Below are 57,671 nucleotides of genomic sequence, written 5' to 3'. Positions count from 1 at the left end.
TCTGGGTCGCCGTGAACTGCTTGATCATATCAAAGTCTTCCGCACCATTCTTGGCACGATGGCGGGCCCACACACCGGCTGGCTGCTGTTGCGGAGCCTCGAAACGCTCAAGTTGCGCATGACCGCCCAGATGAAGAGTGCGGGCCATGTGGCCAAGTTTCTCGCCGAGCATCCCAAGGTTGCTCATGTTCATTACTTGGGCCATTTGGCTACCGACGATCCAGAGTATGCGATCTATCAGCGCCAGTGCAGTGCAGCGGGCGGCATGATCTCCTTTGAGTTGCACGGTGGCGAGGCGGAAGCCTTCCGCATGCTCAACGCCCTGCGGCTCTTTCACCTCGCAGTGAGCCTCGGCGGCACTGAGTCGCTCGCTGAACATCCCGCCTCGATGACCCACGCCGACGTAGACCCGGAGGAGCGGATTGAGTTGGGGATTAGCCCGGCTATGGTACGCATCTCGATTGGCGTCGAACACCCAGAAGACCTGATCGCCGACTTGGCCCAGGCGCTGGAGCGGGTGTAGCGATTGTAGATTGTAGATTGTAGATTGTAGATTGTAGATTGCCGAACATGGCGTCTCACAGGGCTTTCGCGTTCTTGATGATCCGGTCTCGTTTTGGCTACTCCACTGTAGATTGTAGATTGTAGATTGTAGATTGCCGAACATGGCGTCTCACAGGGCTTTCGCGTTCTTGATGATCCGGTCTCGTTTTGGCTACTCCACCTCAGTTCAGAGACAACAACCAAACGTGCAGATCTGTACCCTTGTGGAAAAGCAAAGGCATTGCTACGATAGGGTATGAGGAATATTGCGGTATAACTCCTCATTCAACGAAGAAGAGGTGAGTTATGGCCATCGTGAAGCGCTGCATCTTCAGCCTCGTGCTGGCCTTCATGTTGGGTACGCTTGGTTTGGTCTTGGTGCCTGCCCTTGGGCGGGTGGCGCAACCGTTTTTGTGCGCGGGAGTGCTAGAGCCAGAGACGCGCTTGCGTGGCTTGCAGTTCCGCTGTGTGGCTGCTGCTGATGGTCGGATTACGCCAGTTCCGAGTGAGTTGGTGATTATCTATGCGGTGCCGATCTTAACCTTGATCTTGTTCGTTCCAGTCTATCGTGTCTTGGTTAGCCGTGATCGCCATGCCCAACTGGCCCGTGGTACGATGGCGGAGGATTTGGCCGCAGCCGTGACGGCCCATGCCGAGATCTTGCGTATTCTGCACCAGAGCGCCTTTGGTCGTCCGGGCTTGCTGCGTTCCGCAGAGTTGACGATGATCCTCTGGGTGCATCCGCCCAATGGCCGTCCTTATGAGGCTCAGGTTGCCTGGTTGGTTGATGATGAGAGCCTGAGCCGCATGACGGTTGGTTCGGTGGTGCCGGTGCGGATCAATCCGCGCCGCCCAGAGCATGTCTATCCCGCACAGTCGTGGGCGCATTATGCTTGGTGGCATTAGGAAGAGGTTATGACAGTTACCTACCCGTTTGGCCTCTGGCCAAGTGCGTTGACCCCTCGCCAGATGGCTGCCGGGTTGCGTTTGACCGATGTACAGTGGGATAGTGCGGGCCAGACGTTGGTCTGGCGCGAGGCGCGTGATGGGCGTGGCACGCTCTGGGCGATGGATTTGGCGACGCCTGATGCGCCCTATGAGTTGACGCCTGGTGATTTGACGGTGCGTGGTCGGATTGGCTATGGCGGTGGCGATTTTACCGTCGGCAGTGGGCTGGTGGTCTTTGCTGAGGGCAACAGCGGGCGGCTCTTTGTGCAGCAGGTGGCCGGTGGTATGCCTCGGGCGCTGACGCCCGCCTTTGGGGCTGCGGCTGATCCCGCCCTTGCGCCCGATGGCCGCCATCTGCTCTTTGTCCATGCCTATGAGGATCAGGATTGCATTGCGGTGGTGGATAGCGCCGGGAAGCATTGGCCCCAACGCTTGGCACAGGGCCACACGTTCTATATGTGGCCCTGCTGGCACCCTAGTGGGACAAAAGTGGCCTTTGTGGCTTGGGATCATCCCAATATGCCTTGGGATGGCAGCCTGCTCTATCTCGCTGATCTTGATTTTGTTGGTAGGCTGCCGGTGCTCCGCAATGCGCGGGTGGTGGCTGGTGGGCCTACAACGAGCATCTTTCAGCCCTGTTTTGCCCCTGATGGCCACCATTTGGCCTTTGTCTCTGACCAAGATGGCTGGTGGCAGATCTATTTGCTTGATCTGAATACGGGTAAGCAGCATCAGTTGACTACCGGGGCCGCCGAGCATGGTGAGCCTGCGTGGGTCTATGGTATGCGTACCCTGGCGTGGAGCTATGATGGCAAGGCGTTGGCCTTTTTACGCAATTGGGGCGGTCTGCGCCAGTTGTGCCTGCAACCGTTGTCCGATGGCCCGTTGCAGGTCTTGAGTGCCGACACAGGCTATCGCTGGTTCAACCAGTTGGCGGCAGCCCCCACCACCACCGCCTTTGCCTCCCTTGCCTCCTCGTCGGTGGTGCCGCCCCAGGTGATTGTGACCGATACCAGTGGGACGCGCAGTATCCGACGGAGCGCCAGTGAACTCTTGCCCGCTACAGCATTGGCTGTGGCCCATCCGGTCGAATGGTCGGTGGGCGAGGCGACGGTCTACGGGCTACTCTCGCTGCCACCGGGCTATACGCCCAACGGCGTGGGCCCCCGTCCCCCTGCGGTCATCTTGATCCATGGCGGCCCGACTGGGCAAGCGACGGCGGCCTACAGCAATGAGGTGCAATTCTTTGCAACGCGGGGCTACGTGGTGCTTGAGGTAAACCACCGTGGCAGCAGTGGCTACGGACGGGCCTATGCTCAGGCGCTGCGTGAGGCGTGGGGCGTGCTGGATGTGGAAGATGCGGCCAGTGGGGCACGCTATTTGGGCGATGCAGGCATCGCCGATCCCGACCGCATGGTGCTGATGGGCGGGAGCTCCGGGGGCTATACGGTACTTGAAACCCTCGCGCAGCACCCGGAACTCTTCTGTGCCGGTATTTGCCGCTACGGCGTGGTCAACCTCTTCAGCCTGGTGGCCGATACCCACAAGTTTGAAGCCCACTACCTCGATGCGCTACTGGGCCCCTTGCCTGAGGCGGCAGCCCGTTACCGCGAGCGTTCACCCATCTTTCACAGCGAACGCATCAGAACTCCGCTGGCCATCTTCCAGGGTGCCGAAGACAAGGTCGTGCCACCTGATCAAGCCGAAGCGCTTGTGGGTGCCTTGCGGCGTCACGGCGTACCGCACCACTACCACCTCTTCCCCGGCGAAGGCCACGGCTGGCGGCGCAGCGAAACCATTGTGGCCTACTACCAAGCAATTGAACGCTTCCTGCGTGAGCATGTGGTGTTTGCATGAGTGAAGCTCCTCGCCTATCCGCTGGTGTCTGCCTGCAACCAGGCCAGTGTGCGCTGAAAGGCTTCGCGTTCGCTGATTGGTGGTGTGTAGGCGAGATCGCGGGCGGCGTTGCTGCCGTTGAAGTAGAAGTCGCGGCATGTGGAGGTGACGATGTAGCGCGTGAGGGCGATGGCGCGACTGCGTCTGAGTTGGGCCCAACCCTCCATCAGGATGGCAAGGATGTAGGCAATAGGAAAAGGGATCGCCCGTTGCGCTGTGGGCAGGCCCATTGCCCGTGGGAAGGATTCCACAAAGTCGAAGAAGTTGTGTGCCGGGTGATCGATGATGAAGTAGGGTTTTCCCGCTAGGGGCGAACCAGTGCCAAGGCGTTCGGCAGCGCACAGGTGGGCGTGCGCGGCGTTCTCGACATAGACATGGTTGAAGCGTGCCCGCCCGTCGCCTATCCGTAGCATGCGTCCTTGACGGGCCATAGCGACAATCGTAGGTAGCCGGTAGACATCGCCCGGCCCGTAGACGCCTGCAAGACGCAGGGCGCAGGTTGTGAGCCCGTTCTGGCCATGTGCCGCTAAGACGGCCTGCTCGGCAAGCATCTTGGTCTGGCCGTAGTCGTCGAGGTGGCGTCGGGCATAGGGCAGGCGCTCATCGCCTGCGCGGATCGGGCTCCCATCAAAGACTACATCAATCGAACTGGTATAGATCAGGCGTGTGCCGGGTTGGGCGCAGCATGCGTCAATCACATGGCGCGTGCCCTGCACATTGATCGCGTAGAGCACCTCACGGTTGCCAGCGCGCCAGTCTACCATTGAGGCGCTGTGGAAGACTGTGCCTACCCCGGCGCAGGCGCGCTGCACTGCGCTCCGATCGCGCAGATCGCCTAGTATGAACTCAACGGGCAGAGCATAGAGCGGCTGACGATCAAAGACGCGCACGGTGTAGCCCGCTGCCAAAAGTTGCTGAACGAGGTGCTGGCCAACGAAGCCGCTACCACCAATAACCAGACAGAGATCATGCTGCATGCAAGGCTGCCTCTAGGTCGGCATAACTACGGATGTTTGACAGATCGATGTTGAGCGCAACCATTGCTTCAGCCACCTCAGGGCGCACACCGACTAAGCTGGCATGGGCGCCAAGCAGGGATACTTGTTGCACCAAGGCAAGCAGCCCCTGGGCTACCTGTTGATCCAGCAGTGGTATGCCACTCACATCAAGTAGAACGCGCCGCGCTTGGGAATGTTCGATGCCTTGGAGGACGCGCTGCTGCAAGATTTGGATGCGTTCAGCATCAAGGAGACCCACCAGCGGCACCACAAGGGTCTTGCGATCAACCGGCAGTAGTGGCACACTAAGTTGTTGAATGATCGTACGCTGGGCCAGATTCTCCTCAAGCAAACGCGCTTGGGTCGCCGCTTGGGCTTGCATGTCAGCCAGAGCGTGTTGCAATGCGCTTGTGCGCTCAACGACACGCTGCTCCAATTCTGCTTGGTTCTGCTCCAACTCCACAGCGCGCTGCTGGCTCTCAGCAAGTGAGGTACGCAACACCTGGCCAAAGCGCAAGACAAAGAAGCCCAGAATCAGGGCAATCACCAGAAAGCCGCCCAAGATGCCGCCCATGTTTTCGCCCTGGGGTGCGGCAATGCCAACCAACGGGACGTGCAAACGCTCCAGCAGAAAAGCCAGCACAATCCCGGCGCTACTGAGCAGGATGCTCAACACCATGGTAAAACGGTCGGCCAGCAGACCAGCGAGCAGAATAGGGAGGGCAAAGCCAAAGAGGAGCGCCCCTCCGTCGCGCACACCAGTCGTAATCAACAGCAGGCTGAGGGTAAAAATCAGGCCAACACAGGTGAGCAGCGCGGCCCGCGCAAAGCGTCCCTGATGCAGCAGCCAGATGCCAACAAGGGCAACCGGGATGGTCAGCCAGACCAGTGCGATCACGATGAGGGCATCGGCGAGGGCAATTGGGGCCAACAGAGCTACAAAAGCGCCAAAGAAGGCAATGAGTAGCAACGCTAAGAGGAGCGATTGCACCAACAAGGCTTGTTGCCGCTCGGAGGGGTTGCTATAGGGTAGTTGAGCTAACCATGCTTTGAGCTTGTTAGGATGCATAATATGCATGATAGCATACAAGGTGTACCTATTGGCGGCAAAGCCGCCAATAGGATTTAGGATGTGCGAGGGAACCAGGTTCCCTCGCATGCTCCGCTGTGAGGGTGCGCGAGGGAACCAGGTTCCCTCGCATGCTCTGCTGTGAGGGTGCGCGAGGGAACCAGGTTCCCTCGCATGCTCTGCTGTGAGGGTGCGCGAGGGAACCAGGTTCCCTCGTATGTTCCGCTGTGAGGGTGCGCGAGGGAACCAGGTTCCCTCGCATGCTCTGCTGTGAGGGTGCGCGAGGGAACCAGGTTCCCTCGTATGTTCCCGCCACACGGCGGATTAACAAGCAGGCGGTAGCCCTAAACAAAAAAGAAGCCACTATGCAAACCAAAAAACGCGATCTGGCTGAGATCATTCTGCGGAATACGATCTTCATGACCGTGGCCGGTTGGATTCTTAAGCTCGCCAATTTCTTTTACCTCATTGTGGTCATTCGTCTGCTGGGTGAGCATGGCTATGGACAATACGCGACCGTGCTGGCTTTTGTGGGCATGTTTGGGGTTTTCTTTGAACTAGGCATGACCCAGTATGTGGAGCGGAGCTTGGCGCGGGGCGAGGGCACAATCAGGGATCTGTTGGGCAACCTGATTGCCTTACGTCTGCTGCTGGCCCTCGCGGCGCTCTTGGTCTTGCCGCCGGTTGCGCTCCTCTTCGGCTACGAGCCGATCCTGATCACAGGGGTCTTGATCTATACCGGAATCTTTGTGCTGGCGGCCTTCTTAATGCCGCTTATCTCGATCTTGAACGCCTCCGAACGCTTTGATGCGGTAGCTTCATTGCAGGTACGCTCGCAGTTGCTCGGCATCGGTGCTGGGCTCACCGTCTTGCTGCTGGGCAGCGGCTTTTTGGGGTTGCTCTGGGTAGGTTACTTGGTGCTACCGCTGCAAATCCTGATGACCCTCCAATCAATTCGGCGCTTGGGGATCGGGCCGTTGCAGGTGAAGTTGCAGGTACGTGAATGGCCGCTCTTGCTGAAAGCGGGGGTGCCCTTCGGCCTCACATCGCTGGCCCTGACCTTCAATTTCCACGCCGATACGGTGATCCTGAGTGCGCTACGCAGCAGCAGTGAGGTGGGGTGGTACAGTGCGGCCTACGGACTAATCTTTAAGCTGGTGGCAATTGCCGATGGTCTGCTGCTCACCATGACCCCCTCGTTGGCCCGTGAACACATCACCGACCCGGAGCGGGTGCGGGTTTGGACGAGCGAAACGGTTACGTGGTTGCTCTTCTTTGGCCTACCTGCAGCGGTGGGCTTGAGCATCTTAGGCACACCAATTGCAATCCTGCTCTTCGGCGAGTCCTTTGGGCCAAGTGGCCCGGTGCTGATGCTGATTGCATGGGATATTCCGTTGCTGCTCTTTACGGCTTTTTGTGGCAGTACGGCAGTCGCCGTGGGTTTGGAGTGGCCGGCAGCCGCAATTTACCTTGTAAGCACGACACTCAACATTATTCTTAACCTAATTTTTATTCCCATGTATGGTATCATGGCGGCAGCAGCCATAACCGTCTTTACCGATGGCGTAAGTGCCATCCTGTTTCTTTGGCTTTTAGGCGGGCGCATGCAGTTTACCCGCATCGCCTCGCGCATGTTCCGCATCGTCGTTGCCTCGGCCATCATGGGGCTCGCCGTACTTCTGATGAGCGGCTTTAATCTTTTTGTGGCCATGTTCACAGGCGTGTTCGTCTATGGCGTGTTGGCACTTGCCTTGCGCCTGATTGATCAGCAGCAACTGCGTCAGGGCATAGCGAAATTTAGGAAATAATGAGTGGCATCTTCGGTTACCTAAGCAACCAGACAGTGCCTACGCTCCAGACCATCATTGCAACCATAGGCCAACGCATGCGCCATGGCGCACAACAACAGGTGGAGCATGCCGTAGTGCAACCAACGGTAGCGTTGGGGCGCGTACATCTCGGCAAGCTCAACCAGCAGGCCCAGCCAGCCCGTAGCGCCGATGGGCGCATGTGGCTCTGGCTGGTGGGTGAGTTCTATTTCCAGCATGAGCAGCGGCGCATGTTGGAAGCCGAGGGCTTGCTGGAATTTGGCGCTGATGATGCGGCCCTGGCGCTCGCTATGTTTCGCTATGCCGGTGTTGAGGGCATTGCCCAGCTCAATGGTGCTTTTACATGTAGTGTATGGGATGAAAACAACGCTACACTCTGGCTGATCAATGATCGCTATGGCCTCTACCCCCACTACTACGCCCATGTGGCTGGGCGTCTGGTCTTTGCACCCGAAATAAAGGGCGTGTTGGCTGTGCCAGAGGTGCCGCGCCGGGTGAACGAGACGGCCCTAGCGGAATTTTTGCGCTTCCAACAACTGCTTGGCGAGAAGACATGGATCGAGGATGTCCATCTACTGCCACCAGCAACCATCGCAAGCTACCAACCGGCCAGCGATCAGTTCGCGTTGCGGCGCTACTGGGATTGGGATCGCATTGGTAGTCTGCCCACAATCAGTTTTGATGAAGCGGTGGAGGAGGCCAGTTGGCGCTTTCAGCAGGCCATTGATCAGATGTTGCGCCCCCCCTTGCGCCCGGGCATTTTTCTAAGCGGAGGGTTAGATGGACGCATCATTCTCGCCTTTTGCCAGGGGCGCGGCACGTTGCCCACCTGCACCTTTGGGGCCCCCAACAGCCGCGATGTACGCTATGCCAGCAAATTGGCGCAGATTGCCGCAGTGCCCCACCGCTGGTTCCCGCTGCACGATGGCCATTGGGTACTCCAATACCACCAACTGCACCTCGCGCTCACCGAGGGTATGCATAGCTGGATGCACGCCCATGGTATCAGCATGCTGCCCCACGTGGCTCAGGAGTTTGATGTCAACCTGAGTGGTTGGGATGGTGGTACAACCATGGGGGGCTTTGCGGTACTGGAGGATTATGCGGGCGACCGCTTCTACCGCTATCCGCCCGATGAGGCCAGTTTAGCCACCCGCATGTTTGAGGCTTTTTGTCAGCAGGTGACCTGGCCGGGCATGCAGGAGGGCGAAGCGTTGGCGTTGCTCACGGGGGCTGGGCGCGAGCGGCTACGTGGGCGGGCTTTTGAATCATTGTGCAGCGAACTGGCCCGTACTAGCCACTACCGCCCCGAACATCGCAGCGACTACTTTATACTGCTGAACCTGATTCGTCGCAGCCTACAGAACCAGATTATTACCCAACGTTCGGCGCTTGAAGTTCGCTGCCCCTATTTTGATTATAACTTCGTTGAATTCATGTACAGCCTACCCGACGCCATCCGCAACCAGAAGAACCTGCGGCGGGCCATCCTCACCCGTCGCAGCCCCCAGTTGGCGTTGGTGCCCTACGAAAAGGACGACCGCTTGCCCCATAGCAACCCATGGTTGCGCGAGGGCGACGGCCTGCTACGCCGTGGGGCTGCATGGATCAATCGGCGTTACCAGCGTCTCTTTCCCCCATCCCCGCGTCTCTACGCCGACTATGAGGAGTATCTGCGCAGCTCGCTACGTCCTTGGGCTGAGAGCATCCTCTTCGATCAGCGCACCCTTGCACGCGGTCTCTTTGAACCCAGCATGGTGCGCTCGCTCTGGACGCAACACCTCGCAGGCGACCAACTCTGGACGATTGGCAAGATCGCTCCGCTTATGAACATCGAGTTGGTGTTGCGCCATTTGGTAGATGAAGCTGAATGAAAAAGGAGAGAGACGATGAGCCATGATGTCTATGGTGTCCACCTGATGCTACGTGTGGCCGAGATTGCGAACCGTGATGCCTTGAACAATGAACAGCATGTCGAACAGTTCCTCGTTGATGTGGTTCACACCTTGGGCATGCGCGTCTTGGCCGGGCCGCTGATGGCACGCGAAGAGGGGCCGCCCGAATTGCAGGGCTGCTCAGGGGTCATCATTCTCTACGAATCGCATGTAGCAATCCATACCTACCCCTGTTTAGGTGAGGCGTTCATTGATGTCTTTTCATGCAAAGCATTTGATACAACCCTGGCCGAAGCGGTAATTGAACGCTACTTTGGGAGCTATGCGGTGGTTGAGCGTGCGATTGCCGACCGTGGCATCCATTGGGGGCGTGATGTTGAGCGTGAGTTGGCTGCATGGCAACAGCGTCGAGTGGGGGAGCAATAGGGAAGCATACAAAAACGAGGAGATCGGGAATAGGTTTGAGGCATCAGGATGCGCTGGAAGCGCCTAACGTGTCATGTAGCCTAAAACTATTCTTAATCTAAACATATCATGAACATCCTTATCACAGTACATGGCTACCCACCAGGGCATCAAGGCGGGGCGGAACGCAGAGCCGAGCGCACGGCGCGGGCAATGCGCGAGCGGGGCCACGAGGTTGCAGTCTTGGCGATTGCTACCGATAATGCGCCGCATGACGATCTGCGCTTCCATGATCGCATTCACGAGGGCGTACCAGTACGCGAAATCGCCTTTAATGGTGGGGCGAATCATGATCCGTTTCGCTGGAGTTATGATCATCCTGAATTGGCGCTCTTGGCTGGTGATTTTATTGATACCATGAAACCAGAGTTGATGCACCTCTTTAGTGGCTATCTCTGGGGTGCAAGTGCGCTCGAAGCGGCCACCGAGCGCGGTATACGGACGATTGTTGATCTGACCGACTACTGGTGGTTGTGCCATCAGATCAATCTGTTGACTCCAACGGGCGAGCGCTGCGCTGGCCCCGATCCGGCGCAGTGTGCCCGTTGTTATGCGGAGCAGCAGCGGCGTTTTCGCATTCCGGCGCGCATTGTGCCTAAAGTAACCAACTACGCATGGTCTATGCTCCAGCCTGAGAGTTCGCTGGGGCGGATGTTTGGTCTGCCCGCCCAAGCGCAGCGGGCAGAGCGTTTGCTTGCGGCGTTGGCCAAGGTGGATCGCATGCTGGCCCCCTCACACTTCTTGGCCGACTTCTATGTGCGCCATGGCATCAATAAGGCCAAGATCAGCGTCTGCCGCCAGGGGGTCGAGTTGCAGCAGTGTGTGATCCGCAAGGCAGCCTCAGCGTTGCGCGTCGGCTATATTGGCCAAGTAAAACCGCATAAGGGCGTTGATCTGCTCTTGGAGGCGTGGAAAATGCTCACCGGCCCGCGCCCACGTCAACTGTCACTCTATGGCTCTGCGGCGGGCCATCAGCACTATGGCATCAATCTGGAGCAGACTCTGGGTGATCTCGCTGATGCCACATGGCACGGCACCTATGCGGGCAATGAGGTGTGGAATGTGTTGGCTCAACTTGATGTGGTAGTCATTCCTTCCCGTTGGGTCGAAAATAGCCCCAATAGTATCCTTGAAGCGCAAGCAGTTGGCGTGCCCGTGGTTGGCTCAAATCTGGGTGGTATTGCCGAATTGATTGAACATGAGCGCAACGGGTTGCTTTTTGAGGTTGATAATGCGGCTGATTTGGCCCGCAACCTGCAACGTCTGCTTGATGAACCCGAACTCCTTCCCCGCTTGCAAGCTCAAGCCTTGCCTTTCCGTAGCCACGAGTCGGTTATGGACACATTGGAGCAGATCTATCATAACACGCTGAAGTTGCATACAACGAGCCAATACCGCATGGTTGGGGCTGTGGTACCATAGAGTAACTATGCAACAACTCTCCCGGACGATCTTACGCAATTCAGCCTTTGGCCTGGCTGCACAGATTGCGATTAAGATTCTTTCATTTGCCTTTACGGTCTTGATTATCCGTAATTTAGGAGCAAATGATTTTGGTCAGTACGCTGCGGTGATTGGCTTCGGGACGGTTTTTCTCTTTATTGCTGATCTCGGCTTGGCACCGTATACGGTGCGTGAAGTCGCGCGGCTACGCGATAAGCCAGAGGGTCCGGAGCAGATCCGGGCCCTCTTTGCTGATCTGTTGGCCCTACGCCTGATCCTGGGGCTGCTTTCGGGCATTATGGTGATCAGCGCCGCCGTGCTGACCGGACGGCCCACCTTGATGATCGGCGCGATTGCGCTCAATTCGCTCACTGTGTTGATCTATGCCATCCACGGGAGCAGCGAGGCGTTGCTCTCAGGCTATGAGCGGCTCGATCTGACCTCTGGCTTGCGCGTGGTAAACCAGTTGGTCTTTGTGATCGTGGGGGCAATTGCGCTCTGGCTCGGCTTTGGCTACTATGGGCTGATCATTGCCACCATGATCGGCGTGGCCGTCATGACCCTGCTGGTGGTGCGGGCGGTGTTAGCCCTGGGGGTGCGGCCTAGCTATATCACGCCAAGCCGCTGGTTCCCCTTGTTGCGTGCGGCCTTTCCCTTTGGGGTGATTGGGCTGACCCTGGGGCTTTCCTATCGCTTCGATACGGTGCTACTCAATATCTATAGTGGCGATGTGCCCACAGGCCATTATAATGCTGCCTATAACCTGATCTTCGCCCTCGTCACCCTCTCCAACGTCCTCAATACCGCCCTCTACCCCTCGCTCTCGCGCCAAGCGGTGCGCGATCCCTCCAGCCTCCCGCTGGTCTATGAACGGCTCTTGCGCTACCTGCTGATTGTGGCGCTCCCGATTGCCGTAGGCGGCTTCCTGCTGGCCGAGCCATTGGTGGCACTACTCTTTGGTGCCGAGTATGGCCCCACCGCCCCACTGCTGGCGATCTTGATCTGGGTGCTGCCACTCATGTTCCTAACCGAATTCTTGGGCTATGTGGTGGTCATCTCTGGGCGCGAGGCGCGGGTCGCCCGGGCGGTAATCATGAGTAGTAGTGTGAATATTGTAGCTAACTTGCTCTTTATTCCAATCTATGGAGTTTGGGCCGCAGCAATTATTACGGTCGTCACCGAGTTCGTTCTGTTGGTACAATACCTCTGGATGCTCCGCGATATGTTGGGCCAATTGCGCTGGGGGGCGATGCTACGCACCTTGGTTGCATTGAGCGCTATGACTCTGCTGGTCTGGCTGGTGCGCGATTGGCCAGTTTTGTTGAGCATCGCCTTGGGCGGCGGACTCTATGGAGCGATCTTGTTGCTGCTGCGCGTCGTTGGGCCGGATGAAGTCGCCTTTGTGCGTGCGCTGCGTGGGCAGTGAGGTTGAGAGGTCCAGAGGATTTCACCACAGAGACACAGAGAACACAGAGAGGCGTGTAGCACCACAATCACCTACTTTCTACTTTCTATCTTTCCTAACTTCCTAAGACATGAATATTCTCCTAGCTATTCATCATTTCCCGCCGAGCTATAGTGCTGGCGCGGAGTTATACACCTATCGCTTGGCGCTGTGGCTGGTGGCTCATGGCCATACAGTGCAGGTGGTTTGCATAGAGACGCTTGCTGATGATCAGGCGGCGGGGGTACGGGCCGAGTATGAAGTCTACCAAGGCATTCCGGTCTGGCGCTTGCACTTGGGCTTGCGCGGCGCACATCCCGAATGGCCCTATAAGAATCCGATGGTAGCCGCATGGTTGGCAGAGCATCTGTGCAGCGAGCGCCCCGATCTGTTGCACCTGCACAGTGGCTACCTGATTGGCGCAGGGGTGCTGGAGGTGGCCCACGCGCATGCGCTGCCCAGCATGGTGACTCTGCACGACTACTGGTTTCTTTGCCCGCGCATTACGCTACTGCGCGGCGATGACGAGGTGTGCCACGCCATTCCCGAAAATCCGGCGGGCTGTGCCTGGTGCTTGCGCCTCGAGCAACGCCGCCACCGCCTGCCCGACCGTTGGAGCCACGGGGCGGCGGGTTGGGCCTGGATGGCGCTGGCGAGTCGCCCTGAGGCGGGGCAGCAGGCGGCGCGGCGCGCCTATGTACAGCAGACGTTGCGCTTGGCCCAGATGGCTATCGCCCCTTCGCGCTTCTTGGCCGGGCGCTTTGCGGGCCTCATTGACCCAGAACGGCTGCGGGTGGTGCGCCTGGGTATGGATGCACAAGGGCTGAGTAACGCCGCGCCACCCTTCACTAGTCCAACCCTGCGCTTGGCCTATATCGGCCAGATTGCGCCCCATAAAGGTGTCCATGTCCTGATTGAGGCTCTGCAGCGCCTGCCCCAAAGCGGACGGCCCCTCAGCCTCGCCCTCCATGGCGGGCTCACCAGCTTCCCTGCCTATGTGCGGCAACTCAAAGCCCAGATACGTAACGATCCGCGCATCACCCTAGCCGGCCCCTTTAGTAGCGATCAGGCCGCAACAGTCTTGGGGGCAGCCGATGTGGTTGTGGTACCCTCGATCTGGTACGAAAATAGCCCCCTCGTCATCCTCGAAGCCCATGCCAGTGGCCGCCCAGTGATCACATCAGCCCTGGGCGGCATGGCCGAACTGGTACACAACGAGGTAGACGGGCTCCACTTCCGCCCCGGCGATGCGGGTGACCTCGCACGGCAGATCGAGCGCTTACGCAACGATCCCGCCCTGCTGAACCACCTGCAAGCCGGTATTCGCCCAGCAGTCAGTGTGGATCAGGAAATGCGGCAACTCATGGGCCTGTATGAACAGGTCGTGCAACGTGGCTTCGACAGGCTCAGCCAGCGTCGCGGCGGCTGAGCTTGTCGAAGCCAGCGTCGCGGTGGCTGAGCTTGTCGAAGCCAGCGTCGCGGTGGCTGAGCTTGTCGAAGCCAGCGCGACGCCGCCCATCCCGCCTCCCGGCGGCTTGACAACTCACCCGAAGACGTGTATAGTAGAACATATGAGTACATACGACACCCAACTGCAACCAATAGCAGCCACGAGCGAGCATGATCCTTGGCGCTACGGTTGGCGCTACGTGCGACGGCCTGGTGCGCCCGATGACGCGGAGTTGGAACGTGTGCCCTTAACCCTTGAGGATGTCTTGCACCCCGAAGTGGGAGACTTCATCGTGCATAGTGACCGCCACGAAACCGACCGCATGTACCTGACCCAAGTCCTCCGCGCCCACCTGGAGCCACATGGGTCAGCCATTGTGCTCAGCGATGTACGGGTCGCTTGGGATCATGCCGAACTCCGCGCCCACGGCCCTGATGTGATGGTCATTCCTGGGCCAACGACGCGCCAAGACTGGAGTACCTTTGATGTCACTGCGGAGGGGCATCGTCCAGCCTTGATCATTGAGATCACCTCACCAGATACACGCAACAATGATCTTGCGATCAAAGTGGAACACTACGCGCTCGTCGGGGTTGCCCAGTATGTAATTGTGGATGCCATACCACGCAAAAAACCGCGCCAACTCCGTCTCATCGGCTATACCCTCGTTGGTGATCGCTACCACATGCAGGCGTGTGATGCCAATGGGCGGCTCTGGCTTGACGTTGCCCAACTCTGGCTGGGCGTGCGCGACGATCATGTCGTCTGTTTTGACCAACAGGGCAACGAGTTGGGCGACTACCTTGCGGTTGTCCAAGCAGCCGAAGCGGCCATCATGCGCGCCGATGCTGCCGAAGTGCGCGCCGCCACCGCTGAAACACGCGCCGCTACCGCTGAAACACGCGCCGCTACCGCTGAAACACGCGCTACCTACGAAGCACAAGCGCGAGCCGAGGCCGAGGCTGAACTCGAAGCGTTGCGGGCCGAATTGCGCCGCCTACGTGGGGCGTAGTCCGTTGGGGAGCAGAATCCTTGGGTTCGTAGGCTGCCTCGCGGTGGCTTCGACAGGCTCAGCCACCGATCCCGCACTCTCGCCGAGAGGCTTAAGAAAAAACACCACCACCATGAATCGACCTCGCGTAGCCATTCTGGTTCTCTGCTATAACGGCAGCAGCGATACGCTGGCATGCCTTGCTTCATTGCGCCAACTCGACTACCCCCAGGCCGATGTGATTGTTCTCGATAATGCCTCACAAGACGACACACCGGCCAAGGTGCGGGCTGCCTTTCCAGAGGTGCAGGTAATCGAACATGGCGCGAATCTGGGCTTTGCAGCGGGTAACAATGTGGGCCTGCGTTATGCCTTGGCCCAGGACTATGCCTATGCGCTGCTGCTCAACAACGATACCGAAGTGGCCCCCGATTTCCTGAGCCTGCTCGTGGACGCCGCTGAGTCCGATCCACAGGTGGGGGCGTTGGGGCCAATGATCTACTACTACGATGCCCCGACGCGCATCTGGTCGGCAGGCGGGCAGATTGATTGGCTGCGTGGCATCTGCAGCATGGCGGGCGAGGAGGAGGACACGGGGCAGTATGCGCGGTCCCGCACGGTGGATTTTGTGACCGGCTGTGCTCTGCTGATGCGCCGTAACGCCCTCGAACGGGTGGGGCTGCTGGATGAGCGCTTCTTTATGTATTTTGAAGAGAGTGAATGGTGTGTGCGCGTCGCCCGCGCTGGGTTGCACATCCGCTTCGTGCCCCAAGCGCGCGTCTGGCATAAAATCCCGCTCAATGCACGCTTCGATAAAGAGTATCTGGCCTACTACATGACGCGCAACCGCCTGCTCTTTTTGCGCGCCACCGGCGCACCCTGGCGCACCTGGTTGCATGCGCTCATTCTGCAAGACCTGCGTACCTATGCCAGCCTTACGCTTCGCCCCAAGTGGCGGACCCGCAGCGGGCGGTTAGGCATGCGCTTGGCATGGCGCGATTTCTGGCGCGGCAGCTTTGGGCCGATTGATCTGCAAGAGTTTTCAGGTTTATAATAGGGTTTCTTAGCTTGCTCCAAACCTACGTTGTTCGTTCGTGTTGGCGGCGCAGCCGCCAACACGAACGAACAACGTTCTTCGGGCGCGGCTTCGCTGCACCCGATCCCCCACCGATCTGTATCATTAGGATTACCATGCTCGACTTTACCAGCTACCTGCGCCCCCACGAGGTTGAGGCGGCGCTGCACGCCTTTGCCGCTGCCTATCCGCAACTCTGTACGCTCCAGTCCCTTGGCCAGAGCCACGAGGGTCGTCCTATCTGGTGCGCTACCCTGACCAATCAGGCCACTGGTGCCGATACGACCAAGCCCGCCTTTTGGCTCGATGCTAATCTCCATGCGACAGAAGTGACTGGCTGTATGGGGGCGTTGCATGCCATTCAGACCATTCTGCAACGCTATGGCCATGATCCCCGTGCCACCCAGTTGCTCGATCAGCGGGCCTTGTATATTGTGCCCTGCCTCAATCCTGATGGCATGGAACAGGCACTCACGTCGCCGGTCTATGTGCGCTCTGGAACGCGGCGCTACCCCTATACCGACGAGCGCGATGGCCTCTATCCCGCTGATATTGATGGTGATGGCCTGATCGTGGAGATGCGCGTGCCTGATCCCGATGGCGGCTGGAAGGTGAGCGAGCATGATCCGCGCCTGATGCGCCGCCGTGGCCCTGATGAGGTGGGCGGCACCTATTACCGCGTCTACAAAGAGGGGCTGATCCGCAACTATGATGGCCAGCAGGTCAAAATTGCCCCCCCCGCACAGGGTCTCGATTTTAACCGCAACTACCCCTACGTCTGGCAGCCCGAAGGCGAACAGCGTGGGGCCGGCCCCTACCCCGGCTCCGAGCCAGAGGTGCGCGCCGTCATTGCGTTTCTCACTAGCCACCTCAATGTGAGCTGTGCTATCGCCTACCACACCTTCTCTGGCGTGCTGTTGCGCCCGTATGCCGATAAAGCCGATGACCAGATGGCGATTGAAGACCTCTGGACCTACAAGGAGATTGGCGAGCGCGGCAAGCAACTCACCGGCTACCCCCACCTCTCCGTCTACCACGGCTTTCGCTACCACCCCCGCGAGATCATGAGTGGTGCCTTCGACGATTGGGCCTACCATCAACTTGGGATCTTTGCCTGGACCGTTGAACTCTGGGATATGATTGGCGAGGCGGGCATCAAGGAGCGCGATTTTATCGCTTGGTTGCGCGAGCATCCCGAAGAGGACGACCTGAAGCTGTTGCGCTGGAACGATGAACATTTGGAGGGCAAAGGTTTTGTGAACTGGCGGCCCTTTGAACACCCGCAACTCGGCCCAGTCGAGATCGGAGGCTGGATCGAACGGCGCACCTTTGGCAATCCACCCGAAAAGTTCTTGTTGAAAACACTGGAACCCAACACCGAGTTTGTCATCGCCCACGCGCTCATGACCCCGCGTCTCGAAGTGCGCGAACCGGAAGTGACCGCACTCGGCGGCGATCTCTACCGTGTCCGGGTACTGATTGCCAACAGTGGCTACCTCCCCACCTACGGCAGCAAACGGGCCCAAGCGGCCAAGGTGGTGCGCCCGATTGAAGTGCAACTCACCCTGCCCAACGAGGCCAGCCTCGTCACCGGCGAGCTACGCCAAGAGCTTGGCCAACTCGAAGGTCGCGCCAACAAACGCGCCCTCTGGGGAGCCAACTACCCCACCGACAACCTACGTCGCCTCGAATGGACACTACACGCCCCCCAGGGCGGATCGCTCACCATCTGCGCCCGAAGCCAGCGCGCCGGGCACGCTGAGGTGAGCATGGTGCTTGGGCGGTGAGAGGTAGAGATGCAGAGAATTGAACCACAGAGGCACAGAGAACACAGAGAGGAAGGAATGTAGCATGGTTGGCACTCCCTTCGTTCCAACCTCTGTGTCCTCGGTGCCTCTGTGGTTCAATCCTCGGTACCTCTTCACGTTGGTCTTAAAGCCATGCTTCCTGCCCAACGAGCCCAATCGAGACTTCACGCGTGAGGTGCTGGCGAAAGCGTTGAAGGTTGATATGGCCTAGGGCTAGGCCACGGGCAAAGATGGTCGTAGACTGCGTGCCAACGTTGCCTCCCATATCCATCACGAGCGGAATAAAGACCGCCGCCGCCAGCACTGCCGCCAACACCTCCTCAAAGCTATCGATCAGACCACCCACGGCCAAGCCGCCCATCAGCGTCACGAACAAGAAGACGATCCGTACCCGCACGGGGTACCAAATCGGCCCCTGCGTGAGCCGTTTGCTGTAGATCTCATCGCGGTTGCGCGTAACATCGCCCACACCAGCCTTCTGGTACATCGTCTCGGAGGTGTCGCGCTCGATCAGATCAAGCGCATCATCAAAGGTCACCGCCCCAACCAGACGCTCTTCGCTATCTACGACTGGAATGGCAGGTAAGCCGCTAAACTTGAGCATGCGGGCCGCATCCATCTCCGGTGCGGTAGCGCGGACAAAAAGGCCCGTCTCGGTCAAGCGCCTTCGACTTCTCAAGCAAGCGGAAGATTGCTACGCGCGCCCGCGGATCGAGCGCACTCAAGGCGTTCGCAAGCTCAATCATGGCCATATTGTTGGCAATGCTCTTGATCTCTTCGGGCGAGCGACGGGCGAACGGGGGGTTGGTTACTGTCCACATTGCACTACTCCGTTTCCAGGCGGCGAGGCCGCATAAAGCAAGTAACAACCGACATAAGCTTGGCAAGCATGCCCACGTGGGCCAACGGGCGATCAGTGATGGTTCGGGGCTTCAATGCCTGCTGCGGCGCATCATCGCGCAGGAAGTGGGGGCGTGTCCGCTGCTGCACCTGGCTATAGGTAGCGGTCAGGTTGCCGTTGGGGTCTCGTGTCCAGCACCTATGGGCTGGCGCGGGTGCTGCCGGTAAGGGCTCGCGACACGCAGATTGTCAGCGCAGCAGTGCGCCTATGACCCGATTGATCGTCGTCCATTACCGTCCCTTCTTCCCAATCCAAAACGCCCCTCGGCACAAGCCAGAGGGGCGCAATTGAGCATGAAACTCGCACGCCTCCCCCCTGGTTGAGCTTAAGCCCGCCCACAACGTAGCGAAGTTTCGCAGTCATGTTAGCAAACCCCTTAAGCCGAGGATTGCCGTCTACCCCTTAGCGTCTCTCGACGGTTCGGAGCAATGACCTGTGTTCGTGAGCGCGCCGCGCCTAACGAAGGAGCGTCGCAACAAATTGTTGAACCTTCGACATAATTAGCGTGTGAAGGAGTGTTTGTCAAGCCTCAATTTGGCGCAAGGTGGCCCACAGGTGGGCCACATCCTCTTGGCTGGTCGTTTCGGCACCGAGGCTCACCCGACACATCCAGCGCCCATCAAGCACCGCTGGGGTGAGCAGCGCAACACCTGAGTTGTTGATCTGTCCGATCCATGCGAGCGTGTGCCGATCCAGTTCCTCGCCCTCCAAACCAGGGGGTTCATGGCGGATACAGACGGTCTGCAGATGCACCGGGTTGAGCCGTACCCAGTTGGGGGTGGCATCCACCTGTGCAGCCAGCCACTGGGCAAGGGCGAGGTCGCGCCGTAAGCGTGTGCGGAGCGCTTCTGCCCCCTCTAGCCGCAACATAAACCAGAGCTTCAGCGCACGCATGCGCCGCCCCAGAGGAATACCCCAATCACGATAGTTGGTCACCGTGCCATCGGCGCTGGTCTGGAGATAGCTCGGATTGGTAGACATAACCCGCACAAGGTGTTGCGGATCGCGCACATAGTAGAGTGAGCAGTCAAAAACCACGCCGAGCCACTTGTGCGGATTGAGCACCAGGCTATCAGCCTGCTCGATGCCTTCCCACATCCAACGACATTCGGGCAGAATCATGGCCGAGCCGGCCATAGCCGCATCAACATGGAGCCAGAGGCCATGCTGGCGGCACAGAGCCGCAATCTCTGCCAATGGGTCTAGCGCCGTACTCACCGTGGTGCCGATGGTCGCAACCACGGCACAGGGGCGGTAGCCCTTGGCGAGATCGTTGGCTAGAGCCTCAGCAAGCAGGTCGGGGCGTAGGGCATAGGTTTCATCGGTCTCAATTGGGCGCAGATTGGCCCGTCCAAAGCCCGCCAAGAGTGCAGCCTTCTCCACAGAACTGTGGCTCTGGCCGGAGCAGTAGACCGTAAGGGGTAACTCTTCAGCCTGAAGGCCGCCACGGCTGGCAGCATAGCTGGTCAGCCGTTCACGGGCACAGATCAGCGCCACCAGCGTGGCGCTACTCGCCGTATCCTGGATGACGCCGTGCCAATTGGCGGAGAGGCCAAGCAAGTGGCGCATCCAGAGGCACATCTGCTCTTCCAGTTCGGTCAAAGCCGGACTAGCCTGCCAATTGAGGCCCAACTGCCCCAGGCCAGCACTCGCCAACTCACCCAACACCGATGCCAAGTTCGCATTGGCCGGAAAATAGCCAAAGAAGCGCGGATGCTGCCAATGGGAGAGGGCGGGCATCATGATGCGCTCAAGATCAGCCACAATGGCGGCAAAGGGCTCTGGCTGCTCCGGCGGTTCAGCGGGCAATTGTGCCCGCACACTACCCGGCTCCACCCGTGACCAGACCGGCAGCGAAGGGGTACGCTCACGGTAGGCAGCAATCCAATCTACCAATTCATGGGCCGCACGCCGAAAATCCTCTGGATGCATAGAAACTCCTCAAAAAAACATTGAAATAATATGAATCAACAACCCCACCAAGCCCGCAACAACCGTACCATTGATCCGAATAAACTGAAGATCACGTCCAAACTGAAGTTCAATCTTGCGTGTCACCTCAGCCGTCTCCCAATCGCGTATCGTCTGGGTCACAAAATCGCCAGCAACGCGGCCATAGCGCCCCACGATATAGCGGGTGAGGTCTTCGGTCCAGCCATCAACCCGTTCGCGCCAATCGGGATCACTTTCGAGTACATCACCGAGGTGGGCCAAACCGCGTGCAATCGAGATGCGCAGGGGCGAATTGGGTGTACTACTCTGCTGGAGCAGCCCCGTCTTCATGTCTTGCCACAGATTACCCGCCATATCGCGCAGAATCGGATGGTTCAACAACTCCTCTTTCAGCGCTTCGCCACGGTTACGCACCTCGGGATCATATTGCAGATTGACGATCCAGCGTTCAAGCGTTTGGGTAAACTGGGCATAGAGGGGATGATCAGGATTTTCACTCAACTCCGCAAGCAGTTTACGCACACCATCAAGCAGACGCTCATAGATCTTCTGGTCAACAATGCGCGGCATCCACGCGGGCAACTCGCCAGCAATGCGTTTACGAATGATCTCCTGATTATCCTCAATCCAATCGGTACCAACCCGCGCCAACTGGAGCAGCACATCACGCTGGCGTTGTTCAACCACCACCATGCCGAGCAGGCGTGCAATCATAGGGGTGGCAGGAATAGCATGAACGCGATCGTTGAGCGTACGCTGAAGCAAGGCTCCCACCTCATCATCATTGGCAACCCGCAGCAAGCCCACAAGGCTCTCAGCGGCGAGATCAGCCACCTGGGCGCTCCGTTCCGGGTGGCGCATCCAGCGTGCCACGCGGCCCGCAACATCCTGGTTACGCAAACGCTGCACAATCCGATCGGGATCAAGGAAATTGCGCTCAATAAAACGCCCAAAGCTCTCAGCAATCGGGTCTTTACGGCGCGGCACAATCGCAGTATGGGGAATCGGGATACCAAAAGGATGCCGGAAGAGGGCGGTCACAGCGAACCAATCGGCAATCGCACCAATCATTGCGGCCTCAGCAAAGGCCCGCACAAACCCAATCCAGGGGGCAACATCGCGGAAATAGGAAGTAACCACAAAGGTTATGGCCATAGCCACCAGCAAGCCGGTAGCAAAGTTTTGCATTTGGCGCAACTGACGCGCACGCTGAAGTTCATCCATAGGCTTCGTTTGGTTATCGTTTGGCACAACGCTACGGCTTGAGTATAGCACGCTGCGTCGTACCTAGTGCGGGGGGGGCTGTTGCTCTGATTATTCAACCGATATGCGACCTAATAAGGTGGTTTTGTGGTAAGATAGCGTCCGGTAACACCCTAGTTGGCATTGTTCAGGATGAGAGTAACCATAGCTGATCGGTTTGCTGGTGTATGGATCGTCGTTGTAAGCGTAGTTCTCTTTGTTCTATTCCGTGATTATGGCTTTGATGATCCCTATATTACGTATCGTTATGCTTTTAATCTAGCCGAGGGTCAAGGTTTTGTCTATAATCCTGGTGAGCAGGTATTGAGTACGACTGCGCCTTTGTACGCCATGATCCTTGCCTGTATGCATCTGATTGGCATCGAGATACCGCTCGCCAGCAACCTGCTCAGTGCATGCAGTATGGGATTTGGGGCATTAGCCCTCTATGCGCTCGCAAGGCTTGCTCAGAAGCATGTAGCAGCCATTGTTGCCATAATCCTCTATCCCTTAACACCATACTTGACTGCTACCTTTGGTGGTGAAATGCTTATGGTGATCGCTCTGGGCCTCTGGGCTATGGTTGCGCTCGCCATGAATCGCCCATACAGCGCTGGAGTTCTGGTAGCATGTGCAACCTTGATGCGTGCTGATGCGGCCCTTGCTGCCGCCTTGATCGGGCTTGTGTTCCTCTATCAACGCCAGTATGCGAGCTTCCTGCGCTTTAGCCTTGTCTATCTGTTGACGATTACCCCCTTTGTTGTGGCTGCTTGGCTCTATTTTGGTAGCCCAATTCCCGTTACACTTGGTACGAAACAGAGTCAGGCTGATATTTTCGGGAGTAGAAGTTTTTTTAGTGGTTTAGATGTTATCTTAAGTATTTTTATATATAATATTTTCTTTTTGCCGTTTTTAGTGTTTTTTCTATTTAGGCTACCGCATCTATTGCACCGATCTAACCTACTGCTTGTTGCTCTTGCTTGGGGCGTCCTGCATACCATTGCCTATTCGCTGTTGGGGGTTACCAACTATTTCTGGTATTATGTTCCTACGATTCTTGCGATCATTGTGGCAACTGCTCTTGGTGCGCAAGCACTCTATCAGGTTGTTGGTCAGCAATTTGGCAAGCGGATCACCCGCCCATTTCTGGCCAGTTTGGTACTCGCCCTATGCATAAGTCAAATAATGGGCCTTGCACAACGCACGGTAACACCAGATCTGCGCCTTGAAGCGTACCGCAATGTTGGTCTCTGGCTACAACAGCATACTGCCCCCGATGCGCGGGTTGCGATGCTTGAGGTAGGAATCATTGGTTTTTATAGTCAACGTTACATAATTGATTTTGCTGGTCTTATTCAACCTGATGTTGCAACCATTTTTGGGCCTGATTCTGGCTATCTTGAGGCCGCCCATTGGGCACTTGCTCACTATCGTCCAAACTATCTCGTTACGCAAGAGAGTGGTCTACCTGTGTTGCAGCATAACCCTGAGCTTATGTCGATCTGCAGCCAAGTTGCAGCCTTTCCTGAACCGCGCTTCCCTACACCTATGACTATTCATCGCTGTACTTGGTAGAAAGGTCAAGTATCTCCTGAACTCTCGCCGCAAGGTTTAGTGTAATGCCCACTGTCAGGCAATCTGCTGGATAAACTACTGATGGTATCCATATCAGGAGGAGTCTCTATGCGCTATCTTCGTTCCATGAGTGTCGTTACCTTGCTCCTAGCCTTTGTCGTGCTTACGTCGAGCGTACTCCAAGCTCGTGTGCCAGCGCAAGAGACTGCAGCGCAGCATACGATCTTTCTGCCGCTTGTCCAAGCACCAGCCGCCGTACCACTCTTTGGTATCGAGACGAACCTTGGCCGTCTGAGTCAATCTGCTGTGCGTGCCCGTGCAGCTGAACTTGGTGCCACGTGGGTGCGCATCAATGGCGTCCTCTGGCACCATGTCCAACCTGAAGCTCATGGCCCCTATGAATGGGATGTCTTGGCACGCCTGGATCGTGATCTTGCTGCAGCCCATGCAATGGGCATGATCCCTACTGTGATTATTCGTGGTGCGCCATCATGGGCAGCCGTTAATCCGGAATCATTCTGTTCAGCCGTGCGTGAAGATCGCTTTGCTGAGTATGCGGCCTTCCTCGAAGCCCTTGCCGCACGCTACCGTGATCGCGTGGTCTATTGGGAATTGGGGAATGAGCCAGATGTGGATCCGCGCTTGATTGCAGGCGATAGCCCCTATGGTTGCTGGGGGAATATTGATGACCCCTACTACGGCGGTGAACACTATGGCCGTATGCTCCAGATCGCTGCTCCAGCGCTACGCCGTGGTAACCCCAATGCGAAGATCATCTTTGGTGGCCTGCTCCTAAATTCACCACACACAACCAACCCCGAACGTGGTAGACCCGAACTCTTCCTCGAAGGGGCGCTGCAAGCTGGGGCCGCTCGTTCGTTTGATGTCCTTGGCTTCCATGGCTATTCGCTCTGGTCACCCGATGGACATATTGATCATGATCTCTCAACCGGTACACCTTGGGATGCACTTGGTGGGCGCACTCTTGGTAAGATTTCGTTCCTCCAAGAGATTATGCGGCGCCACAATCTGCGTCAACCTCTCTGGCTGAATGAGGGTGGTTTGGTTATGAACTGTAGTGTTGATACCAATCCGAATTGCTCATTGGACAATTTCTTGCCGACTCAGGCTGAACACCTTGTGCGAGTGATCGCTAGGACTGCCGGAAGTAATGTTGGAATGTATGCTTGGTATACCCTCCACGGACCCGGTTGGCGTGATGGCGCACTCCTCGATGGTACACAAACCCCCCGCCCCTCCTTCATTGCCTATAAGCATATGATCGCTACCACGAGCCCTTATCACCGCGTAGTACCCATGAACTATGGCTCTGAGATCGAGTCCTATCGCTTTGATCAAGGCCCAACCGTCGTTGATGTACTCTGGCGCCGTGAACACGGCACGAGCCAAGTACGGGGCCCCGAGGCGAGCTTTATTCGTGCTACTTCCGTTGATGGAAGCACTATTCCTGCTCAGTTTGTCGCCAATGAGTGGGTTGTGGACGTGGGCTTGAGTCCGATCTTTATTGAACGACGACCTTAATGAAAAGGGTGTGCGAGGGAATCTGGTTCCCTCGCGCTCCCTCTCTGTAATGAAGAATGGTTATGCGCTTCTGGCGCGATATTGTCGCGCTAGAAGCGCATGATGCTGAGAAGTTGTCTGAAAAGCTAGTTGGCATGCGTTGGAGTGCCGGCTTTAGCCGGCTGAAGCCGGCACTCCAACGTCAGTTCATGGACTTTTCAGACAGCCTCTGAGGACTACTGCTTGCTATGCCTCCTGCTTTCCACGTTATCGCTCGCGATCCTGTGTCACGCGCCCGCGCTGGGGTTGTGACGACTGCCCACGGCAGTGTGGCAACCCCGGTTTTTATGCCGGTAGGTACCCGTGGTACCGTGAAGAGCCTGACGCCCTCTGAACTCTCTGATCACGGTGCCCAAATTATTCTTGGCAACACCTACCACCTCTACCTCCAGCCTGGCCATGAGTTGCTTGCGCGCCGGGGTGGCCTGCACCGCTTTATGGGCTGGGATGGCCCGATCCTTACGGATAGCGGTGGCTTTCAGGTTTTTTCGCTGATCTATGGCGGAATCGCTGATGAACTGAAGGGCCGCCGCCCGCAACACGCCGAGCGTATGCCGGATATGGTGCGCGTTACTGAAGATGCGGTGATCTTTAAGAGCTACCTCGATGGCTCGCGCCACGTCTTTACGCCTGAACGCTCAATTCAGGTGCAACATGGCATCGGGGCCGATATTATGGTCTGCTTCGATGAGTTGCCCCCCTTTCGCGCTGGCTATGACTATACCGCCCAGAGTATGGAACGTACCCACCGCTGGGCTGCGCGCTGCCTCGCTGCTCACCACGAACGTGACCCCGCTACCTTGCCCAATCCCCACCAATTGCTCTTTGGGATTGTCCACGGGGGTGTTTTTCCTGAGTTGCGCCAGACCAGCGCCGAGGTAATCAGTACCATGGGCTTCGATGGCCTCTGCATCGGCGGCTCACTCGGTGCCGATAAGCCTCAGATGTATGCGGTGGTTGAGATGACTGTGCCCCATCTGCCTGATGGTCTTGCCCGTCACTTACTCGGCGTTGGCGATGTGGACGATCTGCTGGAAGGGGTTGCTCGCGGCATTGATATGTTCGATTGCGTGAGTCCGACCCGCCTTGGACGCCACGGTACCGCCCTCGTGCGCGATCCCGCCCGCCGCTGGAAGCTCAATGTGAGCAATGCGGCGCTGCGTGAAGATGATCGCCCACTTCAACCCGATTGCCCCTGCTATGCCTGCCGCCACTTTTCCCGTGCCTATATTCACTACCTCTACCGCGCCAAGGAGTTGCTCGGCATTCGCTTGGTGAGCCTGCACAATGTGGCTTTTTTGCTCAACCTCATGGCTGAGGTGCGTAACGCTATTGTTGAAGGGCGCTTTGCGGCATGCTACGCTGAGTGGCTTGGTAAGCCGTTGGAAGTCTATAGTCCTTCAGATAAAGAGTCGTAAAGGGGAGGGGTTCGGGGAGGGCGAAGCCCTCCCCGAAAACCCCTCTCACGATCCTAGAGGTTCCAGAAACATTATCTGAAAGACTATACCACCAACTCCGCCAGGCTCTCTGCGACATACGTGGGCTGATGTGGGGCTGTGGCGAGATCGGCGCGGCTGCTGTCGCCCGTTAGCACCAAGAGCGTGTCCATGCCAGCCGTAGCTCCCATAGCAATGTCGGTCATGAGCCGATCACCGACCATAAGGCAGGCTGTGGGTGGCAGTTGTAGCATGGTGCTGATGCTCTGGGCCATCATTGGTGAAGGTTTGCCTACATTGACTTCGCAGCGGACGTTGGTGCAAGCCTCAATTGCGGCGATGATCGCCGCTGCGTCGGGTTCGCCGCCGCCGGGTACCGGGCAGAAGCGATCCGGGTTGGTTGCAACCAGCCGCGCTCCGGCCCGAATGGCGTCAAAGGCGATCTGGAGCTTGCGGTAGCTGAAGGTGCGATCAAATGAGGCAACCACAAAGGCAATCTCGCCAGGACGCTCGCTCATCTGAAAGCCCGCTGCCTGTAGCTCGCCGATGAGCGGCGCTTCGCCACACACAAAGAGGGGCGCGCCCGGGGCATGGTTGCGTAACCATTCAACCATGACATATGATGAGTTGATCACTTCTTCTAGCTCGGCATGCAACCCTAGTCCCCGCAACTTGGCCACATACTGCGCGCGTGTGCGCGTTGGGTTGTTTGAGAGAAAGGCAATCCGCCGCCCCTCTGTCCGCAGTTGGGTCAATACCATAGCCGCCGCAGGGAGTAATTGGTCGCCTAGATAGATCGTTCCGTCAAGATCAAAGCTGTAGCCAGCATAGCGTGGAATGGGCATGGGTAAACGTCCTTAGAGGCTATCTGAACAGTCTATGGTTTGGCGTTGGAGTGCCGGCTTTAGCCGGCTAAAGCCGGCACTCCAGCGTGTGCCCTCCGGCTTTTCAGACAGCTTCTTACAAATAGCGTCCCAATACCGCGCCCAACACATGGAGCCCAATCGGCTTTGAGAGGTACTCACTTGCGCCTTCATGCAACGCCTCGCCTTCAGCATAGCGATCGGAAGAAATCATTACAAAGGGTACCGCCGAATGGGTACGCACCTCGCGCAAGAGATCAATGCCACTCATGCGCGGCATGCGTTGGTCACTTAAGACTAGATCAAACGGCATGTGCAAGAAATAGTCAAGCGCCTCACGCCCATCAGCCGCCTCGACCACCTCAAGCTCGGGCCGCAGGCGCTGCAATGCGCGCACAAAGTAGCTGCGTACCTCCGCCTCATCGTCTACTAATAGCACTCGCATAGCATGTATATACTCCATTGAAGCCTACCTTAGCGTACCATTGTAGATTGTAGATTGTAGATTGTAGATTGTGGATTGTGGATTGTAGCTGGCCGAACATGGCGTCCCAATGAGCTTTGAGCAGTAGCGTTATGGATTGGGATCAATCTAAACGTAGCTCTGTGTGTTAATTTGCAAGGAGAAAGGAATCTCTATGACCCCACTGCGTCCACGTCTCGGCGTGATCACCAGTGGCTCGCTGATTGAAGGTCTCACCGCACGTCTGGAAGCGCGTGAGAGCGTTGAGGATATGCGTGTTGGTAAGTTTGTGGTGATCCGTGGTGAGAAGCATGAGTTCTTCTCCATGGTGACCGATGTTGTGCTTGAGGCTACGAGCCAGAAGGTGCTGCTTGATCCGCCTTCTAGCGATGCCTTTCTCCACGAGGTCTTGGCTGGCACCGCGACCTACGGCACCCTTGAGCTCATGCCGCGCCTCATGCTGCCCACCGACCTGAGCCAAGAGATGCTGCCGGTCAAGACTATCCCGCGCCACTTTTCGCCGGTCTTTGAGGCCCATGAGGAGGATTTCATTCGTGTGTTTGGCAGTGAAGAAGAAGGAGCATTCGAGATTGGCCAGCCCCTCGATATGTCCGTTCCGGTCTGCCTCAAGCTGAACCGCCTGATTGAACGCTCGAACGGTATCTTTGGCAAGAGTGGTACCGGCAAGAGTTTTCTTACCCGCCTGCTGCTCTGCGGCGCTATTCAAGCAAACGTGGCGAGTAACCTCATTTTTGATATGCATAGTGAGTATGGTTGGGGCGCACCCTCTGAAGGTGGTGGTTTCGTCAAGGGTCTGCGCCAGATCTTCGGGAGCGAGGTGCTGGTCTATACGATTGACCCCCGCTCCTCGCGCCATCGCCAGCACGATGGCCAGTTGGTGATTGGTCTTGACCAGATTGAGGTGGAAGATGTGATTGCGATTGAACAGGAGTTGAATCTGAGTAGTACCGCCACCGAATCTTCCTACCTGCTCTATGATCGCTTTAAGGAGCGTTGGCTGCGTGAGTTGCTCGATATGGATAGCGAAGGCATTGCGGCCTTTGCCGAGACGTCGGGCGCCCATGCGGGCGCGATTAGCGCCCTCAAGCGCAAGTTGGCCCGCATTGCCCGCCTCAATTTTGTGGTTGACAAGGCCGATTTCTCCGCCGTGGATCGCCTGATTGAGGCTCTGGCCGCCGGACGGCATGTGATCCTTGAATTTGGCGAACATGATAGCGCCCTGATCTATATCCTCGTTGCCAATATCATCACCCGCCGCATCCATCGCCGTTGGGTTGATCAGACCAACGCCGCGATTCAGTCGCAAAACAATGCCGACCGTCCACATCCTCTCATGATTACGATTGAAGAGGCCCATAAGTTTCTGAATACCCAAACTGCCCGCCAAACCATCTTTGGTACGATTGCCCGCGAGCTGCGGAAGTATAGTGTGACCCTGTTGGTGGTTGATCAGCGCCCCTCTTCGATTGACCACGAGGTGATGAGTCAGTTGGGCACACGCATCACGGCGCTGCTCAACGACGACCGCGATATTGATGCGGTCTTTACTGGGGTGAGTGGGAGCAGTGGGCTCAAGGCCGTGCTTGCTTCACTTGATAGCAAGCAGCAGGCCCTCGTGTTGGGCCACGCTGTACCAATGCCCGTAGTGGTACGCACGCGCCCCTACGATGAGGCTTTTTATGCTGCGATGGAGCAGACGCAACGCAAGCGTGGGGCGGCGTTTCCAACGCCTCAAGCGGGTGTGGATGAGCTCTTTCCTGATTGAGAATGGAGATCGAATATGTCCAAGATTCCCTGGACACGCGAGCTTGATAGTGGGCTACGCATGCGCGCTGTTGGTGGGCTTGAAGATATTGAGCGCGTCGCTGCCTTCGATGCGCTCATTCACGGTGCGGGCAGTGAATCCACATGGCGCACATGGATGCGTGACCACCCTCAGATCCAACCGACCGATTGGCTCTTGGTTGAAGAACAGGACACAGGCCGCATTGTGGCTTCGCTCTGCCTGCTGCCCTGGCGCATCCATTATGCCGGGATTGAACTGCGCTCCGCCGAGCAGGGCGTGGTTGGTACGCTCCCCGAATACCGTGGGCGCAAGCTGCAACATATGCTCAACCTTCGCTTCGCCGAGTTGGTACAGGCTGGTGACTTCGATCTGAGCCACATCCAGGGTATTCCCTACTTCTACCGCCAGTTTGGCTATGAGTATGCGTTACCCCTAGAAGCATGGTGGCGCTTGGAGTTGCACATGGCCCCTTCACCCCCGCCAGCCTTGGGTTTTCACTGCCGCCTTGCCAACCTCAGCGACCTACCGGCCCTCGTGCAGTTCTACGATCAGGCCGCTGCCGCCCTTGATGTGGCCGCGCTGCGCGATGAGGCGCTCTGGCGCTATCTGCTTGGCCCGGCGCTGCATACCGAGACCGCAGCCGAAACGTGGGTAGTCGGTGATGCCGATGGCCATAGTGTGGGCTATTTCCGCATTGCTTACCAGGGCTTCGGTCAGGGCTTAATTGTCGCCGAGGTCTCCCTGCTCAAGCCCGAAGCGGCGCTCGTGGCCCTTGCCCACATTCGCCAAGTTGCTATCGAGCGACAGAAGCCTTTTGTACGGCTCAATCTTCCCAGCGACACCTCAATGGTCACGGTGGCCCGCAGTTTGGGTGCCCACGACGGAGCGAGCTACGGTTGGCAAATCCGCCTGCCCAACCCACTGGCTCTGCTCCGCAAACTAGCGCCTGTCTTCAACCAACGGCTGGCTGGCAGCATCTATGCCCAACTCACCCGCGAGGTGGTGTTTGATTTCTATCGCCACGCTTGCCGCCTCAGCTTTACCTCTGGGCAACTCAACGAGGTCACGCCGATCCCGCCGGGTAGCGCCCCCGCCGATCTCACCCTGCCACCGCAACTCTTTGCGCCGCTACTCTTCGGTCACCGCAGTCTGAACGACATGAGCCCAATGTATCCCGACGCATCCACCTCGGACAGCGCCCGACCACTGCTGGAAGTCCTCTTTCCCAAGCTGCGCGGGTGGCTCTATATGCCTTACTAGAGTTGGTTCGTAACCAAGTTACGCTTGTTGCCGCTGCCGCGGCGGGGGTGCGGGGGCATGACCCAGGGGCTGCGCCCCAAACTAGATTTTTTGTTCGTTTTTGGCGGCTTTGCCGCCAAAAACGAACAAATATAGAGTTACCTACTTATCGCGCTTGGAGTCCCCCAGTGCAGCCTGGGCCGCTGCAAGGCGCGCAATCGGCACCCGGAAGGGCGAGCAACTCACGTAGTTGAGCCCCACCTCATGGCAGAAGATCACCGAAGCCGGGTCGCCGCCATGCTCGCCGCAGATACCGACCTTCAGGTTGGCGCGGGTGTTGCGTCCGCGCTCGGTGCCGATGCGAACCAACTGGCCCACCCCGCGCTGGTCGAGCGTCTGGAAGGGGTCGTCGGCCATGATCTTGCGCTCAACATAGAGCGGCAAGAAGCGCCCCGAATCGTCACGCGAGAGCCCCAAGGCCGTCTGGGTCAAGTCGTTCGTACCGAAGCTGAAGAACTCGGCCACCTCAGCGATCTCGTCTGCGGTGAGGGCCGCCCGTGGCAACTCAATCATGGTGCCAAGCATATAAGGCACCTCGACCCCCGCCTCCGCAAAGACCTCTTTCGCTACCTGGCGAACAATCTCCTCCTGCGGCTTCAGTTCGGTGACATGGCCCACCAGCGGGATCATGACCTCCGGCTGCACATCAATGCCCTCCTGCTTCACCTTGACCGCGGCCTTGAAGATGGCCCGCGCCTGCATCTCGGTGATCTCGGGGTAGATGATGCCCAAGCGGCAACCACGGAAGCCGAGCATCGGGTTCGACTCGTGCATGCTGTCAATCTTCGACTTGACCTTCTTGAAGTCAGCGTCAAGCTTCTTGGCCAGCAACTCAATCTCGTGATCGTCGTGGGGCAGGAATTCGTGCAGCGGCGGATCGAGGGTACGAATAGTCACCGGCAGCCCATGCATCACGCGGAAGAGCCCCTCGAAGTCGCCCTGCTGGAGCGGCTCGATCTTGGCCAGGGCGGCGCGGCGCTCTTCGGGCGTATCGGCGATGATCATCTCGCGCACGGCGTCAATCCGATTACCCTCAAAGAACATATGCTCCGTTCGGCAGAGCCCGATCCCCTCGGCACCAAAGCTGCGTGCCATCTCAGCATCGTGGGGCACATCGGCATTGGCGCGTACCCCCATCGTGCGGAACTCATCGGACCAACTCATCAACTCATTGAAATCAGTAGAAAGCTCCGGCTGCACGGTTGCCATCTGGCCCGCAAAGACCTCGCCGGTACTGCCGTCAAGCGTCACCCAGTCACCCTTGCGAATCGTGGTGCCATTCACCACCACCAACTGCTCGGCATAATTGATCCGCAGATCGCCCGCACCAGCCACACAGGGCTTACCCATGCCACGGGCCACCACCGCCGCGTGGCTCGTCATGCCACCACGAGCGGTCAGGATGGCCTGAGCCGCCACCATCCCGTGGAAATCCTCAGGGGCCGTCTCGACCCGAACGAGGATCACCTGCTCGCCAGTAGCGGCAAGCTGTTCGGCCTCATCAGGATCAAAGACCGCCTTACCACTCGCGGCGCCAGGCGAAGCCGGCAGGCCCGTCGTCAACGCCTGAGCATCCTTGCGCGCCTCGGGGTCAATCATCGGGTGCAAAAGCTGATCGAGGGCGTGCGGGTCTACGCGCTGCACCGCAGTGGCCTTATCAATCACCCCTTCGCTTACCAGATCGACCGCAATCTTCACCGCTGCGGCTGCCGTCCGCTTGCCAGCACGGGTCTGAAGCATCCAGAGCCTACCACGCTCAATCGTAAACTCCACGTCCTGCACATCCTGGTAGTGGCTCTCAAGCTGTTTGGCGATGTCATGGAACTGCTTATAGACTTCGGGCATCGTCGCTTCAAGGCGGCTAATCGGCTGGGGCGTGCGGACACCCGCAACCACATCTTCGCCTTGGGCATTGACGAGATACTCGCCAAAGATCTCCGAGCTACCCGTAGCCGGATTGCGCGTAAAGGCGACGCCGGTAGCCGAATCATCGCCCATATTCCCAAAGACCATCGCCTGGACATTGACACCCGTGCCTAAGCTATCAGAAATCTTATTGATCCGCCGATAGTCACGCGCACGACGGCCATTCCAAGAGCGGAAGACAGCGGCAATCGCCTCACGCAACTGCTCTTGCGGGTCTTCGGGGAAATCAACCCCCGCCTCGCTCTTAATAATCTGCTTGAAGGTCTCGGCGATCTGCAAAAGCTCCTCCGCCGAGAGGTCTGTATCCTGGCGTTGGCCATGACCTTTGGCTTCATCAAGGACATGCTCAAAGCGTTCACCCTCAACCCCGAGGACGATCTTACCAAAGAGCTGAATGAAGCGGCGATAGGCATCAGCGGCAAAGCGCGGATTCGCCGTAAGCTGCGCCAAACCCTCGCGGGTCGAGGCATTCAAGCCCAGATTGAGCACCGTGTCCATCATTCCGGGCATCGAAAACTTCGCCCCAGAGCGCACCGCTACCAGCAGTGGATTAGCGGGATCACCAAACTTCTTGCCAGTCTGCGCTTCAATGTCCTTCAGCGCCTCCAGCGCCTGTTCCCAGAGCCCTTCGGGAAACTTGCCGCCAATCTCATAGTACGTGTTACAAGCCTCGGTCGTAATCGTGAAGCCTGGGGGCACCGGCACCCCCGTGCGCGTCATCTCAGCCACGCCAGCACCCTTGCCGCCAAGCAGGTCGCGCATCGTCGCGTCCCCCTCGCGGAAGAGGTAGACCCACTTCTTTCCCATGCAAGGCCTCCTAACTCCTTTGGCACGTAGAAAATTTCACTTAGCACTATACCCGTCTGATTCCCAATTGTCAAAGTGGCCGGAGGTGATTTTGACGTAGCCCTAATGTGGATTGAGTGGTACGCACACGAAATCATCATATAACTCTACCTTTTTCGCCATTGTCAAGCTGTACCATAAGGTGTACACTAACCTTATGTCTATGCGTATCTTCCTCGTCGTAACCCTCCTCTTCACCCTGATCGCCAGCCTGCCTACTCAAGCGGTGCGGGCCAACCATGCAGCCTTGGTTGTCACCGTTACGGCTCATGGTATGCAGCGAATGTCGGCCCAAGACTTGATTGCTGCGGGGTTTGATCCGGCCCTTGATCCTACGCGCCTCTGGTTGCGTCATGGCGATCAGGTGGTTCCCCTAGAACTTATTGGGGCAGGGGCGCGTCTCGATGCCACGACTGAGCTGCGTTTCTATGCGCCCCCACCTGGCGACCGCTGGAATCTGGCTTCTTTCTACCGTTTGAGCCTTGAGGCTGAACCGGCCCCCCAGATGGCGATCATGCCGCCAGTGGTTGTGGCTGAAGATGAGCTTGAAGAGCGCACCACAGCCTATGAGCGGGGTACGATCTATCAGCCGCGCATCTATGATTCACGTCGGCCTGGGCCCGATGGCGACCGCTGGTTTAGTGTTGATCTGCGGGCCGACGCTGAGGGCGATGGGGAGGCCAGTTTTACGCTTGAACCGTTGCTGCCTGTTGCCTCCGGCCCAACGACGCTGACGATCCAGGCCCAGGTCTATGTCGGTACGGCCATGCGCCTTACGCTGAACTTGGGGCCAAACGCAAGCGCTGTGCTTACCCCCACCATGGGCCTCTGGACGGGCACCGTGGCCCTTGCCGATGAACATGGTAGCGAGGGACTTGACATAACGCTCTACAGCCCGATGAGTGCGGCGGGCGTGTTGCTTGACCGCATTGTTTGGGAGCGTCCCGCAATGTTGCAATTCAATCAGCGTGGTGCGCTCTTCCGTGGCGCTGAGGGCGCCTGGCGCTACCAACTGGCGGGGCTGCCTGCTGGGGCAGCACTCTACATCATCAGCGATCCTGCTGCTCCGCTACGCATTCCCTTGGAAGCCGGGCGCTTTGTTGCTGGCCCAGAGGTGCATGACTATCTCTTGGCCGGGCCGGGCACACTCCATCGCCCGGCGTTGCGCCCTTGGCAAGCGGGTGATCTTTTGAACCCGCGTCAGGCTGATGCGCTCTACCTCGCCCCTGCGGCGTGGCACGCGACCCTCGAACCGCTGCTGGCTCTGCGTACTACCCAAGGCCTTCGGGTGCATGCCGTGAGCCTTGAGGCTATCTATGAGCAGTGGAGTAATGGCGCGGTTGACCCCGAAGCCATCCGAAGCTTTGTGGCCCAGAGTGCGACATGGCCTACGCCACCGCAGAGCATTGTGTTGGTTGGCGATGGTACTAGTGATCCGCACGACTGGAGTGAGCGCGGGCCAAACAATCTGAATATTCTGCCGCCCTATTTGGCCGTTGTTGATCCCTGGCTCGGTGAGGCAGCCTGTGATACATGCTATGCCCGCATTGCAACCGCTGATCCGCGTGACGACCCGCTACCCGCAATGGCCGTTGGGCGCTTGCCGGTGAAGAGCCAAGCGGAGCTTGAGGCCCTCGTGGATAAGCTGATTGGCTATGATCAAGCGCCTGCTGAGGGGCGCTGGCGCGGTACCATTGCCATGATCGCCGACGATCCTGATACGGCTGGCGACTTTGCTGCCGAAGCGAACCGCATGGCCGCCACCTTCCCCACTGATATGCACGTGCGCCGCGTATTCTATGATCCCACGGGAACCTTTGGTATCGCTTCGGCCAATGAAGCCCACGCCAAGACTATGGCCGCCTTTAATGACGGTGCGGCCCTCTTGGTCTACACCGGCCATAGCCACCCGTGGCAGTGGGCTATTACCGATGTGGATAGCGAATTCTCTTGGCTGCTCAGCCTCTACGAACCCGACGCACTCACCAACCATGAGCGGTTGCCCGTAGTGTTAGCCATGACCTGTCTGAGCAGTGCCTTTGCCCGCCCAGCTATCAGTGGTACCACGGTGGACGAACGGCTACTCTTGGCACGCGGCGGTGCTGTGGCCGTCTGGGGGCCCACCGGCATGGGCGTACTCTATGGCCACGACCGGCTGCAACGCGGCTTCTTCGATGCCCTCTGGGCTGTACCGCCCGGCGAGGCTACCCTGGGCAGCCTCACCCTCGCGGGCTTGCAAGAACTGCACCGCAGCGGATCAGGCATTGGTGGCCCGCTCTTTACCTATGTCCTCTTAGGCGACCCGCTCACCCGCGTGCGCTACCAGGGGGGGTATGATACATGGTTGCCGCTGGTGGCTCGTTAGAGATGCGAAAGAGATACAGAGGATTGAACCACAGAGAACACAGAGAGGATTGAACCACAGAGGCACAGAGAACACAGAGGGGTTTGTAGTATGGCAATCGCCATTCCTAAATTCCCTCTCTTCCGGACTCTGTGTCTTCGGTGCCTCTGTGGTTAATAGCTCGGTATCTCCTCTTCCGGACTCTGTGTTCTCTGTGCCTCTGTGGTTCAATTCTCTGTACCTCTACAATTCCTCACGCGCCGCATCAGGATCAATCAGCTCCGCAGGCCCGGCGATGCGCCCACTGACGCTCTCTAAGCCCAGATTCAGGGCGCTGATGGCGTGCTCGACGGCGGCAACATGGTTACGATGGGTAATCAGCACCACCGTTGGCCCGGTGTCGGTGCTGGCGTAAACTGGAATGCCTTGGTTGCGGAGCTCATCGCACATGCGGAAGATGGCGATGTTCTCTGGTTCCCAGCCGATCAGTTTGTGTTCGCGTGAGCCGGACATGGTAACGCCGTGGAGCCGCATGCTGTCCAGTTCGGCAAATTGGCCCACCGTGCGCCACGCGCCTGTTCGGGCGGCGTTGAGACATTCGATAATTTCGTCGCCCCGACTGAGCATCCAGGTTTTGAAGAAGCTGCTGCAGGGGGCGTCGTGGTGGGCCTGTTCGGTCTTCAGGCCAACCCGTGAGTCGATGGGAATGGTGACGAGGGCAACATCGGCCAGTTGTTCGGCATCATCCAGGCGGATGGCGAAGCTATCTTCGTGGGTGATGCCGGGGTAGCTGAGCCAGAGTGCCAGACCACCAGCGGCGGCACGGCAGCCCGATCCGGCCAAGAGGCGGGCGAGACAACTGAGGAAGCGGGTGTTGGCCACCAACTCTGGGCCATAGAGCGCTCCCACGGCGGCGGCGGCGAGGGCAGCAGCACCCGCAGCGCTTGTCCCCAGCCCTTTGCCCGCCACGCGGGTCTTTAGGACATTACGGGTGGTTACGCGGGCGGCCACACGCACACTGGCGAGCGCCCGTACCGCATCGAGAATCTGGCTGATCCGCTCAAGCTCGCGCCCAGCCGCAGGCTGACCGCCCAGGGTGGCCACATCGCCCGCCAAGTGGGGATCAAACTCCACCAAGGTGACCGTATGGGCAGCATCGTTATTGAGCGAAATACTGGGCAGATAGGCAATCCGGTGCTGCCAATCGGCCAGCCCGTGGTATTTCAGAACCCCCTGCATCGGGTAGGCCCGCGCTGCCGCACAGCCGCGCTCGCGGGGGGCAGGCAGGCTACGGGGAAAGGGTGCGACCGGCAACCTATGATCGGCCAAAGTGGCCAAAATGCGCTCGTGTGCAGCGCGCATCGGCGCAACAGTATCGGCAAAGCCGTTGGGAATGGTAGTCATGAACTTGTACTAATTACCGTGGAACAGTCCGCATAGCGCATCATGCCAAAGCGCATTGGTATGCGGTATGTCCTGCTTGTCACTCGTCACTCATAACTGGCATCATCTACGCTCGTAGTTGGGCGCTTCCTTCGTAATCGTCACGTCGTGGGGATGGCTCTCGATCTGGCCCGCCATAGTTACGCGGATGAGTTGGGCTTCGCTGCGGAGCGCATCGATGTCTTTGGCCCCAACATAGCCCATCCCGGCCCGCAGCCCGCCAACCATCTGAAAGACCGTGTCTTGCAGCGAACCCTTGTAGGGCACCATGCCCTCAATCCCCTCAGCGACCATCTTGCGCGTCTCGTTGACATTAGTCTGGAAGTAGCGGTCGCCACTGCCGCGTGACATAGCACCAATCGAACCCATGCCGCGATAGGTTTTGTAGGCACGCCCTTCGTAGAGGATCGTTTCACCGGGGCTCTCTTCGGTGCCCGCAAAGAGCGAGCCAATCATGACACTATGGGCACCAGCGGCGAGTGCCTTGGCAATATCGCCGGAATACTTGATGCCACCATCGGCAATTATGGGGATGCCGAAACGCTCGGCGGCGCGGGCGCAATCGCTAATCGCAGTGATCTGTGGCATGCCAGAGCCGGAGACCACGCGGGTGGTGCAGATACTGCCTGGGCCTTGGCCCACCTTGACCGCATCCACGCCCCGTTCGATCAGGGCGATAGTTGCGGCGGCGGTACTCACATTGCCCGCAATCAGATCAACGCTGGGGAAGGCTTCACGCAGGCGTACAACCGCATCAAGCACCCCTTGCGAATGGCCATGAGCAGTATCTATGGTCAGAACATCCACTTCAGCGCGCACAAGGGCTGCCGCTCGTTCAAGGTAATCTCCGCCGGTACCAACAGCGGCCCCGACGCGCAAGCGTCCTTTGCTATCCTTGGCTGCCTGGGGATGTTCGATCTGCTTCATAATATCTTTGACCGTAATCATCCCGGCCAATTTACCACGACCATCCACCACCAGCACCTTCTCAATCCGATGCTTGTGAAGCTGCTCCTTTGCCTGTTCCAGCGTAGTGCCTTCGGGCACCGTCACCAGATTACGGCTGGTCATCAACTCACTAATCGGGCGAGTACGATCATTTTCAAAGCGCAGATCGCGGTTAGTAATAATGCCCACGAGGTTACCCTCATTGGTCACAATTGGCACCCCGGAGATCTTATACTCCGCCATCAGATCAAGGGCGTCACCAATGGTACGATCAGGCGGCAAGGTAATCGGATCGGTAATCATGCCGCTCTCAGAGCGTTTGACCTTGCGGACGCTATCGGACTGCTGCTCAATCGTCAAGTTTTTATGAATAAAGCCAATCCCGCCCTCACGGGCAATCGCAATCGCGAGGCGATGTTCGGTAACGGTGTCCATCGCCGCACTCACAATGGGAATATTGAGCCGAATGTTGCGGGTGAGCCAGCTATGCACTTCAACGTGGCTCGGAATAACCTGGGAATGTGCGGGGATGAGTAAGACGTCGTCGAAGGTAAGTCCCTCGCGGGCGAACTTCTCGTCCCAATTGATCGTCACAATGCCCCTCCTTGCGCGTATGGGAGGCTACGCTTTGCAGAATACTACGGATAGTGTGTTTCACTATACCCCGCCTCAACCCTAGAGTCAACTTCTTTACGCACTCTTTGCGTGCGCTTAACCTTAGCATAGCTTGAATACAATCTACGGCTGCTATGGTTCGGGCGGATATTGTTCACCAAGGGAGGCGCAAGCAATGCATCAATCTTATGGCATGGCTGATCTGCACCTGCACACCAACTATAGCAGTGATGGCAGCACCACTGTGCCAGAATTGCTGGCACGGGCTGCCGCGTTGAACCTACAGGTGGTTGCGGTGACTGACCACGATACGATTGCGGGTGCGCGTGAGGCCCAGCGTTTGGCTGATTCCTACGGCGTTGAGGTGATTGTGGGCGAAGAGGTGACCACCCGTGATGGGCATGTGTTGGCGCTCTTTATTGAAGAGCAGCTTCCGCCTGGCCGCCCTTTTACCGAGACGATTGCAGCAGTACGCGATCAGGGCGGCCTTGTGATTGCGCCCCACCCCTTTGGCCTCTTTGTCTCATCGTTGGGGCTAGTGGGCTGGTCGCAACAGCAGCGTCATCCCGCGTGGGGCCAGCTTGTGGATGCGATTGAGGTCTTCAACGCTGGGCTGTGGCGCTCACAGAGTAACACGCTGGCTACTCAGTTTGCGACTACCCACGGCATTCCTATGGTTGGTGGTAGCGACTCGCACCACCTAGCGACCGTTGGGATGGGCTTTACGCGCTTTCCCGGACGCACTGCCGCCGATCTGCGCCGAGCTATCTTGGCGGGCCAGACGAGTGCGGGCGGAACGATGTGGGGCGTCTGGCGCATTGCCGAAGCGGGAGCCCTCTGGGCCCAACGTAGCCTGAGTGCTGTGCGCCCGGCGTAGAACGATAGGGCATCCCATCCCCAAGCGCAAGCTTTGGCTTTTCTGAAACTATCTCCAAACATCAACGTTGTATCAACCTACCCAATTCCCAGACGTTGCGCATCAGCCTGGAGGGCCGCAATCACCTCAGCGATCAATTCATCAAGGCTCATACCAATGACTTCCGCGCCGTGGTGGATGCCGGTGCGACTCACCTTGGCGGCGAAGGCTTTATCTTTCAGCTTCTTCTTCACCGACGAGACTTGAACACTGGCGATATTCTTATCGGGGCGCACAAGGGCCACCGCGCTCACAAAGCCACTCAGTTCATCTACGGCATAAAGGGTACGCTCAAGGGGGCTTTCGGGCGCAATGCCACTATAGTCGGCATGGCTAAGAATGGCGCGTACCACCTCAGACCCCCAGCCCGCCTCACGCACATAGGCCACACCATAGAAGGGATGGCCCGGCAACTCAGTGGGCAGGGGCTCACCCGCCAAAAGCGCATGGGCAAGGGCGGTCGTCGCTGGGCCGGGCTCAGGCATATGGGGATAGCGCTCAAAATCCATGTCGTGCAGCAAGCCCACCGCACCCCAGAGATCCTCATCGGCCCCGTGCTTGCGGGCGAAGTACACCATACAAGCGGCAACCGCCTCACAATGTTTACGCAGACTCTCAGCCTGGACCCATTCATAGAGGGTGGTACGCGCACGTTCGGTAAGCATTGGTATGTGGCTCCTTGTGTTTGGGTTCCTTTTGGGAGGCTATGCCTCCCCAGAAGAACGCTTTTTCTTTGGTGTGGGCGGCTTCGCCGCCCACACCAAAGAAAAAGCATGGTTTGGGGCGAAGCATCAATCAACCATATCTTACCAGATCAGCCAACTAGTTCTCGCTATCCCCTTCACGGGCCAACTTCCCGGCCAATGCAGGCGACATATAGTTGCGGGCAATCGTGTTCAAGGTGCTATCGTCAACCAAAAAATCGGCAGGACACTCCTTGAGTTGCGCCCGCTGTTTGCGCCACGTCTGGAGTTGCGCGTAGGTCTGCTGCTCTTCGCTGCTGAGTAGCTCAGAGTCCGCCTGTCCTGCATCCATATTCACCGGGCGCTCTGGATCATTACCCTCTTCATAGAAGACCAGGACCGACCAGCAGCCTGCTTCGCTATTGCTACTCTGCACAGTATAGACACTCACTTGGCGCAAAAATTCGTTCAACTGATCGGCATCCTCCTGGGCATAACGGGGGTGGCGACGTAGGGTAAAGTGACGACAACGCACGGTACAACTCCTTTCCCACAGGGGCAAAAAAAGGTTCCTTACTCATGTACCGTTGCAAGGGGCGAAAAGTTACGCTTTTGGGCAAAAATTCGTCATATTGGCTCTATTTGCTAGTGGTAGTAGTACGTGTTCACCCCAAAGAACCATTGCAAAAGGCCAAAAAATACGCTAAGATAAATTCAGCATCCGGCGGGGGCAGGCCGGATGAAACAGAAACCGAAGCTCTGAGCGTTGTTCGGCGAGGCACGACAGAGCACGGGGACACGTACTCGGCAAGACCCGGCGTAAAACGCCGGGTCTTGTGCGTTTTCTCTGGAACGATACGTGGTTTCGTTGTCACTATGGTATAGTGTTACCCTATAGGGATGGTTTTAGGACACTTTATGCGCTATTAGGTAGTGCCGACTTTAGTCGGCTGAGGTCACAGGCAGCCCTCGGATGCCGACTAAAGTTGGCACTACGACGGTAAAGCTGAAAACCCCTTTCTGAAACCTTCCCTGAGCAAAGAGATGCCTATACCAGAAAGTATTCCCCATGGTTCACCATGCTGCCCCTCTACGCAACCTGCTGCTCATGTGCAGCCTGCTTATGCTGCTGCTAGGCGGCTTTGTGTTTGCTGCCGCTCCGGTACCGCAGGCCAGCGCAACGGCTGCTGCGCCGCGTGAATTCATTGTTGGCTATTCGGCCCAAGGCCGTCCGATTAGTGCCGTGCAGTTTGGCACTGGCCCACGCAAGCTCGTGGTTGTTGGCAATACCCATGGTGCGCCCGAGGCCAATACCTACCGTCTGACGCTGGCTTTGATTGAGCATCTGCGCGCCCACCCTGAGTTGGTGCCAGATTCGGTGCGTCTCTTTCTTATTCCCACGGTGAATCCCGATGGCATGGCTATCGGTTGGCGCTTCGATGCGGCTGGGGTTGACCTCAATCGCAACATGAACACCAACATTGACGCCTGCCCGGAAAATGATTGGCAGATCACCGTGCAAGGGGCCTATGGCTTTATCTCCGATACAGGTGGCCCCTACCCCGATTCACAGGTCGAATCGCAACTGGTGCGCGCTTTCCTGATTGATGCTGCCGGGGCGATCTTTCTGCACTCCAATGCCGGCTTGGTCTTCCCCGCTGCATGTGAACACCAACCCTCCATTCGCCTCGCTGAGGTCTATGCTGAAGCTGCGGGCTACAACTATAGCCGCTACTGGCCGTTCTACCATATTACCGGCGGGATGCATGATTGGGCCGGTGGTCTGGGTATTGCTGCAATTACGCCAGAATTGGTCACTGGCGACCAGATCGAGTTTGAGGAGAATCTTGCAGCACTCAGTGCCGTCCTAGACCAAGCCGATGAACTGCTCCCCTTGCCCGAAGATGGCGAAGTAGCGGGCGTGCCTGTCCCCGCAACCATCTACCGCTACTGGCGCGCCCTCGGCGGCGAAGAGCGTTTCGGCGTGCCCATCGAACCGGCCCGCAGCAGCGCGACCGGCGTCAGCCAGACGTTCCAGCATGTCCGCATTGGCCTACAGCATGCTCAACGCGATACGCTGCTCTACGTCCAACCCGAACCACTGGGCGTAGCGGCAGCCGAAGGGCTAGCCTATGGTGGCGCAGGGGCGCGCACGCCCCATGAGCAGCCACCAAGCGAAGGCATCTTTTTCCCCGAAACCGGCTACAGCATCAATGGCAACATGCGCAGCTTCTGGCTGCGTGGTGGCGGGCTAACCGTCTTTGGCTTGCCCCTCTCCCACCCTTTCCAAGACAACAGCAACTCTGAGCAGCCGCGCACGCTCCAATATTTTGAACGTGCCCTCTTCAGCTACACTGCAGAAACGGGCGTCCAGCTCAAACCCCTGGGCGTGCGTACACTGGCCCTAGAGGAGTTGCAGCAACCCAACGCAGCCCAAATGGTGCGGTGAGAGTCGAGAAGAGATACAGAGTTTTCACCACAGAGGCACCGAGGACACAGAGGTGGCTTCGACAAGCTCAGCCACCGCGCCGCTGGCTCGGTGGTTGAGCCTGTCGAAGCCACCGCGCCGCTGGCTCGGTGGTTGAGCCTGTCGAAACCACCGCGCCAGCGGCGCGGCCCAGGGCTTCTTCGCGCTAACAAATAGCTTTGTACCTCTCAAAACCTCCGCAAGCGCAGCGAATTGCTCACCACAAAGACCGAACTGAAAGCCATAGCCCCCGCAGCGAGCATGGGGTCGAGCTGCAAGCCGGTGAAGGGGTAGAAGACACCGGCGGCCACGGGGATGAGCATGACATTGTAGATAAAGGCCCAGAAGAGGTTCCAGCGGATGGTTCGCATGGTTGCTTTGCTGAGGCCAATTGCTTGGGGCACGCCGTTGAGATCGCCGCGCATCAGGGTCACAGCCGCCGCCTCTATTGCAACGTCGGTGCCTGTGCCAATGGCAATGCCCACATCTGCCTGGGCCAGGGCCGGAGCATCGTTGATGCCGTCGCCAACCATGGCAACCACGCGGCCTTCGCTCTGGAGCCGTCGGACTTCGTTGGCTTTATCTTCGGGGCGCACTTCGGCCAGCACGCGATCCACCCCGACCTGCTGGGCAATCGCGGCAGCGGTACGCTCGTTGTCGCCCGTCAGCATGGCCACTTCAATCCCTTGGGCACGGAGGGCTGCAATGGCTGCCGCCGAGGTAGGCCGTACCGTATCGGCAACCGCGAGTACCCCCAGAACTGCGCCATCGGCGGCCACCAGCATCGCCGTTTTACCTTCGGCCTGCAGGCGCTCAATGTCGGCTGCCAGGGGACCCAAAGCCACACCGCGTTCGGCCATCAGCCGTGGTGTGCCGACTAGCAGCGCGTGGCCATCCACTTCAGCCTCGATGCCCGCCCCCGTGATCGCATTGAAGCGTGTCGGACGACTCAGGCTTAAGCCTTGGGCTTGGGCGGCACGCACAATGGCCTCGCCCAAGGGATGTTCACTGCGGCTCTCGGCGCTGGCAGCGAGGTAGAGCAGCCAAGCATCGGGCGCAAGCGGTTCACCAGTCCCGCCATTGCCGCCTACCAGCAGCGTCTGCGGCGTAGCACCCACAGATTGCAGTGGTACCACATCGGTGACGGCAGGCTTGCCCTCGGTAATCGTGCCGGTCTTATCGAGGATCACCGTCTGCAAGGCACTCGCCCGCTCAAGACTCTCGGCGTTCTTGATCAGAATCCCGCGTGTTGCCCCAACCCCTGTGCCAACCATAATGGCCGTGGGGGTGGCCAAGCCGAGGGCACAGGGACAGGCGATCACCAAGACGGCCACAGCAAAGATGAGCGCCTTGGTCAAGCCAACCCCGCCCAAGAACAACCAGACGAGGAAGGTGGCGGTAGCAAAGAGAATCACTGCTGGCACAAAGATGCTCGCCACATAATCAACGAGGCGCTGTACGGGGGCGCGGCTGCCTTGCGCCTCTTGCACCAGGCGAATAATCTGGGCCAGGGCGGTTTCGCGCCCCACCCGCGTAGCCCGTAGTTGGAAGCTACCACTGCGGTTGATGCTCGCCCCCACGACCGTATCGCCGGAGTGCTTCTCGACCGGCATACTCTCGCCGGTGAGCATACTCTCATCAACGCTGGAGCTACCCTCAACAATGACTCCATCCACAGGAATCTTCTCGCCAGGACGAACGACTACGATTTCGCCCACGCTCACATCAGCCACCGGCACATCTACTTCTTGGCCGCCACGCACCACACGGGCCGTCTTGGGTTGCAGCCCAATCAGGGTCTTAATTGCCGCACTCGTCTGGCTTTTCGCCCGCGACTCCATGTACTTACCGACGAGCACAAGGGCAATAATCACCGCAGCGGTCTCGAAGTAGACATGACCGGGCGCACTAGTGAGCAGGAGGGCCAGACTATAGAAATAGGCCGCCGAAGTCCCCATAGCAATCAGCGAATCCATATTGGCGGTACGGGCCTTGAGCGCCTTCCAGGCATTGCGGTAGAAATCGGCCCCACTGTAGAACTGCACAGGCGTGGCGAGCAGCAGGAAGAGCCAATTGAGCAGATCATAGCGAGCGGGCACCTTTTCCATCATCATAGCCATCGAAGCGCCATGCATTTGCTCAAGCATCGCCGCACCGGCAGGCACCATCCAGGGGGCCAAAAAGCCAAAATCGCGGCTCATGGCTAACACAAACAGGGGCAAGCCACAGACAATTGCCACCAGCAACTGGTGGCGCTTATGGGCCAACTCGTGGGCGCGGGCCGCCGCTTCGACATCCTCAGCTTCTGCCGGATCGTGGCCTGTCGCCTCAATCACGCCATAGCCCGCCGCCTCAACTGCGGCCTTCAACTCGGCATAGCCCACACTTGTTGGCTCATAGACGACCGTAGCCTGTTCGCTCGCCAAATTCACTTGGGCCGACAACACCCCCGGCTGTTTCCGCAGTACCTTCTCGACCCGCGCCGAGCATGAGGCGCAGGTCATGCCAGTGATGGGCAGGGTTAACTCTTGATCCTTCATGGTCTTTAATTCTAGGAAGAACAGGGGAGTAGCAGAGGAACAGAGGAACAGGGGAACAGAAGCATCTTAGAGGCTATCTGGAAATTCTGTGAACTGGCGTTGGAGTGCCGGCTAAAGCCGGCACTCCAGCTTGTGCCCCTCGACTTTTCAGACAGCTTCTTAATTATCCTCTGTGTTCTCGGTGCCTCTGTGGTAAAATTCTCTGTACCTCTGCCTCCGCCTCTCCGCCTCACGCCTCAATGTTGCACAACCTCATCGTAGCCCGCTTCGTTAATCGCAGCAACAATCGCAGCGGAGCTACAAGCATCGCTATGTTCAACCGTCACAACCTTGGTGGGGAGATCAACGCGCACGGCTTGCACGCCTGCAAGCTTCTGCACCTCTTCGGTAACAGCACGCACACAATGTTGGCACGAGATCGCGGGCACGGTATACTGCTTGGTCTGCATGATGATCCTTTGCTTATTCAGGTCTGGGCAGTCGCTTGTGATTCATTGTACCACTTAGTACGTAGAAAATAGGAAATGGGAAATAGGAAATAGGAAATAGGAAATAGCCTGAAAGCATCAGGATGCACCCTGCTTCCTGCTTCCTGTTTCCTGCTTCCTGTTTCCTGTTTCCTGCTTCCTGCTTCCTGCTCCCTACATCCTACTTCCTGCTTCCTACACCCTACTTTCTAATTTACCTCGGCTCCCAACTGCGGCGCAGGAGCGGCCAAGCGTGGCGCAGATACTCCAGTGCCGAGGCGACTGTCCAGATCAGGGCTAGGCCCATAACGATGGGCCAGAGTTGCAAGGGCGGCACGAGTATGCCACCAAACATAGTTCCCATCAAGCCCCCCCGTTCTGCACTAGACGCAAGCAAGCGCCAGATTAGCGCGGTGACCGTGATGGTCAATTTCTGCTTCCCAAGTTTGCCTGCGGCAATAACGACCCCTTCGGCGGCGGCAAAGGAGCGTAGCCCGGAGATGACAAATTCGCGCACAATGATCACAAAGGCAACCCACCCAGGCAGCATCCCGAGTTGCACCATGGGCAGCAGAGCGCCAACGACAAAGATTTTGTCGCTAATCGTATCAAGAAAGACGCCGAAGGGTGACACCACCTGCATACGCCGGGCAATCTTGCCATCGGCTATATCGCTGAGCGCCATAAGGAGCAGCAGGGCAATCGCGGCCATATCGGCCACCGGATCGGCCATCAAAATCAGCCCAAAGAGCAGCGGTGTTGTAACAATGCGGAAGAGACCAAGGAGATTGGGAAGACTACGCACAATGCCTCTCGTTTTGCTCTATTGCCTATGCCTACGCATGCTCTACTCCATAACCAATACTTTCAGAAAGTTGGTTGGCCCATAGCGATAGATGGGGTGGCCACCAGTAAGCACGAGGGCATCGCCGCTCTGCATGAGCCCTTGGTTGGTGAGAAGAAGCTGGATCTGGCGCTCAAGATCTTCAAGTCGGTCGGCAACCTGGATTTGGATTGGATGAACACCCCAGTAGAGGTTCGCACGGCGGGCGGTCTCTGCACTGGGGCAGAGGGCAATAATCGGGACGCGGGGGCGGTAGTGGGAGACCATGCGTGCGCTGGCGCCGCTCTGGGTCAGGACAGCGATTGCGCGCACCGGCAGGGTTCGTGCAATCGTACATGCGGCATCGGCGAGGGCACGCGGGGTTGAGTGAACATCGGGAATGGCCCAACGGGGACTCGCACTGGCGGTTTCACTCCCATTATAGGCCGTCCGTCCCTCAATCGCATCGGCAATCAGGGCCATCATCTGCACCGCTTCAATCGGGTAACTGCCTGCGGCGGTTTCGCCACTGAGCATGACCGCATCGGAGCCATCAATGATCGCGTTGGCCACATCGCTCGCTTCGGCGCGGGTGGGGCGCGGGTTGTAGATCATCGATTCGAGCATCTGCGTAGCGGTAATCACGGGTACCATAGCGCGATTCGCGGCATCAATCAACTGCTTCTGCACGAGAGGCACGCGCTCGGGTTCCATTTCGACGCCGAGATCACCACGGGCAACCATCAGCCCATCGGCAACGGCCAGAATTTCGGGCAGCACTTCGAGCGCTTCGGGGCGCTCGATCTTGGCAATCACCGGAGTAGTCCGTCCAGCCTGCCGAATAACCTCCTTGAGCGCCACAATATCGGCGGCCCGGCTGACAAACGAGAGGGCCACAATATCTACCCCCTGCGCCAAGCCAAAGGCCAGATCATCAAAATCTTTAGGCGTCGCCGCCGCCGCACTCACGCGCACCCCCGGCAGATTGATGCCCTGATTGGGTTTCAACCACCCTCCGTGAACCACCTCAGTGATCACTTCGGTTGCAGTGCGCTCGACCACAACTAGTTGAATCAAGCCATCAGAGAGCAAAATCCGGTCACGGGTACGCACATCGTGCGGAAGATCCTGATAGGTCGTACTCACCCGCTCAACCGTCCCCGCTACCGCTTCGGTCGTTAGGGTAAAACGTTGCCCCACCAGCAACTCAACGGGTTGCCCTTCAAGCAGCGGGCCGGTGCGAATCTTGGGGCCTTGCAGGTCTTGCAAAATCGCAATTGGTCGTCCCGCCTCAGCGGCAGCCCGGCGCACATCGGCAATCAGTTGCGCGTGGTCGGCATGACTTCCGTGGGAAAAATTGAGACGCACGATATTCATACCGGCACGGATCAAACCCGCAATCCGTTCGGGGCTACTGCTCGCAGGCCCAAGTGTAGCCACGATCTTTGTACGCCGCATAAAACTCCTCAGGGAAGGTTTCAAGACACTTTACAGTTTGTGAGGACGCGAGGACGCGAGGACGCGAGGACGCGAGGACGCGAGGACGCGAAGGCGCGAGGACGCGAGGACGCGAAATCTCCACGGCTTCGCCTCTCCGCTTCGCCTCTCCATCGCTTCGCCTCACGCATCCCAGAGGGCAAGTGTAGCAGGCTCCGCAGGTCTGTCAAGCGCGGGCTATGAGTTTCAGAATTGCCTCTGCGGCTTGTTCGGCGGCACCGGCCTGCACGGGGGCGGGGTGGGCACGCAATTGCGCGAGGCCCGCCGGGGCGAGCCAGGTGGCAGCACCAGCGAGCATGTCCGCTTTGCGATTGCCAATCAGCACCGCCGAGCCAGCGTCTACCAAGTAGCGCCACTCGGTCTCGTTGCGCGTAATGAGCAGGGGGGTCTGCAATACGCCCGCCTCTTCCTGTAAGCCACCAGAATCGGTAAGGACGGCGGTGGCACTGCCGATCAGCCGCAGGGTGTCGAGGTAGCCTAGTGGCTTGCTCAGGCACAATTTGGGCGAGAGCGTCAAGCCCTGCTGCTTGAGTGCTGCATCGGTGCGCGGATGAACCGGGAAGACGATGGTGTACGCTTCGGCAAGTTCGTTGAGCGCCTCAACCATGCCGGGCAGCACGCTAGGAATCGTATTCTCGGCGCGGTGCAGCGTGAGCAAGAGGTAGTCCTGTTCGCGTAGTTCAAACTGCTCCAGAATGGTCGAGTTTTGGGCATGCTCGCGGTTGCGTAGCACCGCATCAATCGCGGTCGAGCCAATAGTGGCAATGCTCGCTTCAGGCAAGCCCTCGTTACGTAAGTTGGTGGTGGCAATCGCATCAGCGGCGAGCAGCAGGGCCGAGATATGATCCACAATAATGCGATTCTGCTCTTCGGGCATGGCGCGGTTGAAAGAGCGCCCGCCCGCCTCGAGATGCACCACCGGAATGCCAAGTTTACTCGCGCAGAGCGCCCCCCCCAAGGTGGTATTCGTGTCACCCTGCACCAGCACCGCATCGGGCTGCTCGCTGAAGAGAATCGGCTCGAGCCGCGCCAGAATGCGTGCCGTCTGTTCACCATGGCTGGCCGAGCCAACCCCCAAAGCATGGTGCGGCGCAGGCAGGTTCAGTTCCTGAAAGAAGATGGCGTCCACATCGTAGGAGTAGTGCTGCCCCGAATGTACCAGCACATGGTTGCAGCGCTCAACGAGCAACGGAATCAGCGGCGAAAGCTTGATAATCTCCGGGCGTGTGCCCAGGATGGTGAGGACTTTTGGCATAGATTTTTCCTTTAGGGATGGTTTCAGAAACAGCCTTTCAGCTTTACAGTTGGAGTGCCGACTTTAGTCGGCATCCAGAGGTTGTCGGCGACCTCAGCCGACTAAAGTCGGCACTCCGTCGGAGGCCAAACTGTAAAGTGGCATGAAACCTTCCCTTACCCAACAAACTCCAGTTGCACCCCATAGTAGCGCTTCAAAAACAGGGCTAATTCCTGATAGACCGGATCAGGGTCACTTATCATCTCGTTGCGGGTGAGATCGAGCCAGTGGCTGCTGTTGGCTGGCCGCCAGGCCGGGCGGCTGATCAGCCAGATGGTGCGCGTGGCGTCGTTTGGGATTGTTGGTGCGTCACCATGGCTGGGGGCAAGCATGATGCGGTAAGTTTGCCCACGATAGTGCATGCGTAGATTGCCGCCTTGCTGCTCAACTTGCACCCCCCAACTCTGCTTGAGTACCAGATCGGCAAAGTGGCGCAGCATCTGTGCAGCGGCGGCATCCAAGCGGCGCGGACTCATCGTGCGGCGCATGCGCTCCATCTGGCCCACGATTTGCGCCGGGTTGCCCTCGGCGATGCTCCCCGCTGGTAGGCTGCCACTCACCACCGAGCGCGAATTGACAAAGCTGTTGTCGCCAATCTCTGCACCAGGCTGCAAAAAGACCCCCGCCGCACACCAGACATAGTCGCCCACGGTGACCGGTGCGAAGCGTACCCAGTAGCCCTCGGTAAAGGGCAGAAAGGAGCCGTGGGTATAGATCATTGAACGGGCACCGAGGGCGCTCCAACGCCCAATGCGTACATCTTCTTCAGTATTGATCAGCGACTGCGGCCCAATGTAGCTATGTTCACCCACATGCAGCCCGGCAGCACCATAGACCAAATTGAAGCTACTGATCAGCCCGTAGCGCCCCAAACTGATCGCCCCGTCACAACGGATCAACGTAAGCGCCCGAATTTCACTATAGTCTTCCAGCGTAATCTGACGGCCCATCAGGCTCGTGAACCAACCGATACGTACATGCCGCCCCACCTGCGCCCCGCAGCAATAGCGCAGAAACCAGGGTTTGAGCGGCGGTGGTAGGATGAAGAGGATGATGAAGAGGAGGGTTTTGGTAGGAAACATTGATATGCTCAGCAGACGGGAGGTGGCAAGAGGTACAGAGAATTTCACCACAGAGGCACCGAGGACACAGAGGTTGGAATAGCAGGAATGTCACATCCCTCTCTGTGTTCTCTGTGTCTCTGTGGTGAAATTCTCTGCATCTCTCCTCGCCGCATCACAGCCCTTGGCTCACCCGCTCGATCATGGCCTGGCGCACTCGCCAATGGTCAGCAATTGCGCCCGGTGTAGCGAACCAGACATCTTTGCGCTGGAAGAGATCAGCCCAGAGCTTGCGGTAGGTCGCGGCCCAGCCCGGAAAGAGCGCATCGTCATAGACGTAGTCGTGAACATCAACCAACAGCATACCACCATGGGCCGCCGTGCGCTGCACGAGGCCACTCAGCAAGAGCATGCGATCACCAGGGTTGTCTTGGCGCTGCCCAAAGAGATGGTCGTCCATCCAGGCCGTTGGCAATTGCAATGTCTCTAGGGCGCGGCGTTGACCAGCGTGCCATGGGTAGAAGGGCCAGTTGCTGCCGCGCCGCCAGCCCAGGTAGCGGTTGTGGGTCAACGAGGCATCGTAGTGAAAACCCACCTGCTCGTGGAGCAGCAGCGTCGCTTCAGGATTGGTGGGGTCGAGGTGCCAGTAGTGGTGGCGGTTGCCCTTGATCGGCTGCCCACTCGCCCTCGCCAGCGCCTCACGCTCGGCTGCGAACTTACTAGCACTGGTGTAGGCCAAATAGCTCGCGTGTAGGCCAAGCTCCCAGCCCTCAGCAGCCAACTCGCGGAAGAGGGCGCGAAAGCTGGGCCGGTGAATATCATAGAACGGATCGGGCAGGCCGCTGGCATACTCAAGCAGCGAGCCCTTACGGGCCACAAAGAAGAAGGCCGAACGGGCATTGTACTGCCGTTCCAACTCCATCCATGAGCGAAAATGCCAGTGGCTATGTTGGCCCAGTGCAACCTCAACGGCAGGACGCAACCCGCGCCGACCTTGGCGGGCGAGGATGCGGAGCGGTTCGATCCAACGAATGATCTCCGGGTAGTCCACATCGTGGCCACAGGTAGCGGCCAAATTCGCCCCAAAGGGCCAGCGCGCCAGCCCTGGCGGATAGCCCAAGGCACGCAACATCTGACCAAAGCCACTTGCTATGGCGCTGGCAAGGCCCAAACGAAGCACGCCGTGAGCAAGCGTGGGCGTGCCAGTCAGATCAAGGTAGCCATGCTTCCCACGGGGATGCTGCTGCTCCTCTTGGCCACTGAGCAGCCAAAAGCAGTCAAAGAGCAGGTCGCGCTCAATGATGCAGCGACCCGACTGGATGCTTTGGGGCGGGCCAAAACTCGGCTCCACCGCAAAGCGCGGACGCTCCCAGCCGTTGCTCTGTTCAACCCCAACCAGCCGTTGGGCGGCGGGCTGGGCCCATTGGCTCGCATGGGCACGCACGACCAGACGGGCCGCCGGAGCATGTGCCGGATCAAGCGCATAGGCCAGATCGGGCCTTGGCCCCTGCCAAGCCACCTCCTGCCAAGCATACCCCAGCCCAGCCAGCAGTGTACGCCATGTATAGGCAATTTCAGGCCGGAAGTCGGCGAGGGCCGGGTCGATAGCTAGAGTTAATTGTGGCGGCAACATGTATCTCCTAGCACCCTTCGGCGTCTTATACCAGTTACGAGTGATGAGTGACGAGTGACAAGCAGGGTATATCTCATTGCAATGCGGTCTGACATAATCTGCTATGCGGTATATTCAACGGCAATTGGTATTAGAAGCTGTCTGAAAAGGGCCTCAGGGTCGTTTTACACGATGTGGCACACGTTGGAGTGCCGGCTTTAGCCGGCTAAAGCCGGCACTCCAACGCCAGTTGATAGACTTTTCAGACAGCCTCTTAGTGCCTATTCGCCCTTCGCCCTTCGTCCTTCGCATCCCGCATCCCTCATCCCTGAGATCACCCCTTACGCATCTTCTTAAAGCGCGCACTATGCTGTTCCTGCTCGGTAAGCTCAATGCGCGTCGGAATCTTGTAGGGGGCCAGGCGTTCGCGGCAGAAGGCGCGCAAGCGCCGCTTGAAGGCGTTGAGCTCTTCGGGTTCAAAGAGGTTGCAGCGCACACTGACAATCTGGCCGGTAATTGGGTTCGCTTCGCCCACCACGGCGGCATCGCGCACGTTGGGCATCTGGAGCAGCACACTCTCCACTTCGGCGGGGTAGACCTTCTGGCCGCCGACGTTGATGATTTCGCTGCGCCGCCCCAGGATGCGGATGTATTCGCCATCCACTTCCACCATGTCCTGCGTGTTCATCCAACCCTCAGCATCGAAGGGGCTGGGGGCGTTGAGGTAGCCGAGCATCGCCGATTGGGCGCGCACCCAGAGGACGCCATCCACAATCTTGGTCTCAAAGCCTTCGCCCCCCACCTTCACCCAGAGCGAGTTGGAGTCTTTCGATTTGGAACGCAGAATGCCCAACTCCGAGAGGCCATAGGTTTGCAGCAGTTGCACCTTGGGGAAGATTTCGTGCAAACGTTGCAACGTACTCTGCGGCATCACCTCGGTACCATAGGTAATCAGTTCGAGCGATGAGAGATCGTGGCGCACATAGGCTTCCGAGATGAGCAACAGGTTGAGGAAGGTGGGCGAGGTGGGCAGGGTCTGCACCCGTTGGCTCGCAATCGCCGCACAGACTAACTCCGGGTCACGCGAGGGCACGGCAACAACAGTGCCGCCATTGGCCAGGGTGTAGAAGAGGGTATTGATGCCACCGATATGATCGAGCAGCAGGAACGTAAGCGTCACGCGGGCATGGCGCGGCAGTTTGAACTTCTCCAGCAGCGGGGTAAAATTGTGCAGCGCCGCTTTGCTCTTGCCGGTGGATCCCGAAGAGAAGAGGACGAGGCCGGGATTGCCGCTGGCGATCAGCCCTTGGGTAAGCGCATTGCTCACCTGGACAGGTAGGCGTTCAAGCTGCCAACCATCACTGGCATCGAAGCGGATCACCACCTGCACCTCAGCGATCTGCAGGAACTCATCACGCTGCGCAGCGACCGAATCGGTCAACGGGACAACAATCGTCCCGCGATGCACCAGCGCCAGCATGAGGCTCACCGCATTGGGCGAATAGTCGCCCTCAATCGCCACAACCTGACCAGGGGCCACCTCATGCTGATCGAGCTCATGGTTCCAGTGCTGCACACGGGCCAAAAGCTCACCATAGGTATACTGCTGGCCCTGCCAAACAATTGCGGCCCGGTCGGGCCACTGGGCCATGCGTTCGAGGAGCCATGAGGCTGACATTAGCCACCTCCACCCAAGTAGATCACCTGGCCGGTGATGTAATCACTTTCGGGGCGTATGAAGAAATCAAGCACGTTGGACACATCGGCAAAGGTACCGAGGCGCCGAATGGCTAGTTGATCCACAATCTGCTGAATTTTGTCGTGCGGCACACCACGGATGAGATCGGTCTCGATAGGGGTTGGGCCGAGTGCATTGACCGTAATGCCAAAGGGGGCCAACTCTTTGGCCAAAATGCGCGTCAGCGTCTCAACGGCGCTCTTGGAGGCGGCGTAGATCGCTTCGCCCTCAAGCCGCAGTGGGACAGCAATGGTACTAAAGTTGACGATACGGCCATAGTTGTGCCGCCGCATCACCTTGGCCGCCTCGCGGCAGACAAGGAAGCTGCCGACGACATTGGTGGCGAGAATGCGCGTGAGGGTCGCACTCGGCACGAGTAGCGCATGGTTCATCGAGGCGATGCCGGCATTGTTGATTACCACATCGAGGCGACCATGGCGGCGTTGAATAGCGGAACAGAGCGCCCGCACCTGGCGCTCATCGGTCACATCGGCCTGGTGGTGGGTATAGCCCTCAAGTGTCCAATCGGGCAACTCACGGCTACAGCCCGCCACAATAGCCCCCTGGCGCACATAATGCTCCACAAGGTAGCGCCCAATGCCCTTGCGCGTCCCGGTAATCAGCACAACCTGATCAGCCATGGGCCAACTCCTCAGCCAGCAGCATCCCAATATACTCCGCCAGTGAACCAACCGTACGGAAAGGACTATGCTGCTGCGACATCGCCCGGTCGTCGGCAAGGGTCAAGGCCACCTCAAATTCCTCTTCCAAACGCTGTTCCAGATCAACAATCAGGGTCACTAGGGCAAGCGAATCGAGTACCGCCTGCTTACCAATCAAGCTCGTGCTTGCCTCAAGTTGCGCTGGCATAGGCCGTTCGCTCAACTCAATCGCTTCGCGCAGGCCATCGAGTACGATCTGAAGTAGGGTCTCAGGTGTGGGCAGGGGCATAGAAGGTGTCTTTCAGGTAGGGAGGTGGTGAAATCTTCTCCAGTTCTAGTTAAAGAGATCCGAATCCACCCAACTGGGATCATCAAGCGTCAGGCTATAGCCATTGCCAGAGCGGTCGCTCGTGGTCTGGCCACTCCCCTCATCGAAGCCAAAGAGGGCGCGGGTATTGCCATCCCCATCGAAGGGAGCACTTGGGGGCGTGAAGGTTTCAGTGTAGCGTACCACATCAGAGATGCGTAGTTCGTCCAATTGGCCGGTGAAGAAGCCGTAGGGCTCAAGCCCGCCAACAACGAGGTTAGGGCCAACCGTGATGCCGCCAACACCAACCTGTGGCCCAGCGACGCCATTCACAAAGAGTTGACCCATGTTGGTGCTGACGTTGTAGCTTAGAGCGATATGATTCCAACTATTGATAGTGAGTGCGGTTGGATGCTGTACACTTTGCCAACTGTTGCTATTGTTGAGCATCCACCACGTGGCCTGACCACCGTTGAGTTCGAGCGACCAACCGCTATCTGTATCTGCGCTGGTGGCGACGATCACTCCATCCTGCTCAGCAACACTGGGCCGCACCCAGAGTTCAATCGTCTGGCTGCCATTCAGCCCACTGATCGCAACACCCTCTAGGCTATCGGTGCTATCAAAGATGAGCGCATAGTTGCTGCCAGGAATGGGGGTGTTGGTTGGGGTAGGCGGCAGCGGCGTGTTGGTTGGGGTAGGCGGCAGCGGCGTGTTGGTCGGTGTAAGCGTGTTGGTTGGGGTAGGCGAAGGGCCGGGCGTGTTGGTGGGGCCGCTAAAGCTAGGTAGGGCCACTTCGCTGTAACCAATCACCTCGTTGGTGCTGAAGACTTGAATTAGCGCAGTAGTGCCAGTGGGCACGTCACCCGCAAGGCTGAAGGTGATGCTCTTGGTGCCTGCCGGTGCGCCATTGGGCAGCCGCATCAGTAGAGCACCACGGGCGTTGCCACCAGAGTATGCATCAGTCACTGCCGCCGGATCGGCGACCAGCGTTGCCCCTGTGCCAAAGCCGCTGAAGCTCCCCGCCGTGACGTTGCCAAAGGGGATGCTGGGAGGCAATGTGATCAGCACGCTGCCACCATTGGGGATAGCCTCACTACTGAAGTTGAGCGTATAGGTACCAAGGCTGTAATCAACGCTTACATCAGCCAGTGGCGTTCCCGGCGTCATCATCGCCAACCCGAAGCGCGTCGACTCGGGCCGCGTGCTAGTGGTGTAGTAGAGGCGATAGCTTGAACCCTCCTTGAGCGCCCGCACCGCCCAGAGGTAGTCGAATCCGCCAGCGTCAATCGAGTCGTTTGCGCCCGTCCAAACAGGCAGGTTGGGATCAGCGCGTGTCCAGTTGATTCCGTCGGTCGAGACCATGTAGCCCGTCGTATAGACCGAACCAAAGTTAACTGCCTCATACCACATGCGGAAGATCGCGCCATCTTTGATCACGGTAGGAACACCAAGATTATTCTCATCAAAGGTTCCAGTTGGCCCTGGCACCGTCGTGGAGCCATTGGGTAGTGAACCGGCCCGTGTCCAATTCACGCCATCGGGCGAGAGCGCGAGGCTAATGCTGAAGCGGTAGCCATCGCCAATACCTTCGTACCACATGCGGTAGCAGGGATCGCCATCGGTGCGTCCATCTTCGCAGGGCAACTCAGGGCTGGCTTGGTCGAGGATGACACTCGGCGCAACGATGTAGACCGAGTCGAACTGACCGCTTTCACCCGAATGGCGTAGTACCGCATTCCCGCCCGCCGATCCAGCCACCCGTGTCCAGGTAACCCCATCGGTTGACTCGGCAAGTCCAAGTCCCGCAATGGTGCTGGGTTCGCTGAATCCGGTGTACCACATGCGGTAGGTTTCGCCCACACGGATGATACTCATGGTCGAGACACCGTCGCGGTCGAAGGTTCCCGCCACATCCGAAGCCCGGAAGACTGCGCCACCGGCTAAGGGGCCAACAACCCGCTGCCAGGTTAGGCCATCCGCCGAGACGGCGTGGCCAATGGCTCGTTCAAAGGAGGGTTCGGGGCCAGTACCTACATACCACATGCGGTAACAGAGGCCGTTGGTACGCCCATCCTCACAGGGGCGAGTAGTAGTCGCCTCGTCGCGCAACACCTGGGGCGGGAAGATCTCGGTCACATCGAAACTCGTACCCGTACCACCGCAGTTCAGGCCAACAATAGCAAAGATCGCTCCACCAAGATGGGCGCAGGCCGGATTGGGCACTGGCAGCCATGGCTGCGCCCCCAGCGGCGGTGGTGGCACCGGGGTGGGGGTGGCATCCGAGGTGGCGGTGGGGGTTGGGGTCTCCGTGGGGGTGGAGGTCTCGGTGGGGGTGGAGGTCTCGGTGGGGGTGGAGGTCTCCGTTGCCGTCGCCGTTGGGGTCTCGGTGGGGGTGGGGGTGTCGGTGGGCGTCGCCGTCGGGGTGTCAGTGGGGGTGGGGGTGTCGGTGGGCGTCGCCGTCGGGGTGTCAGTGGGGGTGGGGGTGTCGGTGGGCGTCGCCGTCGG

Annotated in this window: 46 protein-coding genes and 1 riboswitch (1 of these 47 running past the window's edge); of the genes, 21 read left to right on the top strand and 25 right to left on the bottom strand. The window is 58.4% G+C overall.

Annotated elements, in window-relative coordinates:
* From CJ255_RS03845 to CJ255_RS03835, 3 genes are all read left to right on the top strand, one after another.
* On the top strand, positions 1–523 hold the end of the coding sequence (locus CJ255_RS03845) for a cystathionine gamma-synthase family protein (RefSeq protein ID WP_097642774.1). The gene continues 755 nt to the left of window position 1, outside the view; the window shows 523 of its 1,278 coding nt (coding positions 756–1,278); the start codon falls outside the window, past its left edge; it ends in the stop codon at positions 521–523.
* Positions 524–849: 326 nt separating this feature from the next.
* Positions 850–1,449, top strand: coding sequence for a hypothetical protein (locus CJ255_RS03840; protein ID WP_097642773.1), 600 nt, complete (start codon positions 850–852; stop codon positions 1,447–1,449).
* Positions 1,450–1,458: 9 nt separating this feature from the next.
* The gene (locus CJ255_RS03835) at positions 1,459–3,348 is read left to right on the top strand and encodes a S9 family peptidase (protein WP_097642772.1); all 1,890 of its coding nucleotides are present in this window, start codon (positions 1,459–1,461) and stop codon (positions 3,346–3,348) included.
* Between the two features lie 14 nt (positions 3,349–3,362).
* Here CJ255_RS03835 and CJ255_RS03830 read toward each other — a convergent pair whose 3' ends face one another.
* Positions 3,363–4,364 carry an NAD-dependent epimerase/dehydratase family protein gene (locus CJ255_RS03830; RefSeq protein WP_097642771.1) on the bottom strand — a complete coding sequence of 334 codons (1,002 nt, stop codon included), beginning with the start codon at positions 4,362–4,364 and terminating at the stop codon, positions 3,363–3,365.
* Positions 4,354–5,454 (bottom strand): STAS domain-containing protein, encoded by a 1,101-nt coding sequence (locus tag CJ255_RS03825; protein WP_165774557.1) that lies wholly within the window; start codon positions 5,452–5,454, stop codon positions 4,354–4,356. Before CJ255_RS03825 ends, CJ255_RS03830 begins: the two co-directional genes overlap by 11 nt.
* Before the next feature lie 365 nt (positions 5,455–5,819).
* On the opposite strand from CJ255_RS03825, the gene CJ255_RS03820 reads away from it, so the two are divergent.
* The 6 genes from CJ255_RS03820 to CJ255_RS03795 all read left to right on the top strand — a co-directional run bounded on the left by CJ255_RS03820 (position 5,820) and on the right by CJ255_RS03795 (position 13,959).
* Positions 5,820–7,262 (top strand): flippase, encoded by a 1,443-nt coding sequence (locus CJ255_RS03820; protein WP_165774556.1) that lies wholly within the window; start codon positions 5,820–5,822, stop codon positions 7,260–7,262.
* Complete coding sequence (locus CJ255_RS03815; RefSeq protein WP_097642768.1) at positions 7,262–9,157, top strand: asparagine synthetase B family protein; 1,896 nt, start codon at positions 7,262–7,264, stop codon at positions 9,155–9,157. Before CJ255_RS03820 ends, CJ255_RS03815 begins: the two co-directional genes overlap by 1 nt.
* A 15-nt stretch (positions 9,158–9,172) precedes the next feature.
* Positions 9,173–9,604 (top strand): S-adenosylmethionine decarboxylase, encoded by a 432-nt coding sequence (speD, locus tag CJ255_RS03810; RefSeq protein ID WP_097642767.1) that lies wholly within the window; start codon positions 9,173–9,175, stop codon positions 9,602–9,604.
* A 108-nt stretch (positions 9,605–9,712) separates the two neighbouring features.
* Positions 9,713–11,065, top strand: coding sequence for a glycosyltransferase family 4 protein (locus CJ255_RS03805; RefSeq protein ID WP_097642766.1), 1,353 nt, complete (start codon positions 9,713–9,715; stop codon positions 11,063–11,065).
* A 7-nt stretch (positions 11,066–11,072) separates the two neighbouring features.
* Positions 11,073–12,512 carry a flippase gene (locus CJ255_RS03800; RefSeq protein ID WP_097642765.1) on the top strand — a complete coding sequence of 480 codons (1,440 nt, stop codon included), beginning with the start codon at positions 11,073–11,075 and terminating at the stop codon, positions 12,510–12,512.
* 109 nt (positions 12,513–12,621) lie between these two features.
* The gene (locus CJ255_RS03795; protein ID WP_097642764.1) at positions 12,622–13,959 is read left to right on the top strand and encodes a glycosyltransferase family 4 protein; all 1,338 of its coding nucleotides are present in this window, start codon (positions 12,622–12,624) and stop codon (positions 13,957–13,959) included.
* Here CJ255_RS03795 and CJ255_RS23325 read toward each other — a convergent pair.
* Positions 13,937–14,101 (bottom strand): hypothetical protein, encoded by a 165-nt coding sequence (locus CJ255_RS23325; RefSeq protein WP_165774555.1) that lies wholly within the window; start codon positions 14,099–14,101, stop codon positions 13,937–13,939. The two genes, CJ255_RS03795 and CJ255_RS23325, sit on opposite strands and share 23 nt — an antisense overlap.
* Between CJ255_RS23325 and CJ255_RS03790 the strand changes: the two genes are divergently transcribed.
* The 3 genes from CJ255_RS03790 (at position 14,102) to CJ255_RS03780 (ending at position 17,833) form a co-directional block, all read left to right on the top strand.
* Positions 14,102–14,992, top strand: a complete 891-nt coding sequence (locus CJ255_RS03790) for a Uma2 family endonuclease (RefSeq protein ID WP_097642763.1) — start codon at positions 14,102–14,104, stop codon at positions 14,990–14,992.
* Positions 14,993–15,104: 112 nt separating this feature from the next.
* Positions 15,105–16,025, top strand: a complete 921-nt coding sequence (locus CJ255_RS03785) for a glycosyltransferase family 2 protein (RefSeq protein WP_097642762.1) — start codon at positions 15,105–15,107, stop codon at positions 16,023–16,025.
* 14 nt (positions 16,026–16,039) lie between these two features.
* A complete protein-coding gene (locus tag CJ255_RS03780) occupies positions 16,040–17,833 on the top strand; it encodes a M14 family metallopeptidase (protein ID WP_245863165.1) in 1,794 nt (597 codons plus the stop codon).
* Between the two features lie 145 nt (positions 17,834–17,978).
* Here the strand turns inward: CJ255_RS03780 and CJ255_RS03775 are convergent, their stop codons facing one another.
* The 4 genes from CJ255_RS03775 to CJ255_RS03760 all read right to left on the bottom strand — a co-directional run bounded on the left by CJ255_RS03775 (position 17,979) and on the right by CJ255_RS03760 (position 21,932).
* Positions 17,979–18,458 carry a magnesium transporter gene (locus tag CJ255_RS03775; protein ID WP_217352395.1) on the bottom strand — a complete coding sequence of 160 codons (480 nt, stop codon included), beginning with the start codon at positions 18,456–18,458 and terminating at the stop codon, positions 17,979–17,981.
* The gene (locus CJ255_RS22450) at positions 18,445–18,675 is read right to left on the bottom strand and encodes a hypothetical protein (protein WP_124681801.1); all 231 of its coding nucleotides are present in this window, start codon (positions 18,673–18,675) and stop codon (positions 18,445–18,447) included. The genes CJ255_RS03775 and CJ255_RS22450 overlap by 14 nt, the downstream gene beginning before the upstream one ends.
* A gap of 385 nt (positions 18,676–19,060) precedes the next feature.
* Positions 19,061–19,226, bottom strand: a riboswitch (M-box (ykoK) riboswitch).
* Between the two features lie 51 nt (positions 19,227–19,277).
* Positions 19,278–20,687: a pyridoxal phosphate-dependent decarboxylase family protein gene (locus tag CJ255_RS03765; RefSeq protein WP_097642760.1), complete on the bottom strand. Its 1,410-nt coding sequence runs from the start codon at positions 20,685–20,687 to the stop codon at positions 19,278–19,280.
* 9 nt (positions 20,688–20,696) lie between these two features.
* Complete coding sequence (locus CJ255_RS03760; RefSeq protein WP_097642759.1) at positions 20,697–21,932, bottom strand: DUF445 domain-containing protein; 1,236 nt, start codon at positions 21,930–21,932, stop codon at positions 20,697–20,699.
* Positions 21,933–22,103: 171 nt separating this feature from the next.
* On the opposite strand from CJ255_RS03760, the gene CJ255_RS03755 reads away from it, so the two are divergent.
* The 4 genes from CJ255_RS03755 to tgt all read left to right on the top strand — a co-directional run bounded on the left by CJ255_RS03755 (position 22,104) and on the right by tgt (position 26,524).
* Complete coding sequence (locus CJ255_RS03755; protein ID WP_097642758.1) at positions 22,104–23,525, top strand: DUF8728 domain-containing protein; 1,422 nt, start codon at positions 22,104–22,106, stop codon at positions 23,523–23,525.
* Between the two features lie 108 nt (positions 23,526–23,633).
* A complete protein-coding gene (locus tag CJ255_RS03750) occupies positions 23,634–25,067 on the top strand; it encodes a glycoside hydrolase 5 family protein (RefSeq protein WP_097642757.1) in 1,434 nt (477 codons plus the stop codon).
* Positions 25,068–25,129: 62 nt separating this feature from the next.
* Positions 25,130–25,279 carry a hypothetical protein gene (locus CJ255_RS23320; protein ID WP_165774554.1) on the top strand — a complete coding sequence of 50 codons (150 nt, stop codon included), beginning with the start codon at positions 25,130–25,132 and terminating at the stop codon, positions 25,277–25,279.
* 15 nt (positions 25,280–25,294) lie between these two features.
* The gene (gene tgt, locus CJ255_RS03745) at positions 25,295–26,524 is read left to right on the top strand and encodes a tRNA guanosine(34) transglycosylase Tgt (RefSeq protein WP_097642756.1); all 1,230 of its coding nucleotides are present in this window, start codon (positions 25,295–25,297) and stop codon (positions 26,522–26,524) included.
* An 83-nt stretch (positions 26,525–26,607) separates the two neighbouring features.
* Here tgt and CJ255_RS03740 read toward each other — a convergent pair whose 3' ends face one another.
* A complete protein-coding gene (locus CJ255_RS03740; RefSeq protein ID WP_097642755.1) occupies positions 26,608–27,387 on the bottom strand; it encodes an HAD-IIA family hydrolase in 780 nt (259 codons plus the stop codon).
* A 115-nt stretch (positions 27,388–27,502) separates the two neighbouring features.
* A complete protein-coding gene (locus tag CJ255_RS03735) occupies positions 27,503–27,850 on the bottom strand; it encodes a response regulator transcription factor (protein ID WP_165774553.1) in 348 nt (115 codons plus the stop codon).
* Between the two features lie 193 nt (positions 27,851–28,043).
* Here CJ255_RS03735 and CJ255_RS03730 point away from each other — a divergent pair, with 193 nt between their 5' ends.
* Together CJ255_RS03730 and CJ255_RS03725 are read left to right on the top strand one after the other, a co-directional pair.
* Positions 28,044–29,654, top strand: a complete 1,611-nt coding sequence (locus tag CJ255_RS03730) for a helicase HerA domain-containing protein (RefSeq protein ID WP_097642753.1) — start codon at positions 28,044–28,046, stop codon at positions 29,652–29,654.
* 15 nt (positions 29,655–29,669) lie between these two features.
* Complete coding sequence (locus tag CJ255_RS03725) at positions 29,670–30,935, top strand: GNAT family N-acetyltransferase (RefSeq protein ID WP_097642752.1); 1,266 nt, start codon at positions 29,670–29,672, stop codon at positions 30,933–30,935.
* A 141-nt stretch (positions 30,936–31,076) separates the two neighbouring features.
* Here CJ255_RS03725 and ppdK read toward each other — a convergent pair whose 3' ends face one another.
* Positions 31,077–33,707, bottom strand: a complete 2,631-nt coding sequence (ppdK, locus tag CJ255_RS03720; protein ID WP_097642751.1) for a pyruvate, phosphate dikinase — start codon at positions 33,705–33,707, stop codon at positions 31,077–31,079.
* Positions 33,708–33,903: 196 nt separating this feature from the next.
* Between ppdK and CJ255_RS03715 the strand changes: the two genes are divergently transcribed.
* Positions 33,904–36,111: a C25 family cysteine peptidase gene (locus tag CJ255_RS03715; RefSeq protein ID WP_097642750.1), complete on the top strand. Its 2,208-nt coding sequence runs from the start codon at positions 33,904–33,906 to the stop codon at positions 36,109–36,111.
* Between the two features lie 222 nt (positions 36,112–36,333).
* On the opposite strand, the gene CJ255_RS03710 is transcribed toward CJ255_RS03715, so the two are convergent.
* Positions 36,334–37,494 (bottom strand): diphosphomevalonate decarboxylase, encoded by a 1,161-nt coding sequence (locus CJ255_RS03710; RefSeq protein WP_245863164.1) that lies wholly within the window; start codon positions 37,492–37,494, stop codon positions 36,334–36,336.
* Between the two features lie 102 nt (positions 37,495–37,596).
* Positions 37,597–39,075, bottom strand: a complete 1,479-nt coding sequence (gene guaB, locus CJ255_RS03705; RefSeq protein ID WP_097642749.1) for an IMP dehydrogenase — start codon at positions 39,073–39,075, stop codon at positions 37,597–37,599.
* Positions 39,076–39,271: 196 nt separating this feature from the next.
* Between guaB and CJ255_RS03700 the strand changes: the two genes are divergently transcribed.
* The gene (locus CJ255_RS03700; protein WP_097642748.1) at positions 39,272–39,973 is read left to right on the top strand and encodes a CehA/McbA family metallohydrolase; all 702 of its coding nucleotides are present in this window, start codon (positions 39,272–39,274) and stop codon (positions 39,971–39,973) included.
* Between the two features lie 77 nt (positions 39,974–40,050).
* On the opposite strand, the gene CJ255_RS03695 is transcribed toward CJ255_RS03700, so the two are convergent.
* The gene (locus CJ255_RS03695; RefSeq protein WP_097642747.1) at positions 40,051–40,677 is read right to left on the bottom strand and encodes an HD domain-containing protein; all 627 of its coding nucleotides are present in this window, start codon (positions 40,675–40,677) and stop codon (positions 40,051–40,053) included.
* A 157-nt stretch (positions 40,678–40,834) separates the two neighbouring features.
* A complete protein-coding gene (locus CJ255_RS03690; RefSeq protein ID WP_097642746.1) occupies positions 40,835–41,230 on the bottom strand; it encodes a hypothetical protein in 396 nt (131 codons plus the stop codon).
* 534 nt (positions 41,231–41,764) lie between these two features.
* Between CJ255_RS03690 and CJ255_RS03685 the strand changes: the two genes are divergently transcribed.
* A complete protein-coding gene (locus CJ255_RS03685; protein ID WP_245863162.1) occupies positions 41,765–43,144 on the top strand; it encodes a M14 family metallopeptidase in 1,380 nt (459 codons plus the stop codon).
* Between the two features lie 206 nt (positions 43,145–43,350).
* Here the strand turns inward: CJ255_RS03685 and CJ255_RS03680 are convergent, their stop codons facing one another.
* The 11 genes from CJ255_RS03680 to CJ255_RS23315 all read right to left on the bottom strand — a co-directional run.
* Entirely contained in the window at positions 43,351–45,702 is a 2,352-nt protein-coding gene (locus CJ255_RS03680; protein ID WP_097642745.1) for a heavy metal translocating P-type ATPase, read from the bottom strand.
* 236 nt (positions 45,703–45,938) lie between these two features.
* The gene (locus tag CJ255_RS03675) at positions 45,939–46,151 is read right to left on the bottom strand and encodes a heavy-metal-associated domain-containing protein (protein WP_097642744.1); all 213 of its coding nucleotides are present in this window, start codon (positions 46,149–46,151) and stop codon (positions 45,939–45,941) included.
* 232 nt (positions 46,152–46,383) lie between these two features.
* Positions 46,384–46,974 (bottom strand): CDP-diacylglycerol--glycerol-3-phosphate 3-phosphatidyltransferase, encoded by a 591-nt coding sequence (gene pgsA, locus CJ255_RS03670; protein ID WP_097642743.1) that lies wholly within the window; start codon positions 46,972–46,974, stop codon positions 46,384–46,386.
* Positions 46,975–47,016: 42 nt separating this feature from the next.
* Positions 47,017–48,450, bottom strand: a complete 1,434-nt coding sequence (gene pyk / locus CJ255_RS03665) for a pyruvate kinase (protein ID WP_097642742.1) — start codon at positions 48,448–48,450, stop codon at positions 47,017–47,019.
* A 205-nt stretch (positions 48,451–48,655) separates the two neighbouring features.
* Positions 48,656–49,744: a non-hydrolyzing UDP-N-acetylglucosamine 2-epimerase gene (gene wecB, locus CJ255_RS03660; RefSeq protein ID WP_097642741.1), complete on the bottom strand. Its 1,089-nt coding sequence runs from the start codon at positions 49,742–49,744 to the stop codon at positions 48,656–48,658.
* A gap of 155 nt (positions 49,745–49,899) precedes the next feature.
* Positions 49,900–50,865 (bottom strand): acyltransferase, encoded by a 966-nt coding sequence (locus CJ255_RS03655; RefSeq protein WP_097642740.1) that lies wholly within the window; start codon positions 50,863–50,865, stop codon positions 49,900–49,902.
* Positions 50,866–51,019: 154 nt separating this feature from the next.
* The gene (locus tag CJ255_RS03650) at positions 51,020–52,477 is read right to left on the bottom strand and encodes a polysaccharide deacetylase family protein (RefSeq protein ID WP_245863161.1); all 1,458 of its coding nucleotides are present in this window, start codon (positions 52,475–52,477) and stop codon (positions 51,020–51,022) included.
* 313 nt (positions 52,478–52,790) lie between these two features.
* The gene (locus CJ255_RS03645) at positions 52,791–54,134 is read right to left on the bottom strand and encodes a long-chain fatty acid--CoA ligase (protein WP_097642739.1); all 1,344 of its coding nucleotides are present in this window, start codon (positions 54,132–54,134) and stop codon (positions 52,791–52,793) included.
* Complete coding sequence (locus CJ255_RS03640; protein ID WP_097642738.1) at positions 54,134–54,835, bottom strand: SDR family NAD(P)-dependent oxidoreductase; 702 nt, start codon at positions 54,833–54,835, stop codon at positions 54,134–54,136. Before CJ255_RS03640 ends, CJ255_RS03645 begins: the two co-directional genes overlap by 1 nt.
* Positions 54,828–55,145: a hypothetical protein gene (locus CJ255_RS03635; RefSeq protein ID WP_097642737.1), complete on the bottom strand. Its 318-nt coding sequence runs from the start codon at positions 55,143–55,145 to the stop codon at positions 54,828–54,830. The genes CJ255_RS03640 and CJ255_RS03635 overlap by 8 nt, the downstream gene beginning before the upstream one ends.
* Positions 55,146–55,190: 45 nt before the next feature.
* On the bottom strand, positions 55,191–57,671 hold a 2,481-nt coding region (locus CJ255_RS23315; RefSeq protein ID WP_281257175.1), incomplete at its 5' end, for a LamG-like jellyroll fold domain-containing protein.

The sequence above is a fragment of the Candidatus Viridilinea mediisalina genome (genome assembly GCF_002532535.1).
GTDB classification, from domain to species: Bacteria; Chloroflexota; Chloroflexia; order Chloroflexales; family Chloroflexaceae; genus Viridilinea; species Viridilinea mediisalina.
This window is presented reverse-complemented; position numbering and strand designations above follow the sequence as displayed.

Excerpts from the sequence above, each read along its gene's own strand:
- CJ255_RS03785 (WP_097642762.1), top strand. The coding sequence starts at position 15,105 with ATGAATCGACCTCGCGTAGCCATTCTGGTTCTCTGCTATAACGGCAGC.
- CJ255_RS03790 (WP_097642763.1), top strand. The coding sequence starts at position 14,102 with ATGAGTACATACGACACCCAACTGCAACCAATAGCAGCCACGAGCGAG.
- CJ255_RS03715 (WP_097642750.1), top strand. The coding sequence starts at position 33,904 with ATGTCTATGCGTATCTTCCTCGTCGTAACCCTCCTCTTCACCCTGATC.
- CJ255_RS03675 (WP_097642744.1), bottom strand. The coding sequence starts at position 46,151 with ATGCAGACCAAGCAGTATACCGTGCCCGCGATCTCGTGCCAACATTGT.
- tgt (WP_097642756.1), top strand. The coding sequence starts at position 25,295 with ATGCCTCCTGCTTTCCACGTTATCGCTCGCGATCCTGTGTCACGCGCC.
- CJ255_RS03735 (WP_165774553.1), bottom strand. The coding sequence starts at position 27,850 with ATGCGAGTGCTATTAGTAGACGATGAGGCGGAGGTACGCAGCTACTTT.
- pyk (WP_097642742.1), bottom strand. The coding sequence starts at position 48,450 with ATGCGGCGTACAAAGATCGTGGCTACACTTGGGCCTGCGAGCAGTAGC.
- CJ255_RS03730 (WP_097642753.1), top strand. The coding sequence starts at position 28,044 with ATGACCCCACTGCGTCCACGTCTCGGCGTGATCACCAGTGGCTCGCTG.
- CJ255_RS03695 (WP_097642747.1), bottom strand. The coding sequence starts at position 40,677 with ATGCTTACCGAACGTGCGCGTACCACCCTCTATGAATGGGTCCAGGCT.
- CJ255_RS03795 (WP_097642764.1), top strand. The coding sequence starts at position 12,622 with ATGAATATTCTCCTAGCTATTCATCATTTCCCGCCGAGCTATAGTGCT.
- CJ255_RS03805 (WP_097642766.1), top strand. The coding sequence starts at position 9,713 with ATGAACATCCTTATCACAGTACATGGCTACCCACCAGGGCATCAAGGC.
- CJ255_RS03830 (WP_097642771.1), bottom strand. The coding sequence starts at position 4,364 with ATGCAGCATGATCTCTGTCTGGTTATTGGTGGTAGCGGCTTCGTTGGC.
- CJ255_RS03640 (WP_097642738.1), bottom strand. The coding sequence starts at position 54,835 with ATGGCTGATCAGGTTGTGCTGATTACCGGGACGCGCAAGGGCATTGGG.
- CJ255_RS03680 (WP_097642745.1), bottom strand. The coding sequence starts at position 45,702 with ATGAAGGATCAAGAGTTAACCCTGCCCATCACTGGCATGACCTGCGCC.
- CJ255_RS03815 (WP_097642768.1), top strand. The coding sequence starts at position 7,262 with ATGAGTGGCATCTTCGGTTACCTAAGCAACCAGACAGTGCCTACGCTC.
- CJ255_RS03775 (WP_217352395.1), bottom strand. The coding sequence starts at position 18,458 with ATGCTCAAGTTTAGCGGCTTACCTGCCATTCCAGTCGTAGATAGCGAA.
- CJ255_RS03685 (WP_245863162.1), top strand. The coding sequence starts at position 41,765 with ATGGTTCACCATGCTGCCCCTCTACGCAACCTGCTGCTCATGTGCAGC.
- CJ255_RS03700 (WP_097642748.1), top strand. The coding sequence starts at position 39,272 with ATGCATCAATCTTATGGCATGGCTGATCTGCACCTGCACACCAACTAT.
- CJ255_RS03835 (WP_097642772.1), top strand. The coding sequence starts at position 1,459 with ATGACAGTTACCTACCCGTTTGGCCTCTGGCCAAGTGCGTTGACCCCT.
- CJ255_RS03725 (WP_097642752.1), top strand. The coding sequence starts at position 29,670 with ATGTCCAAGATTCCCTGGACACGCGAGCTTGATAGTGGGCTACGCATG.
- CJ255_RS03825 (WP_165774557.1), bottom strand. The coding sequence starts at position 5,454 with ATGCATCCTAACAAGCTCAAAGCATGGTTAGCTCAACTACCCTATAGC.
- CJ255_RS23320 (WP_165774554.1), top strand. The coding sequence starts at position 25,130 with ATGCGCTTCTGGCGCGATATTGTCGCGCTAGAAGCGCATGATGCTGAG.
- CJ255_RS03710 (WP_245863164.1), bottom strand. The coding sequence starts at position 37,494 with ATGACTACCATTCCCAACGGCTTTGCCGATACTGTTGCGCCGATGCGC.
- ppdK (WP_097642751.1), bottom strand. The coding sequence starts at position 33,707 with ATGGGAAAGAAGTGGGTCTACCTCTTCCGCGAGGGGGACGCGACGATG.
- speD (WP_097642767.1), top strand. The coding sequence starts at position 9,173 with ATGAGCCATGATGTCTATGGTGTCCACCTGATGCTACGTGTGGCCGAG.
- CJ255_RS03800 (WP_097642765.1), top strand. The coding sequence starts at position 11,073 with ATGCAACAACTCTCCCGGACGATCTTACGCAATTCAGCCTTTGGCCTG.
- CJ255_RS03760 (WP_097642759.1), bottom strand. The coding sequence starts at position 21,932 with ATGGATGAACTTCAGCGTGCGCGTCAGTTGCGCCAAATGCAAAACTTT.
- CJ255_RS03740 (WP_097642755.1), bottom strand. The coding sequence starts at position 27,387 with ATGCCCATTCCACGCTATGCTGGCTACAGCTTTGATCTTGACGGAACG.
- CJ255_RS03820 (WP_165774556.1), top strand. The coding sequence starts at position 5,820 with ATGCAAACCAAAAAACGCGATCTGGCTGAGATCATTCTGCGGAATACG.
- CJ255_RS03635 (WP_097642737.1), bottom strand. The coding sequence starts at position 55,145 with ATGCCCCTGCCCACACCTGAGACCCTACTTCAGATCGTACTCGATGGC.
- CJ255_RS03750 (WP_097642757.1), top strand. The coding sequence starts at position 23,634 with ATGCGCTATCTTCGTTCCATGAGTGTCGTTACCTTGCTCCTAGCCTTT.
- CJ255_RS03840 (WP_097642773.1), top strand. The coding sequence starts at position 850 with ATGGCCATCGTGAAGCGCTGCATCTTCAGCCTCGTGCTGGCCTTCATG.
- CJ255_RS23325 (WP_165774555.1), bottom strand. The coding sequence starts at position 14,101 with ATGTTCTACTATACACGTCTTCGGGTGAGTTGTCAAGCCGCCGGGAGG.
- CJ255_RS03655 (WP_097642740.1), bottom strand. The coding sequence starts at position 50,865 with ATGTTTCCTACCAAAACCCTCCTCTTCATCATCCTCTTCATCCTACCA.
- CJ255_RS03650 (WP_245863161.1), bottom strand. The coding sequence starts at position 52,477 with ATGTTGCCGCCACAATTAACTCTAGCTATCGACCCGGCCCTCGCCGAC.
- CJ255_RS03765 (WP_097642760.1), bottom strand. The coding sequence starts at position 20,687 with ATGCATCCAGAGGATTTTCGGCGTGCGGCCCATGAATTGGTAGATTGG.
- CJ255_RS03645 (WP_097642739.1), bottom strand. The coding sequence starts at position 54,134 with ATGTCAGCCTCATGGCTCCTCGAACGCATGGCCCAGTGGCCCGACCGG.
- CJ255_RS03755 (WP_097642758.1), top strand. The coding sequence starts at position 22,104 with ATGAGAGTAACCATAGCTGATCGGTTTGCTGGTGTATGGATCGTCGTT.
- wecB (WP_097642741.1), bottom strand. The coding sequence starts at position 49,744 with ATGCCAAAAGTCCTCACCATCCTGGGCACACGCCCGGAGATTATCAAG.
- CJ255_RS22450 (WP_124681801.1), bottom strand. The coding sequence starts at position 18,675 with ATGTGGACAGTAACCAACCCCCCGTTCGCCCGTCGCTCGCCCGAAGAG.